Origin of the sequence: Methylobacterium sp. C25, assembly GCF_021352225.1 — a bacterium.
In the GTDB taxonomy this organism is placed as follows: domain Bacteria; phylum Pseudomonadota; class Alphaproteobacteria; order Rhizobiales; family Beijerinckiaceae; genus Methylobacterium.
Window position 1 is genome coordinate 1 of sequence record NZ_JAAUVI010000014.1, and the last position, 53,276, is coordinate 53,276.

Genomic DNA, 53,276 nt, shown 5'->3' on the forward strand with positions numbered 1-53,276 from the left:
GCACGGCTTTCCCCTTCGCGCCGTGGTGCCCGGGTTTGCTGGGGTGCGCAGCCCGAAATGGCTCGCCTCGATCACCGTCCAGGATCAGCCCTCGGCCAATCCGATGCAGGCGGACGACTACAAGCTGTTCCCGCCCGACGTCACCGAGGAGACCGCCGATCCGGCCAAGGGCCACACGATCGAGACGATGCCGCTCAACGCTGCGATCTGCGAGCCGTCTCCCGGAGCGAAGCTGAATGTCGGAGGCAACACGGTACGGGGCTATGCGGTCGCGGGTGATCGCAACGTGGTTCGCGTGGACGTGTCCTGCGATGGCGGCCGCAGCTGGTCACAAGCGCAGCTCGAGGCCGAAGCGGAATCCCCCTTTGCCTGGACCTTCTGGTCGATCGAACTCGATCTGAACCCGGGCGAGCACGAACTTGTCGCCCGCGCCTGGGACGAGGCCGGCCAGACCCAGCCTTCGCAGCCCGACGACACCTGGAACTACAAAGGCTACCTGATGGCCTCCTGGCACAGGGTGCGGGTCACCGCCGACTGAGCCCCGTCACGGCCACCACAGCACGATCGCCGCGAGGCCCGAGATCGCGATCAGCAGAATGGCCACGCCGAGCGTGAGAGCGCGCGGCATCAGGTGGATTTGTGCTTGATTGAGACGAGTACGGATTGCGCCGTCGCGCCAGGCAGCGGCAACGAAGCAGGCCAGCGCGCAGGCGATCAGGGCCAGCGCCAGGACGCGCAGGGGCCAAGCGGGCAGCACCTCCCGCAGGAAGCGCTGCGCGGCGAGCCCGACGCCGAGGAAGGCAAGGCCGGTACGTAGCCAAGAAGCGTAGGTACGCTCGGCGGCAAGCACCGTGCGATCCTCGGCAAGCTTCACACGGGGGTCGTCGGGCGCGATGTCGGTCACGGTTTCGCCTTCCGGATCAGATCGAGCAGGGCGTCTGCGGCGCGGCTCTGATAGCGCTCCTTGTGACGCAGCACACGGAAAGCGCGCTCCGGAAGATCGAACTGCACATGGGCGAGATCGCCGCTTCGCAAGCCTGCAGCCACGACGCTCTCGGACAGGGCACTTGCGCCACCGCCGGCCGCAACGGCCGCGAGCACGGCTTCGTTCGAAGGGAGTTCGAGCGTCGCCACCAGTTCTGATGGAGCGATGCCACGTCCCTCCAGCGCTTCCTCGAATTCCGAGCGCGTACCGGATCCGGCTTCTCGCAAGACCCAATCGGCTCCTCTGAGATCGTCCGGCGTGACCTTCCTCGTTTTGGCGAGTGCGTGGTCCGGCGCGACGACGATCAGGAGCCGGTCCCGCGCGACCGTCTGGCTCGCCAGCGCCGGGTCATCGAGCGGCCCCTCGACGAAGCCGAGCTCGGCGGTTCCTTCGTGGACGGCGGCTGCCGCCTGCTCGGTGTTTCCGACGGTCAGGGAGATCCCGACCTCAGGGTAAGTCTTACGGAAAGCGACGATGTGGCGTGGCAGCCAATGGTTCGCGATGGTCTGGCTCGCCTGGATGATGAGGGTCCCGCGACGAAGTCCGCTCAGATCGGCAAGGACGAGTTCAGCCATCTCGGCGCGCGCCAGGACGGCGCGGGCCTCGATCAGAAAAGCCCGACCCGCCTGGGTCAGCTCGATGCCGCGGCCGACGCGATCGAACAGCTTGGTCGCATGCCGCCCCTCGATATTGGCGATGGCGGTGCTGACGGCGGACTGCGCCAGATTGAGCGCCTCGGCGGCACGGGTCACGTGCTGCCGTTCGGCGACGGCGACGAAGACGCGGAGTTGGTCGAGGGTCACGGGCGCTCCTGCGTCGTGCCCTTCGGGGCTGGCAGACCTCGCACCTGCGCGTCGACCGACTCGGCGACCGCGAGCAGCCGTGCTTCATCGGTTCGGGCCGTGACGACATAAGCCATGCCGCCATCGACCCAGGAGAAGGCGGCAACATCGCCTTCGCGTGCGAAGCGGAACACCGTGCGCCCCTCAGCCGTGCCGACGCGGCTGTAGAGCGTCAGCCTCGTGCCCCGGTCGTCGTCGTACATCAGGAGCGCAGCCTGCTCGGAACCTGCCGGAAGCAGTCGTCCCCCCATCAGACGCAGACCCAGTCCCCGCAGATCGGGCGCAACGAGCTGTCGTCCGAGCCTCTGCGACAGCCAGGAGACCAGATGCGGCATCTCGTTGGCGCGCACCTCGACGGGATGGGCCGCCTCGACCACGAATGTCCGGAAGGCCGCCACGGCATCCTGCGTCGCAGGTTCGGACAGCATCGTGGATACGACCGGCGCTGGACCAAGCCCACGCGCGGTGACCCACCCGCCAATCCCGCCGAGGGCGAGGCAAAGTACGGCTGCTGCCGCAACCGGCCTCCAGATGCTCGTCTGCCGCCGACGCTGGAGATTGGCGATGCGTAGTCTCGCCGGGATCGGCTCGCGCGCGATCGGGTCGAGGCCGGCACGTAGACGGAGGCGCGTCTCGCGATCCGCAGCGACGCGGGCCGCCTGCTCGGGCCTCTCGGCGAGCCAGGCCTCGACGAGGCTGCGCCGCTGCGGATCGAGGCGCTCGTCGATGAGCGCGTGGAGGTCGTCCTCGCCGACCGGCCGCGGGTCCGGCCCACTCATTTGACCCTCCTCAGTAGACCGATCCGCCCGGTTTCGACGAAGCTGCGCATGCGCTCGCGCGCCCGGCTGAGACGCGACATCACCGTCCCAAGCGGTATGTCCAGAACAGCGGCAGCGTCAGCGTAGGACATGTCCTCGACTGCTACGAGCAGCAGGACCGAGCGCTGGTCCTCTGGCAGAGCGTCGAGTCCGGCGAAGAGATCGCGCAGTCCGAGGCCGGCCGCGGGATCGCTCGAACGATCCGGCACGATGTCGAGAACGTCCGGCCCGGCCTGCGGCGCTGCGCGACCCCTGCGACGCAGTCCGGCCAGAAAGAGATTGCGCTGGATCGTGAACAGCCACGCACGCAGGTCGCCGTCGCGACGTCGCTGCGGCCACGCCGCGAGCGCCCGCTCCAGCGTGTCCTGGACGAGATCGTCGGCGGCCTCCCGGTCACGCAGCAACGCGACGGCGTAGCGACGCAGGCCCGGGATCTGCGGCTCGATCAACGTGGCGATCTCGTCCACGAACACTCCCCATTCGAACCCTCTGACAAAGGAGATGCCTGAACGGCGGTTCTATTCCATCCGGACCACGAAGGTCTGTCGATCACCCTGGCTCGCACTTTTTTTCGAGAGGTGCGGAATGATCGGCCTTCGCCAGCATCTCTTCTGTCAGACACCAGGAGGAGAGACCATGCGTGGAGCAGTGATGTCGCTGGCGGTCGCGGCCCTCATCGCTACGGGTGCCGTTGGCGGCCGTTTGATAATCGGTACCGGCCAGGCCGAGACGACGGCCCAGGCCGATCCGTCGAGTTTCGATGCCATGATGGCCACGTCGATGGCGCGCATGCATGCCGACATGGCGGTCGCACCATCGGGCGATCCGGACCGCGATTTCGCCGCGATGATGATCCCGCACCATCAGGGCGCGGTCGACATGGCGAAGGCAGAACTCGCCCACGGCCGCGATCCGGTCCTCCGTCGGCTCGCCGAAGGCATCATCGTCGAGCAGCGGCAGGAAATCGAAGTGATGCGCCGCGCGCTCGCCGAGCGCCCTCCTGCGCCGCCGACGCAGGGTGCCTCCGCCCCGCACGCCCACCATCACTGAAACAGAGCTGAAGAGGATCCAACGATGACCCGCATGAGCACGCGCATCCTGCTATCGGCAACGCTCGGTGTCCTGATCGGCGGCATGGCGCTCGCCGGCCAAGTGCCCGGGCCCGCCTCGGCGCCGGATGTTCCGGTGAGCCACCGCGACCGCTTCTACACCTCCGACCAGTTCTCCAACACCGTCTCGGTGATCGATCCGGCCGACAACAAGCTCCTCGGCGTGATCAAGCTCGGCGACACGACGCCGATGAACCTGAGCCCTCTCTACAAGGGCCAGTTGCTCGTGCACGGCATGGGCTTCTCGCCGGACCGCAAGACGCTGCTTGCCGTCTCGATCGGCTCGAACTCGGTCACCTTCATCGACACGGCGACCAACACGGTGCGCAAGACGGCCTATGTCGGGCGCTCGCCGCACGAGGCCTTCTTCACGCCCGACGGCAAGGCGGTCTGGGTCAGCGTGCGCGGTGAGGACTACATCGCCGTGCTCGACGCCGAGAGCGGCAAAGAGGCCGGCCGGATCACGGTGCCGAACGGGCCGGGCATGACCATCTTCTCGCCGGACGGCCGCTATGGCTACGTCTGCTCCAGCTTCTCGCCCGAGACGGTGGTGATCGACGTGAAGACCCACGAGATCGCGGGCCGGGTGAAGCAGGAGAGCCCGTTCTGCCCCGACATTGCCGCGACGCCGGATGGCGCGCAGGTGTGGTTCACGCTGAAGGACGTCGGCAAGGTGCAGGTCTTCGAGGCCAAGCCCCCGTTCAAGCCGCTCAAGACGCTCGATACCGGGCCGATCACCAACCACGTCAACATCGTGCGCAACAAGGCGGGGCAGTTCGCCTACGTCACCATCGGCGGCGAGAACACGGTGAAGGTGTTTCGCACCGACGACTACGCCCAGGTCGCGACGATCCCGACCGGCGCCCTGCCGCACGGCCTCTGGCCCTCGGGCGACGGCTCGCGCGTCTATGTCGGCCTGGAGAATGCCGACAAGGCTGCGGTGATCGACACCGCCAGCAACACGCTGATCGCCGAGATCCCGATCGGCCAGGGCCCCCAAGGGGTCGCATACGTGCCCGAGGCGGTGCCGGACGGAGCTGGTGCGAAGAACCTCCAGCCGCTCGGCCCGGCGGGCAAGAGCAGCACGCTCACCCTCGCCGGCTCGGACGGCAAACCGGCGACGCAGGTGACACTGTTCGACCAGGGCGTGCTGCAGACGCTGCAAGCCGCCGTCACCGGGCTAGCGCCGAAAAAGCCGTTCGTCCTCGCCCTGTCGCGCGACCCGAAGGGCACCGGCACCGTCGAACCTCTGGCGGGCTTCATGACCAACCCAGCCGGTGCTGCGATCGTGAACGCGGTCGGCCCGATCCGGCAGGTCACGCAGGGTGCATCCGAGGATGGCCGCCGCTACCTCGTCATCGTCGAAGGCAAGCCGGGCGAACTGGGGCAGCCGGTGCAGCGGCAGAGCGAATGATAGCGAGCCGCTGGATCACCGCTATGGGGATCGCAAAAGGCTAAACGACTACCGGGAGCGGTCCGAGATCCGGTCCGCTCCCGGTCTCATGCCCAGTTCGAGCGAAAGATAGAAAGGGTACCGAGCTGGCTCGAAGGCTAGCGTTTCCCAAAACCGATGTCCGCAGCCACATCCCGTAGGCGATCGGGCTCACGCTCCTTCCGCTCGCTGTAGCGATCCACGAGATAGTCGGCGCGTTCGCGGGTGAGGAGCGTGAACTTCATCAACTCCTCGCAGACGTCGACGACACGCTCGTAGAGAGGGCCCGGCTTCATGCGGCCGGCGTCGTCGAATTCCTTGTAGGCCATTGGTACCGAGGACTGGTTCGGAACCGTGATCATCCGCATCCAGCGCCCGATGACGCGCAGCGCGTTCACGGCGTTGAAGCTCTGCGATCCGCCGGACACTTGCATCACCGCGAGCGTGCGGCCCTGCGTCGGGCGGACCGAGCCCTCGCTCAGGGGAAGCCAGTCGATCTGGCTCTTCATGACGCCGGTCAGGCTGCCGTGACGTTCCGGGCTGACCCAGACCTGCCCCTCGGACCAGATCGATAACGATCTCAGCTCCTGGACCTTCGGGTGGTCGGCCGTCGTGTCGTCCGGCAGCGGCAGGCCGTGGGCATCATAGATGCGGACCTCGCCGCCCATCGCCTCCAGCAGACGAGCCGCCTCGTACGCGAGGAAGCGGCTGAACGACCGCTCGCGCAGTGACCCATAGAGGACGAGGAAGCGCGGCGCGTGTGTGAAGGGCGTCGTTGCGTGGACGCGCTCGCTGGTCGGCACCTTGAAATGCGCCTCGCTGAGGTTTGGGAGGCCATCGGCGAAAGGCTGCAGGGGCTTGTCCAAGACGTAGGCTTTCTCTACAATTCAACGATCATTGAATAAATGGACCGATCATGGACGAACGGCAAGCCGTCGCTGCCTTCTCTGCCCTCGGACAGGAACACCGGTTCCGGGTGGTCCGTGCTCTCGTCACAGCTGGGCCGGATGGCCTTGCTGCCGGCACGCTCGCGACCGAGATCGGCGTCTCGGCGACGAACCTGACCTTCCACCTGAAAGAGCTGTCACATGCCGGGCTGATCCAGTCCCGGCGCGAGGGCAAGTCGGTCATCTACAGCGCCGCCTACGAGGGCCTGTCCGACCTCATCGCCTTCTTGATGCGCGACTGCTGCCAGGGCCGGCCCGACGTCTGTGCCCCGGCGGTCGCAGCCCTTTCCGCCTGCAACTGCCCCCCAGGAGACAGCGCCCATGTCTGAGGCGTTCGATGTCGTCATCTACCACAACCCAGCCTGCGGAACGTCGCGCAACACCCTGGCAATGATCCGCAATGCCGGCATCGAGCCGCATGTGATCGAGTACCTGAGATCCCCGCCATCGCGAGCGATGATCACCCAGCTCACCGACCGTGCCGGGATCACCGTCCGCGACCTGATACGGGAGAAGGGCACGCCCTACGGCAAACTCGGGCTTGGCGACCCCTCGCTCTCAGAGGAACAGCTCCTCGACGCCATCCAGGCTTACCCAATCCTGATGAACCGGCCGGTCGTGGTCTCGCCCAAGGGCGTCCGGCTCTGCCGTCCCTCCGAGGGCGTGCTCGATCTGCTGCCGGCGCAGCAGGGCGAGTTCGTGAAGGAGGACGGCGAACGCGTCGTCGATGAGCACGGCCGCCCCGTGGCCACGGCCTGACGGAGGCCTCCATGTCGATCTTCGAACGCTACCTGACCGTCTGGGTCGGGCTCTGCATCGTGGCCGGTATCGCGCTGGGCCATGTCATGCCCGGCGTCTTCCAGGCGGTTGGCGCGGTGGAGATCGCGAAGGTGAACCTGCCGGTCGCGGTCCTGATCTGGCTCATGGTCATCCCCATGCTGCTCAAGATCGACTTCGCCGCTCTCGGACAGGTCGGGCGCCACTGGCGCGGCATCGGCATCACGCTGCTGATCAACTGGGCGATCAAGCCGTTCTCGATGGCGGCGCTCGGCTGGCTCTTCGTGGGCTGGCTTTTCCGGCCCTACCTGCCGGCCGACCAGATCGACAGCTACATTGCCGGCCTGATCATCCTGGCAGCCGCGCCCTGCACGGCCATGGTGTTCGTGTGGTCGAACCTGACGAAGGGAGAGCCCCACTTCACGCTCTCGCAGGTGGCGCTGAACGACACGATCATGGTGGTGGCCTTCGCGCCCATCATCGGTCTGCTGCTCGGGCTGTCGGCCATCACGGTGCCCTGGGGAACGCTGGTGTTGTCGGTGGTGCTCTACATCGTCATCCCGGTCATCATCGCCCAGTTGGTCCGGCGTAGCCTCCTGGCTTCCGGCGGACAGGCGGCCCTCGACCGGTTGCTCGGCGTGCTCGGTCTCGTCTCCCTGATCGCACTTCTCACAACCCTGGTGCTGCTGTTCGGCTTTCAGGGCGAGCAGATCCTGGCTCAGCCCGCCGTCATCGCGCTTCTGGCGGTCCCGATCCTCATCCAGGTCTACCTGAACTCGGGACTAGCCTACCTGCTGAACCGGTTAGCTGGAGAGGAGCACTGCGTCGCAGGTCCTTCGGCTCTAATCGGCGCTTCGAACTTCTTCGAACTCGCGGTCGCTGCCGCCATCAGCCTGTTCGGCTTCCACTCCGGGGCAGCCCTGGCCACGGTGGTCGGCGTTCTCGTCGAGGTACCGGTCATGCTCTCGGTCGTCTGGATCGTGAACCGCAGCAAGGGCTGGTACGAGGGCGGCGCCGTTCGTCCCGAAGCCATGCCACGCATTTCAAAAGAAAGGGGCGGCTGATGCCCCTGCGACGTTAGTGTCTGCTTTCGGGGTTGGAGCGAGGTGCCGGAGCGGGAAGCCCGCTCACCGTCAGACCGCGCCGGACCGAGGCGTCGTGCTGGAGGTGAGGCTGAACAGGACCATGCCCGAGACCATCGAGACGACGAATACACCGATGGACGGCAGGCCGAGGGGTAGCGCGGCTAGGGCGGGACCAGGACACAGGCCCACCAGTCCCCATCCAATCCCGAACAGCGTCGCGCCCCCGATTAGCCGGGCGTCGACGATGCGTGTCGTCGGGACGTCGAAGCGAGAGGCCATCACGGGATTCCGCATCCGTGCCGCAATGACATAGCCGATGGAGGAGACGCCGACCGCACCACCGAGGACGAAGGCAAGGCTCGGGTCCCATCGCCCAGCGACATCGAGAAATCCTAGTACCCGGGTCGGGTTCATCATGCCCGAAATGGCGAGGCCGAGGCCGAACAGGAGCCCGGCCACAAGCGCGACGGCCAGCCGAAGGGGACCAGTCATCAGCCGCTCCTATGACGGACGATGAAGACCGTCGCGGCGGCTGCGACCATGAATACAGCCACGGCAGTGACCGAGCGGGGCGAGAGCCGGGCCAGCCCGCAGACCCCGTGTCCGCTTGTGCAGCCCGACCCGAGGCGGGTGCCGTAGCCGACCAAGAGGCCGGCCACGATCAACACAGGCAAGGATGCGTCCGACTGCACTTCGGGCCAATGCCCGGCCTGCATCCGATAGAGGAGCGGGCCGAGAAGCAGGCCAACGAGGAAGACGGCACGCCAAGGGGTGTCGCGTCCGTATGGACTGAGCATACCGCTGGCGATGCCGCTGATTCCCGCGATCCTCCCAATGCCGAGGAGCAGAAGAACTGCGGACGCGCCAATAAGAAGGCCGCCGACCAGCGGGTAGACGAAAGCACTCACGCCCGATCCCCGACCATCCCGAACATCGCGGCTTGCTGGGTACGTGAGCGGTCGGCTCTTGACGGTCGCATTGCGGGCAGGGTGTTCGGTGCGCCCGCGTAGATCCTGCAAAGCTCGTTCAGCACTGCCATGACCCGCGGTTCCGTCACGTGATAGAAAACGGACTTGTGCTCCCGCCTGGTCGAGACGAAGTGCGCCTCGCGGAGTTCGCCAAGTTGCTGCGACAAGGTCGGCTGACGGATGCCCAACTCCCGCTCGATGTCGGCTACCGAGCGCTCTCCCTCCAACAGGAGTAAGGCGATGCGTAGCCGGTTGGGGTTCGCCAGGACCTTGAGCGCCTCGCCGATCAACGCCACGACGTCGTCCGTCAAGAGGCGCTCCTCCCGAAGGCGTCGAGGGGGATCTTGAGGTAGCGCCTGCCGTTCGCCTCCGGGTCGGGTAGCCGTCCGCCGCGGATGTTTACCTGCAGGGCGTGCAGGATCAGCTTCGGCATCGGCAGGGTCGCGTCTCGCGCCTTCCGGATCGCCACGAACTCGTCCTCGGTGCCCGCGGCGACGATGTGTGTGTTGGTCGCCCGCTGCTCCGCGACAGTGCTCTCCCAAAGCGGCTCCCGGCCACCCTGGCCGTAGTCGTGGCCGGTGAAAACGCGGGTGTCGTCCGGAAGCGCCAGGATGCGTTGTAGCGAGCGCCACAGCCTTGCGGCGTCGCCCCCGGGGAAGTCGCAGCGCGCCGTTCCGGAATCTGGCATGAAAAACGTATCGTGAACGAAGGCGGCATCGCCGACCACGACGGTGATGGAGGCGAGCGTATGACCCGGCGAGTGCATGACGCGAGCGTCGAGTTCGCCGATTCGGAATGTCTCGCCGTCGTCGAAGGTCTTGTCCCACTGTGAGCCGTCTGTCGGAAAGTCAGCCGGCAGGTTGTAGATGTGCTTCCACAGGGCCTGGACGTCGACAACACGCGCGCCGGTCGCCGTCGGGGCGTCGGTCGCCTCCTTGAGGTACCGGGCCGCCGATAGGTGGTCGGCGTGGGGGTGGGTGTCCACGATCCAATCGACTGTCAGTCCCTGTTCATCGACATGGGCGAGGATCGCGTCGGCCGAACGGGTCGCGGTGGCACCCGCCTTCTCATCGAAATCAAGGACGGGGTCGATGATCGCGCAGCGACGCGTCACTGGACAGGCGACGACGTATTGGATGCTGCCGCTGCAGGCCTCGTAGAAGCCTTGTACGATGGGCCTGGGATCGAGTTTGCTCATCGTCATGCGCTCCCCAGCCGATAATACCAATCGGACGCGCCGGCCTCTGCCTTGGCCGAAATCTTATCGAACGTGAGCGGCGGGGCGACGATGACGGGGTCGCCCGGCCTCCAACCCTCGGGGGTCGAGATCTCGGCCGCGTCGGTGGCCTGGAGAGCCGAGACCAGGCGCAGGATCTCGTCCACGCTTCGACCTACGGTCATCGGGTAGGAAACCGTCGCTCGGATCACGCCTTCCGGGTCGATCACGAACGTGGTGCGCACGGTGGCGCTGGACGTCGCGTTTGCGGGCAGCATGCCGTAGGCCCGCGCGATGCCCATGGCCGGATCCTCGACGATGGGAAACGGTACCCGTACGCCAAAGCGATGCTCGATGCTGTGCTTCCAGGCGAGATGCGATGACAGGCTATCCACCGAGAGCGCGAGCAGGTCGCACTCTAGTTCTCGGAACCGATCGAACGCCTTGGCGAAGGCAACGAACTCGCTGGTGCAGACCGGGGTGAAGTCGGCAGGGTGGGAGAAGAAGACCAGCCAGCGACCTCGATACGTGTCGAGACCACGCTCGCCCATCGTGGTGCGCGCCCGGAACGCGGGCGCGTCATCGCCGATCATGGGCAGATGCGTCCGCAGCTCCGTCTCAGCCGTCGAGATTTCGCTTTCTAGATTCATGAATTGACGCACTCTCGACTTTGCCTAGTTTAGTACTATCAGAGTGTAGCCCCTTGCCTGCGCTGTCAATATGTGATCGTCTAAAGCCACACAGTCATTTAAGTTATTTATATATTGAAATGGCTGGCGACAGAAATAGGAAGTTTTCATGGAGATGAAGTGGATCAACCGGGACATTTCCGTCTCGGAGCAGATCGCATCGACTGATGTCGATGCGATCGCGAAAGCCGGCTTCCGATCCGTGGTCTGCAACCGCCCGGACGGTGAGACGACCGACCAACCGACTTTTGCGCAGATCTCCGAGGCGGTGCGCGAGGCTGGCCTCGAAGCGGCCTACGTACCAGCCGTCTCAGGACAGATCGGGAACGACGACGTCGTTGCCTTCGCCGAGGCATTGCGAAGTCTGCCTAAGCCCGTTTTGGCCTACTGCCGCACCGGCACCCGCTCGGCGACGCTCTGGTCTCTCGCCGAGGGGATGCGTGGCCGTCCCGTCGCGGAGATCCTCTCGGCGACGAAGGCAGCCGGGTACGACATGGCCGGCTCGACCCGACGCATTGCCGCAGGTGATCGATCGCCAACCGAGGAGAGTGGTACAAGCTATACCGTGGTCATCGTCGGTGCCGGAGCGGCCGGCATTGCGGTCGCTTCAAGCCTGAAGGCGCGAAAGCCCGATCTGACGGTCGCGATCATCGACCCGGCGGACGTGCACTACTACCAGCCCGGCTGGACCCTGGTCGGCTGTGGCGTCTTCACCGCGGACCAGACAGCTCGAACCATGGGATCGCTAATCCCGGAGGGTGTGCGCTGGATCAAGGCCGGCGTTGCCGCCTTCGAACCCGACCGTAAGGCGGTCGTGCTGGAGGACGGCCGCGTGGTTCGATATGAACGTCTTGTGGCGGTTCCAGGCCTCAAGCTGAACTGGAACGGGATCGAGGGACTCGACGGCACGCTGGGGCGCAACAGCGTCACCTCTAACTACCGCTACGATCTAGCGCCCTACACCTGGGAACTCGTGCAGGGGCTTCGGAAAGGTCGCGCAGTATTCACTCAGCCGCCAATGCCAATCAAGTGCGCCGGTGCTCCCCAGAAGGCGATGTATCTCTCGGCCGACCACTGGCAGCGTTCTCGAGTCCTCGGCGACGTGCAGGTCGATTTCTTTACGGCGACCCCCGCTTTGTTCGGGGTCAAGGAATATGTGCCGCCGCTGATGAACTACATCGAGCGCTACCGGGCCGGCTTACACCTCAAGCACAACCTTACGCGGATCGACGGCCCCCGCCGGCGGGCTTGGTTCGCCCGGACCGATGAAGGCGGTGCCGTCACCGAAGTCGAGACCGACTTCGAGATGCTCCACGTGGTGCCGCCGCAGCAGGCCCCGGACTTCGTTCGTGCCTCCCCGCTGGCCGATGCTTCCGGCTGGATCGAGGTAGACCATGCCAGTCTCCGCCACACCCGCTTCCAAGACGTCTACAGTCTCGGCGACGCCTGCAGCGCGCCCAACGCCAAGACTGCTGCGGCAGCGCGCAAGCAGGCGCCCATCGTGGCTCACAATCTCTTGTGCGATCTGGGTTTCGTGAAGGAGCCCGAGGCTGCATACGACGGCTATGGCTCGTGTCCCCTGACGGTGGAGCGTGGTAAAATCCTGCTTGCCGAGTTCGGGTATGGCGGGAAGCTCCTACCGAGCTTCCCCAGCTGGTTCATCGACGGCACAAAGCCGAGCCATGCCGCGTGGCTGCTCAAGGAGCGCATGCTGCCGTCGATCTACTGGCAAGGCATGCTGAAAGGGCGCGAGTGGATGGCTAGCCCGAAGGTAGCCGCATGACTACCAAGGCACAGCCCCTGATGGCGTCATCTGCAACTATGACCGGTGTGCTCAGTCGAGTCGCGACCATCCTGCTAATGCTGGGCCTTGGTGTTGGGCCAGCACTAGCGCTGGGCGAAGCGCCGCCCGGATACTACACTTCCCAGAAAGTGGTCTACCACAACGATGGCGGACCACCGGACAACGTCACCTACTTCAAGCGCTTGCTTGGGAATCTTCGCAATCACGTCCAAGCGGTCGGAAAAGATCGGCTCGACTTGCGCGTGGTCGATCATGGCGACGGAGTATCCCTGTTTCAGATCGCGCAGAATGACAAAGATTTATCTGGAGGAATTGACACCCTCAAAACGCAAGGTGTCCGCTTTCTTATCTGCAACAACACGCTGACTGAACGAAATATTGACTGGCATACACTTTACGGTGTCAGAGAAGACGATATCGTACCGAGTGGAGTGGCCGAACTTGCGCGCCTGCAGGGCATGGGATTCGTCTACGTTCACCCGTAGCCTAGCCAGAGTTTTTGCGACGAGCAGGTGGACCTAAAAGTCCAAGCGGTCTCGTACGGCGGCTATGCCCGCTGCGGCGCAGGCGTCGTCTTTGTCGCCTCCGGGCGCGCCTGAGACCCCTATCGCGCCGACGACGCCGCCGTCTGCTTCGATAGGCTGGCCTCCGGCCATGGCGACAATGTTGGGCAGCCGCCCTAAGCTGGGATCGAGGCGGTTCGTCGCGATCCCCTTGGCGAACTCAGCTGTGGTGCTGCGGAAGCTCAAGGCCGTGTAGGCCTTCGATGTGGCCGTATTTGCCGAGGGCAACCCTGCGAAGCGGTCACGCAGCAGCACCAGAGGTGCCCCGAACCGATCCATCACAACGACCGCGACCTGAAGCCCGTCATCGCGGCACTTCTTCAAAGCCGCTTGGGCAATCTCGAAGGCGACATCGGGTGAGATCGACTTGTAGGTGACGACGGCATCTTCCGCCGCGACTGGTCGAGCAAGGAACAGGCCCGTGAGGGCGACTAAGACCGCGGCTGGGTTGATCGCCTTAAGGTCGAACATAGCTCCACCCCTGCTCCTGCCGCTCCATAATCTGCACGACGCCAGACGGAACGATCGTGGCCTGCGGCAGCAGCTCGATCGGATGCCCCTCGGCCTTCTCCATGGCGGTCTTGGTGTTGTTGCAGGCCGAGAACTGGACCTTCGACGGGAAGCCGTAATCAGCGAAGTGAGCGATCCGGTCGGCTACCGTGGATTTGTCAGCCCGATACATCGCCAAGCCTGGTCCGAAAGCGACGATGTCGATCTCGACCTCTTCATTCTTGTCGCGGTAGTAATCAACGACATTGGTAGCATTGTTGAGCGTCAAGCTCATCGTGGCCGTGTCGGCCGTGTCAACTTGAAACACAACGCGGTGCTGCTTGCTTCCGTCGGCGGCGGAAGCCGGAGCGGCTGCGAGGCAAGCCAGCAGGAACAGGGTCAGGCGTCGGGCCGGCCGTTGCATGGTGTATTCCTGATCAAGGCCGCACCAGGACATACCCGGCCTCGGCAAGCGTCATAAGTTGAACCACCCCCGCCTCGACAGGGATGGCGTGCGGGTTCAGCGCCGGCCGCTTCGCGGTCTCGCGGGCGATGGTCTCAACGGTATTCATGCATATGTCGAAGCGGACGCCTTGGGAGACGAGGCTGTCGACGCCCGCGCGGCGGGGGCTCTCTTCCCGTAACAGGTCAATGCCGGGGCCGAAGGTGACGACTTCAATGGCACTCTTGTCTGGCCCGTACGCTTTCAGCACGTTGTTGGCGATGCTGATCAAAAGATCCTGCCGATGCGGGTCGCGCTCTGACAATTGAAGAGCTAGGCGGTGTTCTGCGAAGGCGGATATCTCTGGCGCCGAGTTGCCGCCAACAGTTTCGGTTGCTTGCGCGGCAACGGGCGCAACGGCCGCGCCGAGCAGCAACCTGCGCGAGAGGCTGAACCCGTTCACGCTGCTCCGCCGTAGCCAGGATTGCCCGCTACGCCGTCGACCTCGACCGGCTTGTCGGCGGACAGCGTCGCCTTCCCCGTATGGCCGAGATGGGCCTCCAGCACCTCCCAGACGGGTTTGCCCTCCTGCGGGTTCACCGAGGCCCAGCCAGCGACCTTGTAGGTCTTGGCCGGGTCGAGTGAGCCACCTTCGGTAAGAGTGAGGTTCGATATGCGCTTGCCGCTGGCGGCGCCCGGCTCGCAGCGATAGCTCAGGCCGCCGACGCGGACCATGTCGCCGCCCTGCTGATAGTATGGGTCTGGGTTGAAGAGGTTGTCGCAGACATCCTCCATGATCGAACGGATCTGCTCGCCGGTCATGGACTGGACGTAGACCTCGGAATAGGTGGTCGCGGTCTGCGCCAGAACGTCCGCTGCGGTAATCGAGCCCCCCGCGAGCGTCGAGGGTCCCCATCGAAAGCCCGGCGACAGGGAAATCTGCGCGTCGAGCTGCCCACGCAGGGCGTCGCAGAGCAGATGGTCCATCGAGCCGGTGAAGTTGCCCCGACGGTAGAGCAGACCCTCGGCGGTTGCGAGGGTCCGCCCGAATTCCGCCGAGTGCGGGGCATCGAGGGAGGCAATCAGCGCTTCCATCTCGGCATCGGGCTTCAGGAGGTCGGCGAAGACCGGCAGCAGGCGGTAGCGGATGCCGCGCAACGAACCGGGCGCAAGATCGAGATCGACGACTGCGAGAAACTTGCCGTTGGAGCCGGCATTCGAGACGAGCGTCTTGCCCCGGGCATTCGTCACCGCGACGGGCTCGGGCACCGCATCGTGGGTGTGACCGCCGAGGATCAGGTCGATGCCCGCGACTCGGCTCGCGAGCTTGAGGTCGACATCCATGCCGTTGTGCGAGAGCAGCACCACGGCATCGACTTTCTCCTTCGCCCGCAGGTCGTCCACCAGGGCCTGCAGTTCCGCGTCGCGGATGCCGAAGGTCCAGTCGGGCGTGAAGCGCTTGGGATGGGCGATCGGCACGTAGGGGAAGGCCTGTCCGATGATCGCTACGCGGCGATCGCCGAACGCCTTGATCGTCGCCGGCTTGAACACCCGGCCGGAGGCGGAATCGAAGGCCGGCGACTCGTTGAAGGCCGCCTCCTCGGTCAGGAACACGTTCTGCGCCAGGAACTCGCCCTTGAAACGGTCGAGGTTGGCCCGAAGGCCCTCCTGCCCATAGGTGAACTCCCAGTGTCCGGTCATCGCTTCGATGCCGAGCAGGTTTGCCGCCTCGACCATGTCGGCGCCCTTCCGGGCATTCGCGAGGCCGCTGCCCTGCCAGAGGTCGCCGCCATCCACGAGCACGGCCTGCCCGCCCGGTGCCTCCGACCGCAGGCGGGTGACGAGGCTCTTCAGATGCGCGAAGCCGCCCAGCCGGCCGTAGCGCTTCGCGCCGTCCTCGAAGTCGAGATAGGTGAAGGCGTAGGCCTCACGGCTACCGGGGGCGATGCCGAAGCGCTTCAGGAACGCATCTCCCACGAGGTGAGGAGGGCGGCCCTGCATCGTCGCGATGCCGATGTTGACGCTCGGCTCCCGGAACAGGACCGGCCGCAGCTGGGCATGCGTGTCGGTCATGTGCAGCAGTCGGGCATTGCCGAATGTCTTCAGGTCGTAGAGGCCGGCGCCCGCCTCCTGGGCCAGGGTGCGCCGCCACAGCAAAGGCAGCGCGAGGGTCGCGCCGCCTGCCTGGAGAAGCCGACGCCGGGGCAGCCCCGCATTCGATCCGTCGAAGTCACGCATTATCGGATCACCGCATCCTTCCAAGCCGTCTTCTCCCGCTCGGTCTGCTCGATCGAAGCGCGGGCGAGCGCCTCGGCCTCTTTTGCTTTGGACAGCGCCTCGTCGTGACGGCCTGCCTCGATCGCGGCCTTGGCGGCGGCGAGGGCCGTCAAGGTAGCCGGCCACTGGTTCTTGTTGGCGGCCGCCTTATCGGACAGCGCCTTGGCCGCCGAATAGGCCTCCTTCGTCTCCTGGGCGCTTGCCGCCAGGACGGCCGAGGCGGGCAGAAGGAGGGCGACGAGGGCCGTACGTGCGAAGGCGGAGACCATTCGGAACCTCACGGACGAGCCCCAGGGCCGGAGATCGGCAGCCCGTTGCTCATGAAGGAGAGGAAGTAGTCGACGTCGCGATACAGCTCGTCGTCGGGGGCGAGTGGTGTGCCGCGCACCTGGCTGTTGCAGGACATGTAGCGGCGGGTCGCCGTGCCCATGCCGCCCCATTCCGAGCGGTAGATGGGCAGAGCCGCGGTGATGCCGAGAGCGGGAGCCAGCACCTCGGCTCGGATCCGGTTGCCGGGGTTCTGCACGTGGCAGCTCGCGCAGGAAAAGTTGAGCTGCCCTCGGCGGGTGTAGAAGTATTGCTTGCCCGCCTCGTACGCCGCGAGCGCCCGGGGGTCATTCGGCACATCGATGGCGAACGGCTTTCCGCGCGACGTAGAGGCCATGTAGGCCGTCACGGCAGCCATCTCGTCCTTGACGTAGGAATAGGGCGTCTCGCCGTTCTCGGTGAGGCAGCGATTGACCGCGTATTCGAGCGTCACGACTTCGCCGAGCTTCAGATCGAAGCGCGGAAAGTTTTGACGGACGCCGATGCCGCCATTCTCGAAGCAGTCGGCAAAGGTCTTGCCGTTCTTGAACGGTGTCTCGAACAGCTCTTTCCCCTTTTCGATAGCGAAGTCGTAAGGAGGAAACTCTTCTTTCTCCTCCCACTGCTTCCGCATACCCTCGTCCATCGAATAAGGCCCGTTCACGAAATCCTCGTGTTTCACGTTCGGGAACTTTTCGTAGAAGTAGGCTTGGAAAGTCTTCAGGTCGGCCTTTGGGTCGACCATCTCGGCCGCCCATGCGTCGGCGATGCCAGGAATGGCGATGCTGAGGGCCAAGGCAAGCCCGGCCGCCGGGGCGAGGAGGGCTTTCATCCGAGTTTGGAGACGGAGGAGTCCGTCTTGCCCAAGTTGTCGGTCCACGTAACCTTGAGGTCGTCGCCCTTCTTGCCGCCCGAAAATTTGAACTTCAGGTACGGATCCTTGGAGACTGCCGGTCCCCAGAAAGCCGTGAACACGACCTTGCCGCCATGCTCGAAGGTGACGGTCTCGATGTAGTGCGCGGGGATCAGCTCGCCCTTGGCATCCTTCACGTAGCCGGAATCCATGGGATGTTGGATGAGCGACTGGACGTCGGTCTGCTCGGCGCCGGCGCTGGCGCGCACGCGGATGGTCGATGGCATTTGTTATTCCTCCCGTCGTGGTGTGAGTGTCTTCAGCCGCCGCAACCGCCGACCGTGACCTTCACTTCCTTGGTCGCGCTGTAGAGTTTGCCCCCCGCCTCCACGACGGCGATGACCGGCGTGGTCTTCGCCATTTTCAGGCGGCTTGCCACGCTGGGAGGCGTACCGGGCGCGAACTTGTAGAGGGCGGCCAGCGCGCTAGGGTTCTCGGCGACGAGGATCGCGATGGAGGTGACGTCCGGCAGGTCAGTGCTGACCGAGATGGGGACAACGGCGCCGTTCTCGGCGATCTCGGGGGCGTCGAGCTTCACCTTGTCCGAGGCCACGGCGGCCTGCCCGAACAGCTTCTTGACCGCCTCCGCCTCGCCCTTCTGCTTGAAGGCGTCGGCCGGGTAGGCCGCGTCGGTGTTCGCAGAGGCCCGGATTGGATACGCGAAGGAGGCCGCCGCGAGGACGCTCCCGAGACCTGCCGCCTGCAGGACGAAGCGACGGTCGAACTTTTTGCTGTCACAGGCAGCCATGACGGCCTTCCTTTCAGTGCGAATACAGATACTCGACGACGGACCGGATCTCCCGATCGGTAAGAAGCAGGTTCCGGCCGAACGGCGGCATCACCGTTTCCGGGTTGCGCAGGGTCTCGTCCCGGATGATCGCGACGACGTCCTCGCGGTTCGGGTAGCGCTCCTTCAGTCCCGCGAGCGACGGGCCGATATTGCCGGGCAGATCACCGCCGGGGATCGCATGACACGACAGGCAGTTGCCCCGGCCTCGATCGAAGGCGATGGCCTTACCTTCGGCCGCATCGCCCTGCGCCAGGACGGTGCCCGTCTGAACGAGGACGAGGGCAGCGGTCAGGAGTGCCGTGAAAGGGTGCCGATGCATGGGGCTTCCTCCGGGGGCCATCATTTCGGCTGCATGTCGTCGAGCGGCCCCGTCGTGCGCGGGGTCAGGGTCTTGCCCTCGGCGGTCGAGGTGATGGCGATTTCCTTGGGGTCGCGGCAGTTGGTCATGCACGGCTCGGCACGCGTGTCGGGCCGCGGGTCTTCCCATGTGAAGCTGTCGTGGTTGGGCATCTTGACCTTGGGCAGACTGTCCTTGTCCGCCACGAAGTCGCCGGGCACGAGGTTGTTGAGGTTCAGGATGTAGGCGGTGAGCGCGTAAACCTCATCTGGGCTCAGCGTCCGCGGGTTCGGGAACGGCATCGCCCGATCGATATAGTCGTAGAGGGTCGACGCGAAGGGCCAGTAGCTGCCCACCGTCGGCTCCGGCCGATCCGCCCGCAGGGTGCCTTCGCCGCCCGCGAGCTTGGGCCAACGGTCGACGCCCTCGCCGAAGGTGCCGTGGCAGGCGGCACATTTCTCGGCGAAGACCTCGCTGCCTTGGTCCACGCTGCCACTGCCCGCAGGTAGGCCGACGCCGTCATGCCCGCGCACGTCGATGTTCCAGGCATCGATCTGCGCCTGCGTCGGGCGCGTGCCGTAGCCGTAGAGCGGGGCTTCCCCGGCTGCGGCTGGGCCCGCGAGCGAGACGAACACCGCGAAGGAGAGGAAAGGCTTAAGCAGTCTGGACATCGTAAACACTGCCATCCGGCTTCACCTGCCAGGTCTGGATCGAGTTGTTGTGGTAGACGGAGTTCACGCCTCGGACCTTGCGCAACTCCGCGATGGTCGGTTGCACGTAGCCGGTCTCGTCGATCACTCGGGATTCGAGCAGGGCAGGCTTTCCGTCCCACTGCCAGGGGAGGGAGAACCGGGTGAGGGCCTTCGACAGAACGGGTTCCTGAAGGGCAGCGGCCTGCCAGTTCGCCCCGCCATCGAAGGACACGTCGACACGCTTGACCTTGCCGTTGCCGGTCCAGGCTAGGCCGCGCACTTCGTATAGCCCCGGCTTCGTGAGCGGCTTTTCCGGGCACGGGAAGGTGATGACCGACTTGGCGTCAATCTGCCACGTGAAGCCCCGGGATTTTCCGTCGGGCATCAGGTCGGTGTACTTTGAGGTCTCTTCGCGCGTGAACCACGGCTGGTCGCCAATCTTGATGCGCCGCAGCCACTTGACGCTGACGTTGCCCTCCCAGCCTGGCACCAGGAGACGGAGCGGATAGCCTTGTTCCGGCCGCAACCCCTCGCCGTTCTGGCCGTACGCGATAAGGCAGTCGTCCAGGCACTTCGACAGGGGCAGCGAGCGGTTCATGTGGGCACCGTCCGCACCCTCGAACATCACCCATTTGCCCTCCGGCTTCACACCGACCTCGTCGAGGAGGGTCGACAGCTTCACGCCGGTCCATTCGGCGCAGGAGATCATGCCGTGGGTGAACTGCAGGGAGTTGAGCTGCGCCGCACGCCACTCCATGCCGCCATTGGCCGGACACTCGATGAAGTGGATGCGCGATACCGACGGGTAGCGGACGATGTCGCTCATCGAGAGCAGCAACGGGCGCTCAACGAGCCCGTGGATCATGAGGCGATGTTGCTCCGGGTCCACATCGACTCGGCCGGCGTGGTAGCGCTCGAAGAACAGACCGTTGGGTGTGATGATGCCCTGCAGATCCTGGATCGGGGAGAAGCTGATCGAGGACTCCGTACCCGCCGTGAGCCAAGGCACGTTGCGGCGGATCACGCCCGCTTCCTGTGCAGCGGGCTGGCCGTAAGGTCTATCGACCACGCCCGCTCCGAGGCTTTGCGACCAGGGATATTCCGTAGGCGGTCCCGCCTCCTGTGCGCGAGCCAACCCGGTAAGCGCAGCGCTACCGGCGCCGGCCGCCGTGAGGCGCAGGAAGTTGCGACGCCCAAGCGCTCGTGTCGACGCTCCGCCTGGCGGCGTGCGCGCGTCGGTCCGGTTCGTCACCGGCTTCCTCCCGATTTGATTGGCCTGCGCCTTTCCATTAGGGCTACCCAGGCCCTTTGCATCAGTCAATGCTAAATTAGAAAAATCTGATATAAGCACAGCAGGTCGTCCGCCGGACTGAGCTTGTCATTGTCGATGTGTTTGATCGAATATAACGACTGAAGATCCCCAGCCCGACTTGAAACGGGCCAATTCGGTTCCGCGAGACCATGCAGGCAGCAACGATCGACGAGACGACATTAGAGGCATTCGCGGATCAAGCCGCGGACGCAGTGCGGTTGCTGCGTCTACTCGGAAATGAGCATCGTCTGATGATCGCTTGCTTGCTTATTGTCCGTGGCGAGATGACCGTTGGCGCCCTGGTGGAGGAACTTCGTCTCAGCCAGTCGGCCTTGTCCCAACATCTTGCGCGGATGCGAGAGGACGAAGTGCTCACTTTCCGGCGAGAGGCCCAGACGCTCTACTACAGCATCAGGGATCCAAACGCGGTCGCAGTCATAGGCTTACTGAAGAAACTCTATTGTAAGGATCTGTGATCATGGTTCCGCGCGTTGCGTTGCTATTGATTATCTTGCTAGCAACGCCTTCGCACGCGTCGGACTACGCTCCGATCGGCAAGGCTCTATCGATCGCTCAAGTGCCTGGCAAACCGATCTATTACAGCATCGGGAATACCGGCGTGCCGAACCAAGCCAATGAGGGCAACACCTCAAACGGCGGGTTCGTTGTCACCGACGATGGCGTCGTCGTGTATGACGCTCTCGGCACGCCGAGCCTCGGGTGGGCATTGCTGCAGCAGATCCGGAAAGTCACGGACAAGCCGGTGCGCTACGTCGTGGTGAGCCACTACCATGCCGACCACATCTACGGCCTTCAGGCGTTCAAAGATCATACCGGCGCTGTTGTGGTCGCCCAGGAGCGGGCGGCGGAGTACCGCGAGAACGATGAAACCGCCGACGAGCGTGCCGATGCGCGCCTGCGCCAGCGCCAAGGAGCGCTTTTCCCCTGGGTTGACGAACGCACGCGGATCGTCCCGCCCGACATCACCTTTGCTGAGCGCGCGACCCTGACGCTTGGCGGTAAGCGCTTGGTCTTGCTCTACGCCGGGCCCGCCCATTCGGCGAGCGATATGATGATGATGATCGAGCCTGACGGGGTGCTCTTTGCTGGAGATATCGTACAGAACGGCCGTATTCCGCACATGAACAGCGATGATGTTGATACCGGCCGATGGCTGTCGGCCCTGAAGCAGGTCGAAGAATTGAAGCCGGGGTTCATCATTCCCGGCCATGGCGAGCCTTCCAGCGAGGCGGCCAAAGCCATTGCATTCACTGCAGGATACATCGCGGACGTCAGGCGGGTGATGCAGGCCGCGGTCGATACGTGGACCGACTTCGATGCAGCTTATCGGGCCGCCGACTGGTCCGCTTACGACAAGCTCCCGGCCTTCGCCGCCAATAACCGGGGCAATGCCTACCGGGTCTTCCTCGAACTCGAGGGCGCGAATTTCGGTGACGGCAAGAAGGCCGAGCCATAGGCGGTCAGCCGCGCCACTCCACTAGATAGTAAAGGCCGGCGCGGCCTCCGGCCGCGATCGACGCCAGAGCGATGGCCGACCCTATGGAAAGCGTGGCGATACCGGTCACGCCCTGGCCGATGGTGCAGCCGAGAGCGGTGATGCCGCCGGTGCCCATGAGGAACGCGCCGAAGATGTGACGCCGTAACTCGCTTGCATCATCCGGCGCTTCCCAACGGAAGTGGCGTGCCTGCCGTGCTTCGACGAAGGCGCCCAGCAGTACTCCCATCACCGACGCGATACCGAAGTCCACCTGCATCCCGGAGGCCAGCATCGCGAACAGCATGGTGTCGCCGACCGGCCGCGCAAAACTCAGTGAGACGGGCCGATCGGTTCCGAAAGAATCGAACCCTGCAAATCCCGTCGCCCACCACCCTGCGGTGACGCAGAGGCCGATCGCGACCGCCGCAGCCGTCAACTTCCGGTCCTTCCGGAGCGCTCCGTCCGCGAGGGCGTAGATTGTGAGAAGGCACGCGCAGGCGATCGCGAACATCATCGATGCTGTGCGTCCCACACCGAGCAGATCGGGCAAGAGCTGGAAGCGTCCGTCGGGCATCGGGATGCTGAGGGGATCGATTGCCACGACCCGTACGAGGGCCGTCAGCCCCCGCATCGCCATGACGGCGGAGACAGCCGCAACGAGAAGGGTGACCAGTGCCTTCAGGTCCCCGCCGCCGAGCCGCAGAAGATTGCCGAAGGCGCAATTGCCGACGAGTGCCATGCCGAACCCGAAGGTCAGGCCGCCCAGGACCAGAGGCCCGAGTTCGAGCTGTGGGGAGGCATAGAGGGTCCGGTGGAGTTCGAGCCCCTCCAGGTTGAGGATATGCACGCCGACCATTGCCACGGCGATAGCGAGGGCCCAGGCGCGCAGTCGCCGTGTATCTTTGCCATAGACGGCATCTTCCAACGCGCCGAGCGTGCAAAATCCGCCACGTCTTGCGGCATAGCCAAGCACAGACCCGATCAAGAGTCCGAGGACCGCACGGACGAGATGCGGCTCCATTTCCTCCCCCATCACCCCATTGACCGGGGCCACCGTGACTTCACGGATTTTTGCGTGAACTGAGATCCGGCCGTCTTCCGCAAAGCTTTCCGATCTTGCGACAGCCAGACGCGAGCCAGATTTCAATGAAGGCGGATGGACGCCAGGCCAGCTCGGTCTGCCAGTTCGATCTGTCCGCGTCGCAGCACGACTAGACCGGCCTCGGCCCACTGCGCCAAGATCCGACTGACCACCTCGCGTACGCTGCCGACGTCGGCAGCAAGTAGTTGATGGGTTGTGTGCACTACTCCGTTCCGATCGGCCTCCGCCAACAACCGTCTGGCGAGACGTTGCTCCAATGGAGCAAACGCAACCTCCTCGATCAAAGTGAACATGCTTGCCATGAGTTTCGAATAGTCGTCCAGTACGAATGCTCGGAATTCTGGACTCTCGGTCATGAGTTGCCTGAACGTCTCGGTCGGAATGGCAGCCAACTCAGTGCGTTCTTCAGCGATGCTCTCTGCTGGGAAGCCGCCTCCCGCGAGTAGGCATTGAGTCGTCAGGACACAGGTTCCGCCGGCGCTGACCTTGTAGATCAACACTTCGCGGCCGGCCTCGGACATCCGAAAGACGCGGGTCCTGCCATCAATGCACATGAGATAGTTCACGCAGGCTCCGTCGAGTACGTATGCGACGGCTCCTGCTTCAAGAACTGGGAAATGCACTGTTCCGCGAGCGATCTGCAGATGCGAGGCGGAAAAGTTCTTGATGAGGGGAAAACGCTCGATCCAGCGCTCGATTTGATGGGGTGCGGGCATGCGTGGCGTCCGATTGTCGCCGGTACGATGCGGGATCGCCCGGTCATTTTTGGAAGTTTCTCCCACCCTCCACGGTCTGCGTGACCTAGGTCACCGACTTGGACGGCATCGTCGGCATATCATTTCTATCGATCATCCATAAGCCGGGATCCGGCTCGACGACAGTCGTTCAAGGCATCCCGGCAACCTCGGGAGACACGCCATGCGCATCCACACCCTCTTCCTGCTGACCTCGATCATTGCCGCCACAGGGCCGGCCTTGGCAGCCCAGGACATGCTGCTCGGCGTCGACATGAACTCCGAGAAGATGACCAAGGCCGAGATGACCCGGGCCGACGTCGAAGGTCTCATCTCCAGGGCTGCCGGTAAGCCGATCGATCTTTCGGACAGGAGCCTGTCGGGACTGGACCTGTCCGGCCTCAACTTGAAAGGGGCCAACCTGAGGACGGCCCGGCTCAACGGCAGCAACTTGAAGGGCGCCGACCTTAGCGGTGCCAATTTGCAGCAAGCTTGGCTCCTCAAGGCCAATCTGAGCGGCGCCAAGCTCGTCGGCGCCGATATGTTCGGTATCACCGCACGCAACGCCAACTTCTCTGAGGCCGACCTCAGCAAGGCCAAGCCTATCGGCGATTTTTCGAGCGCCAACCTCAGCGGTGCGACCCTAACCGACCTCAATGGCAACGCCGACCTCAAGAACCAGTCCATGGGGCTGATGGGCACGGTGTTCACAAACGTGAATCTCGAAGGAGCCCGACTTAAGGGAGCCGGCCTCAGCCACGCCAAGCTCGACTACGCAAACCTAAAGGGCTCGGACCTGACCGACGCCGTGCTCACCGCCGCGGATGCCTCGGGAGCCGATCTCACGGGTGCCACGATTGCTGGGGCGAACCTCAAGGGCTTCGACGTCAGCGGCGCGAAGCTGCAGCAACTCAAGGGCCGAGACAGTGCCAAGGACTGGTCGGGCCTCGTCAACGTCGACCAAGCCATTACCGACGGAGGACGCTAAATCTCTTTCCGATTTCCCGAAATCGAGTGCGTTGCTGGGCTTTGGTGACTCAGGTCACAGACTCAGGGCCCAACGCAATCTATGCCTAGGCTCGAGGAGGCCTGCGCACGACGGGCCCGTCCAACAAATTTAGGAGAGAACGCCATGAGAATAGCGCGCCCGACGTCCGTCCTTTTTTCGGGACTCGCCCTCGCCGGTGTCATCTCCATCGGATCTGCCCACGCTGCGGCCGGTGACAGCGAGGCTCAACGCGCGGAGCGTTGGAGCGAGATCAAGCAGCAGATCTTCCCAGGCAAGACGATCCAGCCGGGCGGCGCGGCCGTGAAGATCGACGCACCGAAGCGCGCGGAGGATGCCTCCCTGGTGCCGATCACCCTGACCGTGCCGGATAAGGATAAGATCGCGGAGCTTTCACTCATCATCGACGACAATCCGACGCCCTACGCCGCCCATTTCGTCTTCGGCCCCGCGGCCGACCCAGGCGAGCTGAAGCTGCGGGTGCGCGTCAACAACTATACAGACGTCCATGCCGTCGCGCAGATGAAGGACGGCTCGTTCGTTGAATCGACCGAGTACGTGAAGGCATCCGGCGGCTGCTCGGCCCCCATGGGCATGAGCGACGAGGAGGCCATGCAAGGCATGGGCGACATGCGGATGAAGTTCGGCGAGACGCAGCCCGGCAAGCCCGTGCAGGCAACCCTGATGATCCGCCACCCGAATTTTTCCGGCATGCAGATGAACCAGGTCTCCCGCGACTACACGCCAGCCCGCTACATCCAGAAGATTACGGTCAGTTACGGCGACAAGAGCGTGTTCACGATGGACGGTGATATCTCGATTTCCTCGAACCCAGTCATCAATTTCGCCTACCTGCCTGAGGGCAGCGGCCCGATGAAGGTTACCGCCTCAGACAACCAGGGCGGCCACTGGGAGAAGAGCTTCCCGGTCCGCGCGGCGAGCAACTGAGGCGGGTGATGCTTCGTCTTCCGCTTGTTGCCGCGGCCGCCGTCTTCCTCGTGGCGGGGGCGCCCGCCGATTCCCCCATCGCGGTGCAGGAGCCGGAGGGCTACTGGCAGGGCGCCCTGCACGGCTACACCCCGCCGACCCTGAAGGGTGCGACGGTCATTGACGCCGCCGCACTCGCCAAGCTGATCGCGGAGCGCAAGCCGGTGCTCCTCGACGTGTCTGACCTTGACCACAAGCCGGCTGGACTGCCACCGGGCGGACTCTGGTTTCCGGTCCACCGCAACATCCCTGGTAGTACTTGGCTGCCGGGCTCGGGCGACGGCGACCTCGACGCGGCTGCCCAGGAAACGCTGAAAGCCCGGGTCGCAAACCTGACCGGCGGCGATCTCGATCGCCCCGTGGTGACCTACTGCCATCCGGATTGCTGGGGCAGCTGGAACCTCGGCAAGCGTCTCGTCGCGTTGGGCTACCGGCAGGTTCACTGGTTCCCGCAGGGAATCGACGGCTGGCAGGACGGCCACGACACCGCAGTGTCGCGCCCGGACAAGCAATGGGCTGCACGACAGCCAGCGACTGCCGGCCAGTAACCGCACCTCCCATCCATCCGAAAGGCCGACCCCGATGATCCGTCGCTCCCTCCTCACTCTCGTCACCATGGCGGCACTCGGGATTCCTGTCGCCCAGGCGGCGGACTTCGTGCCGTACACACCAGAGGCCCTCGCGGCCGCGCAGAAGGCCGGCAAGCCCGTCCTGGTCGAAATCAGCGCGCCCTGGTGCCCGATCTGCAAAACCCAGAAGCCGATCCTCTCGAAGCTAGGCACGGACCCCCGGTTCAAGGACCTGCAGGTCTTCGACGTCGACTTCGACAGCCAGAAGGCTGCCCTGAAGACGCTGAACGCCCGCATGCAGAGCACGCTGATCGCATTCAAGGGCGAGAAGGAAGTGGGCCGGTCCATCGGCGAGACACAGCCGGAATGGATTGAGGGGCTGGTGGAAAAGGCACTCTGAGACCCGACCATGCTCACCACCCTCGGCCTGGCCTTCCTCGCCGGCGTCCTCTCCGTGCTCTCGCCCTGCGTGCTGCCGCTCCTGCCTTTGGTGCTCGGTGCGGCGGCATCGGAACACCGCCTCGGGCCGGCGGCACTGGCGGCCGGGCTGGCGCTGTCTTTCGTGGCAATCGGTCTGTTCGTCGCCACGGTAGGCTTCGCCATAGGCCTCGACACCGATATTTTTCGGACCGTTGCCGCGATCCTGCTGGTGCTGATCGGCCTCGTGCTGATGGTGCCGGCGGCGCAGACGCGGCTGGCAGTGGCGGCTGGTCCGATGAGCAATTGGACCGAAAACCATTTCGGCGGGTTCTCGACGGCGGGTCTGCTCGGCCAATTCGGCGTGGGCCTTCTGCTCGGGGCGGTCTGGAGCCCCTGCGTCGGCCCGACGCTCGGTGCTGCGTCGCTCATGGCGTCCCAGGGCAAGAACCTCGGCGCCGTGGCCCTGACCATGTTCCTCTTCGGCTTAGGGGCGGCGCTGCCGCTGCTCCTGCTCGGCACCCTGTCGCGCGAGGTTCTGATGCGTTGGCGCGACCGGATGATGAGCGCCGGCAAGGGCCTGAAAGCGGCGCTCGGCGTGATCCTGGTGGTGAGCGGGGGCGTCATTCTCTCCGGCTACGACAAGGCCCTGGAGACGGCACTAGTGAACGCCTCGCCTGAATGGATCACCAATCTGACGACCCGGTTCTGAGGCCTCGCACAACAATGCCGAAATCAAACGTCGCTTGCCTCGCGGGTCCACTGCTCGCGGTGCTGGGCTCCCTGGCACCCGCCGGGGCGTCAGCTTGGGACATGCAGGGCAAGAAGCAAGTCGAGCTTCGCACGCGCGATGGCGCTACGATTCCCATCGGTACCGTGACCTTCAAACCGGATGGCGAGAAGACCAAGTTCGCGCTTGCTCTCGACCTAAAGGACTTCCGGGACCACTTCCTGTCGATGCGGGAGTTCAAATGTCTGGAGGGACCGGAGTTGCAGTGTCACGTGCCATACCCATACGGGAACCCAAGAACCGTAAGCGGGTCCGATCTTTCCTGGCTCGAACACAGCCTGATCTTTTTCTTCAAGGCGCCGGCCGACTATGGGGCCAAGCTCTCGAACGGCCTATACTACGCAATGAAGCTCACCGACGCGGGCATCATTGGAACGCCGAAGTCGGTCGACCTCAACGATATCGCCGCTCCGCCGAATGAGCCCAACACGCCCCCATTCGGCCCTGACGCGCGAACGGACATCGAGCCTCGGACTCGGTGGATAGAGACTCTGATCATCCATTAATTGCAGGCGAGCTTTCCTCGTTTCCAACGCGATCACTTCCGCTTTCGAGCCCGCGCTTCTTGGCCCTGGACGACCGGAATGGGCGCGGAGCGGTCGAATGAAACGCGTGGAGAGCAGCCTGTCCGCTCACGCTTTGGCAGAACCGAAAATCAGACATTTTCGATTTGCCAATGAGCTCGCAGCCTCTGCCGTCAGGCCGCCTCGACGGGAAGGCCGGCTGCCTTCCATTCTGGAAAGCCGTCCTCCAGCCGATGCACGGTGAAGCCACGCGCCCGCAGAACCGCCACCGCTTCGAACGAGAGGACGCAAAACGGCCCGCGGCAATAGGCGACCACGGGACGGTCCGGCGGCAACTCGCCCAACCTCAGCTCCAACTCGGGCCAGGGAATGCTGAGGGCCCTCGGCAGGTGCCCAAGCCGAAACTCGGCTTCTGGACGGACGTCCAAGACCGTCACCAAGTCGTGCCGCAGGCGTTCGGTGAGTTCAGCCCGTGAGACCGCCTCCAAACCGTCCCGGGCTCGAAAATAGGCGTTCATGACGCGCTCCACCTCGGCCGTATTGCGTTCACCCACGCGGCTGAGCGCCTTCAGAAGCGCGATGACCTCGCCCTCGCCGGCAAGACGATAAAGCACCCGCTTGCCGTCGCGGCGTGTCGCGACCAGTGAGGCTCGACGCAGGATCTGCAGGTGACGCGAGGCATTGGCGAAAGTTAGCGACGCGCACGCTGCTAGCTCCTCGACGCTGCGTTCGCCCTGGCCCAGATGCTCCAGAAGTTCCAGCCGATGTGCATGCCCAAGCGCCTGCGCAATCTCGGCCAAGCTGGCGAATATCTCGTGCTTCGGTCCGATGCTTGACACAAAATCCCTCAATATAGGAACGTTCACGTGAACGATTGAACGAATGCAAGATAAGCGGCTGACCCATGCAAACCTATGAGATTCCATCGGATTTTGCGAGCCTGGCCGCGAGCGCCGACGTGCCTGTGCGTCAGGCACATTGGCAGGACGCCTACGTCCGCCACGGCGGACGACACGTCAGCTGGTTTCAGGAAGCTCCCCAGCCCTCGCTCGATCTGGTCACCCACTTTGCCGGCTCGCCAGATGCGGCCATCGTGGATGTCGGCGGCGGCGCCGCTTGTCTGGTTGACCACCTGCTTGACCGGGGCTTTGCGAACGTCACTGTACTGGATCTGTCGGCGGCTTCTCTCGCCGCAGCCAAAGCGCGCCTCGGTTCGAGCGCCGCGGCCGTGCACTGGCTCGTCGATGATGCCGTCCGCTGGGTGCCTCCCCAGGCCTATGTGGTCTGGCATGACCGGGCGGCATTCCACTTCCTGACCGAGGAGGCTGACCGCGCCGCTTACTTGGCCCGATTGACCCAGGCGCTAACGCCGGGTGCCCACGCCGTAATCGGCACCTTCGCACCGGACGGCCCAGAGCGTTGCAGCGGCCTCCCGGTCGTCCGCTACGATGCCGACACTCTGGCCCGGACGCTCGGCGCCCCCTTCGTCCGGGTCCGTACTCAGCGCCACGAGCACACGACTCCATCGGGGGCAATACAGGCATTCCAGTTCAGTGTGTTTCGACGCGTTGCGTGAGCGGCCTATGAACAACCACAATCTTCGCAGTCTGCCGCCGATTCTGCGCGACAAGCATCCTCAGGCCGTCTCGGCCTTCACGCCGCAGAACCTGTTGCGGGAGGCGCGCCGGCAGAAGAACATCCCCGAGTTTTGAGCGCCCGAGGTCTGCGTTCTCGATCCGGACGGCGACATGGTTCGTCGTCTTAGGGCCACCGGCCGAGCGCGGCCGGTCGTAGGATGGGCCTGTTACAACGGCACCGTGGACGGTATTGCGCTTGGAGGTCGCGATCACGGCATCGTCGGCTGCGCCGTTGGCGCCGCCTATACCGTGCTGCTCGCCGAACAGATGTTTGGCTCCGGCTGCCGCCTGCTTCTCAGCATCACGTCGTCAGGGCAGATCACGGCCCTCCGTCCACCGCCGTATTTCATCCTGATCGAGCGCGCTCTGCGCGATGGAGGCATGAGCTACCACTACCTGCCGGCGAGCGACTATGTGGGGGCTGACCCGGCTCTGGTTGCCGCCATCGGCCCGGCTCTCGCCGAGGCTGTCGAGCCGGTGGAGCGCGGCTCTACCTGGACTACTGACGCGCCCTGCCGCGAAACGCCGGAAGCGATCACAGCCGCCAACAGCCGTGCCGTCGGGCCGTCCATCTCTTCTAGGCCCTGGCACGAGGTGAAAAGGCCAGGAGCAGTTCGGCTTGCCGGGTGAGGAACCATCGACCTGGATTGCGAGGCCCGTCTTTGCCTGCATCTCGACGGCGGAGCATTCCCCGCGCATGGAGCGATCGCACGGTCACCATGTCGTAGCGCTCGATCTTACGAAGAGGACCGGTATCGGCGATCCGGCACAGCATCCGCCACTAAGCCGGCGATGGCCTCCAATTTTCGTCTGCGATGGCGACCGCCTCCGACATTCCTTAGAATTATTATAAAACTAAGGACTTTGGTAAGAAATGAGCGCGCTTCGGGGAGCGAATCTGCTCAAAGGGTTCCGTTTAGGTTCCGAAACCATCCGCAGCCCATGGTCAGGGATCCGGAATGGCCGTTCAATTCGGCATAGCCGCAACCTAAATTTCTGATCCTCCAGATCGTCTAGCGGTTGGGTTCTCGCGTACCACCGAAGGGGCATCGACGGACGGGCGAGCCGATGTCTGTGCCAGCTCGACCAAGATCATGTCGAGCAACACGCAAAGGCGGAAGCTCCCTCCGTAGTCGAGGCGTTGACGAGCCTCTCGACAAAGGTCTTCGACCCCTTTGATCTGGCTTCCGCGCTCAGAGATCCGCATGGCTTTGTCCTGGGACGACCGCCCCTAACGCCTCGACGAGTGAAGATCGAGCGCGACTAACCCTGCTTTTCACGGTGCCGACTTGGCAGCCAAGCTTGTTCGCTGCCTCTTCGTAGGTGCAACCTTCGGCTCCTACCATGAGCAAGGCTTGACGCTGGGTCAGCGGCAACTTCTCGATCTTCTTCCAGACAGCTTGGAGCGTCGATGCATCTTCCTGGTCTGCCAAGGCGGTCAGATGTTCCGCATGGATCCCATCGGCATCCTCGACCTCTCGCCGCTTCTTGCGGATGTCGCTGTAAAAGTGATTGCGCAGGATTGTGAATAACCACGCCGTGAAGTTTGTGCCCGGCGAGAAGCGATGATGATTTGCCCATGCTTTTAGGAATGTTTCTTGGACCAAATCGTCAGCGCGATGAATATTTCTCGTGAGCGAGACAGCAAAAGTCCGCAGTGCCGGCAGAGCTTTGATTAGATCCTCGCGGAAATTCGAAGTGACCGCTTCACTATTGGCCGCCAAGGCTTGTTCAAATCGAGCCAGCAGACCGGAAAGTGCCGATGGGATGGGTTCTCTCTCGGAAAGCTCGAAGTAGTCCTGCAACGGAACCTTGAGGTGCTCATGGATGGCCGCCGAATACTGAACGTCCATGCAGGAGGGTGACGAGCCCAACCGCGCTTCTAATACGCCATCAGACATTCTACAGGAGCCTCCGGCCATACGGCCAAGCTGTTTAGAACACGTCTAATTTCGATACCAGTGAAAATATGAACCTGTGCTAAATGATCCCGGTTTCTTATGCTAAATGCTCCCGTTGCAGTTGAGGTGTTCTCAGCGCTGGCTCACGAGCTGCGCCTGGAGATCCTTGGGCTGCTCCTCGTCCAGGTGCCCGATGGGATGCCTGCTGGGCGCATCCGGAGCACGCTGGCTTGCAGCGGCTCGACGCTTACGTTTCACCTCCATTGCTTGGAGGAGGCGGGGCTCGTTCGCGCACATCGGCAAGCGACATCGATCATCTATACAGCAGTCCCCGAGGCCCTGACCGGCGTTGTCGACTTCCTGATGAAGGACTGCTGCGGCGGTCGGCCGGAGCTATGTGATACGTCCGCCGCCTCCGAATCTAAGAACTGCGGGGGAACCGGATGTCGTTGAGCCCGACGTTTTCACCAACGAACGGCTGCTATCGGGCACTGCGTTGGGGATACGGAACGGCAAGGTCGGGCGCTAGTCGGACGTCAACTGCGTTTCGTTCGCTGAGAGCTTGATCCAGGGCAATCGCGCAATCGCATCTGCACGCGGTTTTTGAAGCACTGACCCATAGCGTCCGCCGACATTTCGAGGCGCCCAGCCGCATATTGCATCGATGACCATCTCAGGGACGCCTGCTTCGATTGCGACGGATCGAAAGCGATGCCGCCAACCATGGTTCGGGCTGACACCTGGATCGCTGACCTGCTTCCGTGCAAATTCTCCCAGTCGGTTCTTCACGCCCTGCAGTGGCCCGGCAACGCCTCCCTTAGCGTCTGGCACGAGAAAGAACCGCTCGTCCGAACTGTTCTCCACAAACGCCGCGAAGCCCAAATCGATCAGCTGCGGATGAAGCGGCACCTCACGTGCTTGTTTCGTCTTCACGGTGCCGGCTTCGGGCGTGATCGTTAGGACCCAGGTGTCTCCCGGATGCCCTTCAATCTTCACCTTGCGCAGGTCCTGACGTCGCATCTGGACGATCTCGCCCACTCGTGCGCCGGTAAAGGCCAACAGCCACGGGACCCAACGCTTAGCTGCGTAAGTTTGAGCTAGCTCTGTGCCCCGCGGATGATCAAGGGCCGCCCGCAGGATCGCTGTCGCTTCCTCCGTCGTGAAGGAGGGGTCGCGCATGCGCACCCGGGCGCCAGACTGTACCGTCACGCCCAAGGCGGGGTTCTCAGACAGCAGCCGATTTGCCACCGCCCAGCCGAATACTGACTTGAGCCCTGCCAAGTCGCTATTCTTTACCGTGCGCGACGAGATCGGTTTGCCGCTGCGGCCTGTGCTCGCCAGCCGGTGATCCTTAAACGCGATCACGTCCTCGAAGGTCACTTGCGTCGCGTTGTCGTGCTTTAGGAAGGCGCCAAGGTTCCGCATCGTGTTCGTATAAGACTCGCGAGTGGACGGTGACTTGCCGGCCTTCTCCGCCTCCAACCACCATTTCTCGACTAGACCGCTAAGCGTCACGCGTGCCGCGGTGTCTACCACCTTACCCGTTTTAGATTCTGATGCTGATTGCAATGGCTTATGGGCACTTGATCGCGCAGGAAGAGCGGAGATCGGCGGCGGTGGATCGGCAAGTAGCTCACCCTTGGCCATCCGTTGCAGAGTCAAGCTCGCACGTTGAACCGCCGCCCCAATCGCCTTCGCAACTTTGCGGTGGCCGTCGGGATCCGTGCGCAAGCCACGAGCAAGCAGCTCCTCGTCCGCGGCTGCGCTGCACCACTGTTCCAGCTGCAGCAACCGCGCAAAGGCGGGTTCCGCGGCAGTGAGGTTTTCGACCGGCGACAAGGATTGATCCCATGCGCGTCTGGTGAAGACACGGGCTCCGACATCAACCGGCCAGAAGGTCTGAGCGCTTGGTTCGTCCCTGTACCGGCTTAGCCACCGGTCATGCAAAGCACCCGCGATTTCGTGCGCTTCGCGCTCGGTCAGGCTCAATGGTCCGTTCCGCAGCGTTTCCCATTGCGCTTCGAGCTTGGACAACTCCACGACGTAGCGTCGTTTGGCTTCGGCCTGGTCCTTCGTTCCCAGGCTTAGGGTGACCTCTTTGCGGCCGACGACGGCCACTAAGTCGGCAGGAACTCGCTTTCGCAGCCAGTAGGTTCGGGTGCGAGGATGCAACTGTGGTCGAGACATCGACAGAACCATGTGTGTAGCACCGCTGTGTAGCACGCGGGCTCGCTAACTTCATGATCTGCCAGTACTTCTTCGCGCATCAACCACTTAGAGGGTTGATGGTGCCCAGGGACGGAATCGAACCGCCGACACTGCGATTTTCAGTCGCATGCTCTACCAACTGAGCTACCTGGGCGAGCGGCGGAGTGCTGAGCGCCCCACGGCTGGAGCGGCGGTATAGTCAAGCGCTTGGGCGGTGTCTAGCGCCCTCTGACGGCTCAATGCGAACCGCCCTCGTCTTGCCCTTCGTCGCCATCGGCATCAGGGCCGGGAATGGTGTAGCGCTCGCCGAGCCAGCGGCCGAGATCGACATCGGCGCACCGCTGCGAGCAGAACGGGGCGAAGGCCTCGGCAGCGGGCTTTCGACAAATCGGGCACGGCGCGAGGGGGGACTCGCGCTTGGGAACAGGTGGTTGTGCCATCAGGCCGGCGCGCCCCAGCCATGGCGGACCGGGAAGCCCTCGCCTTCCAGCAGGCTCATTGTCTCATAGAGGGGCAGGCCGATCACGGCGCTCTGGGAGCCGACGAGCTTGATCACGAAGGCTCCGGCAAGCCCCTGGATCGCGTAGCCGCCCGCCTTGCCGCGCCATTCGCCCGAGCCGAGATAGCTCTCGATCTCGCGCGAAGAGAGCCGCTTGAAGCGCACGCGCGCTTCGACGAGGCGCTCTCGTTGGCGGCCCTTCGGCGAGAGAATGCAGACGGCGGTGTAGACGCGGTGCGGGCGGCCGGAGAGCAGACGCAGACAGTCGGCGGCCTCGTCGAGCCGCTCGGCTTTGGGTAGCACGCGCCGCCCCACCGCGACCACCGTGTCGGCGGAGACGAGGTAGGCGTTGTGCAGCATGTCATTGCGCCGCGCCGCCTCGCGGGCGACCTCGAGCTTGGCCCGGGCGAGCCGGCGAGCGAGTTCGCGTGGCGATTCCGACTTGCGCGGCGTCTCGTCGATATCCGCGGGCAGCAGCGCATCCGGCTCGATGCCAATCTGTTGCAACAGGGCGAGCCGCCGGGGAGAGGCTGAAGCCAATACAAGCTTCGGCGCCGCGGCCGGATCCGGCTTCGCGGAAGCCTGGGCTGCAGCAACGGCTGGCTCGGTGGCGGTCTGCGTCGTCACGGCGCTCATTCGGGCTTCGTAGGGAAGAAAAACGCCCTTGCTGCGCGGTGCAGAGGCGGCGCGGACGCTAGCCGAAACGGTCCGCCAAGGGAACGCTGCGGCCCGCTCCCGATCCGTGGACAATCAGAACGGCTCTGCTATGGTCCGCCGCCTGCACCAATGGGATGCAGCCGGCCTTCGTTCACACGCGAAGCCACCGCGGGCGTAGTTCAGTGGTAGAACGTCAGCTTCCCAAGCTGAATGTCGTCGGTTCGATCCCGATCGCCCGCTCCACCTAAGCCTTTAACATCGTTGATTTTTTTGAGTGCGCATTGCGGTCTAGGTGTTCCCCATGTTCCCCATGGTGTTCCCCATCCGCTTCCTGTTTCGTTCCGGTTTCGATCTTTGCGGCCCGATGCGCGATCCGAAGTTCGGCGACGTGACGTGATTTCCCGAGCGCACCTCGCGAGTAGCGTTGGGTCGTCGCCGTCTGAGAATGAGCTGCGGCGGACCGGATGTGATCGAGGTCGGCGCCGGCATCCTCGGCTTCAGTGATGGCGCCGGCTCTGGCGTCCATGTTCCAGACGTTATCCGGCACGCCGGCTGCCCGGGCCACAACACGCCATTCACGCCCGTAGGCTGACTCGGCGTAGGGGCGTCCGGCGTCGCGGGCGTTGACCGCGATGTTCACCAGCGCGGTCTCAAACTGGCTCTGGTCGGCCCGGACGTAGCAGGGGACCGAAGGCACCTTCGTCGCGATCCGGATGCGGGCGCCGGTGACGGTGTCGAGCATGTCCGCGATGGCGCGGAGGCGCTCGCCGACGTCGAAGACCTGGGGGTTGAGCGATTGCCGGCGGGCGAAGGCGAGGAGTTGGCCGGTCAGCTTCGCGGCCCGGTCGACCGTATCCGAGACCGCGTCCATGTACCGTCGGCGACGGTCCTCCGGCAGATCGGGCCGGCGCAAGAAATCGACCGACGAGCGGATGATGGTGAGCAGGTTGTTGAAGTCGTGGGCGACGCCCCCGGTCAATTGCCCGACCGCCTCCAGCTTCTGGGACTGCCGCAGCGCGTCCTCGGCCTCGATCAGCTCGCGGGTGCGGCGTTCGACCTGATCCTCCAGCGTGGCGTTGAGCAGGGCAAGCTCCTCGCCCTGGAGCTTGCGGTCGTGGATGTCCTCCACGATGCCGTACCATTGGATGACGTTGCCGTGTTCGTCCCGGCGAGGATAGGCGCGTGCCCGCATCCAGCGGTGCTCGCCCGCGGCTGCATCGAAGATGCGGTAGTCCACGTCGACCGGCTCGCCGGCACCTAGGCTCGCGGCGAAGGCCTCCATGGTGTGGGGGACGTCGTCCGGGTGCAGGGCCTTCGCCCAGCCCGCGCCGAGGGGCTCGCCCGGGGCCTGCCCGGTGAGCTCCAGCCAGCGCTTCGAATACGAGGTGATGTTGCCGGCCGGATCGCAGGTCCAGGGAACCTGCGGGTTCAGCTCGACGGTGTGGCGGTAGTGGTCCTCGCTCTCGCGCAGGCGGCGTGCGGTCTCCTCCAACGCCTCGCCGGCCTCATGCTCGGACGTTTGGTCGCGCAGCACCTTCACGTAGCCGATGTGCGCACCGTCGTCGTCGCGCAGCGGCATCATCTCTCCCGAGGCCCAGAAGCGGGAGTTGTCCTTGCGCAGGTGCCAGCGCTCGTCGTCGGCGCGGCCGTGCTCCAGGGACAGCCGCATCTCCGTCCCGGCGCGATCTGACGCCTTGTCTTCGGGTGTGAAGATCCGCGATAGGTCGCACCCGCACATCTCCTCAGCTGACCAGCCCAGGATTCGTTCGGCCCCGATATTCCACTCGGTGACCGAACCGTCGCGGTCCGTGAGGATGATGCCGAAGCTCGTCGTGCTGTCGAGAACCGCCCTCTGGCGTCGACCGAGCCCGGGCTCGAACGCCAGGGTGTGAAGGCGCTTCACCTCAGCCTCAAGCTCCTCGCGCGATAGATGGCTCGTGTCAGGGGGCTTCAAGGCGTGCACCGGCATAGGGCGACGAGATTGGCTCCTAAGAACATTCACGACCAAGCGCGGTGACCCTCGCCCGGGTTCCATCAGATCACGCGATGGCTCGCCTCGGCGGTGGCGATGAGCGGGTCGGCGCGATGCGGGCTAAGGGCCAGGGACAACTGCCTATTCTTAGACCGGCGCGTAGCAATGCCGCCTTTCGAAACCGAGTCGGGCGGGCTAAACGCTCAAGCAAAGACAAGGATAAGCTATGAGCATGGATGGCGCCGAGGTCCTCAGCCGGACCGTCACGCAGGACGAGGCCGCGATCCTCGAAGCTTGGCTCGCATCGCTGCGAGAGGGCGCTTCTTTGCAAAGCGGCCGCATTCGCGAAGCCGAGCTTCAGACGCAGGCCAAGACCGTCTTCGGTCAGCTCCGGGAAGCTCTGGAAGGCGGCCTCGACGCCGACGGCGGAAGTTTCGCTCCGCTCAGAGAGACACTCGGTGAGATCTCGCGCTCGCGGGCGATCCAGGGTTTCACCCCGACCGATACGGCCAACTTCATCTTCGCGCTCAAGGAGCCGATCTTCGAGTCTCTCCGTCGGACGGCCGGATCCGACGCTTCCGACTTGGCAGCCGGGATCGTTGCCGTGGGCAAGATGCTGGACCGGCTCGGGCTCCATACCATGGAGGTGTTCCTTGCCAGCCGCGAGGAGGTTATCGGGCGCCAGGGTCAAGAGATCGCCGAGCTTTCCACTCCCGTCGTCCGGCTCTGGGACGGCATCCTCGCGCTGCCGCTGATCGGAACCCTCGACAGCGCCCGCACCGGCGTCGTGATGGAGAACCTGCTCCAGGCCATCGTCGACGAGGAGGCGGAGATCGCCATCATCGACATCACCGGCGTGCCGACCGTCGACACCCTGGTGGCCCAGCATCTCCTCAAGACCGTCGCCGCGGCCCGCCTGATGGGCGCCGATTGCATCGTCTCCGGCATCCGCCCGCAGATCGCCCAGACCATGGTTCATCTCGGCGTCGAGTTGAACGTCGTCTCGAAGGCGACGCTGGCCGACGCCTTCGCCGTCGCCCTCAAGCAGACCGGCCGCAAGGTCGTGCGCCAGCAAGCGGCTCCGACCGTCGAGCGGCGTTGAGCCGATGGACCGCATCCCGATCCTCAAGCTTGGTGGCGCGCTGATCGTCACCATCCAGGTCGACATGCACGACCGCCTCGCCCTGGCCCTCGAAGAGGACCTGACGGCAATGATCGCGCGGACTGGAGCGCGCGGCGTCTTGATCGAGATTTCCGCGTTGGAAATCGTCGATTCCTTCATAGGGCGCATGCTGGTGAGCATCGCCGCGGTGTCACGGGTGCTCGACGCCGAGACGGTCGTCGTCGGAATGCGCCCGGCGGTCGCCATCACACTGGTCGAACTCGGCCTGGAACTCACCGGGATCAAGACCGCCCTCAACGTCGAGCGTGGCATGTCCCTGATCCAGGCACGGCTGTTGGAAGACGACGAGGGTCACGGGAGCCACCGTGACGATTTCGAAGACTGAGACCCTCCCGGTCCGGTCCGGCGACGACGTCGTCCGCGTCAGGCAGCGGGTGCGCGCGCTCGCCATCGAGATCGGTCTCGGGCTCGTCGACCAGACCAAGATCGTCACCGCGGCGAGCGAACTCGCGCGCAACACGCTCGATTACGGCAAGGGCGGCGACGTCCGCGCCGAGATTGTCCAGGCCGGCCTGCGCAAGGGCCTTCGACTGACCTTCGAGGACCAGGGACCGGGCATCGCCGACATCGATCAGGCGATGACGGACCGCTTCACCACAGGAGGCGGGATGGGGCTCGGTCTAGGGGGAGCAAAGCGCCTCTCATCGGAGTTCCACATAGAGTCTACGCCCGGGACAGGCACGCGCGTGACCATCGCGCGCTGGAAGTAAGATGGACCGGGTCACCGTCACCGAGGCGAGCCAAGTAGCCGAGGCACGGCGGTATGCCGTTGCCGGAGCACATTCCATCGGCTTCGACGAGACCGCCTCCGGACGTGTCGCCATCGTCGCGACCGAACTGGCCACCAACATCGTCAAGTACGGCGTTCCCGGCGAGGTCCTTATCGGCATCTACGAGGACGACACGGGAACGGGCCTGGAGATCCTCGCCCTCGACAAGGGGGAAGGGTTTTCCGATCTCGGCTCGGCCCTTCGCGACGGACACTCCACCGGCGGCAGCCCCGGATCGGGGCTCGGCGCGGTACGGCGCCTCTCGGACGCCTTCGACATCGTCTCGCGTCCCGGTTCGGGCACGGCGGTCATGGCGCGGCTGTCACGCAACCGACCTGCCGTTTCGGATGCCGCACCTCGCTTTGGCGCGGCGACGGTTCCGCTGAAGGGCGAGACCGCCAATGGTGATGCCTACGCCATCCGCGAGCGTGCCGACGGCTGGACCGTCATCGTCTCGGATGGGCTTGGCCATGGCCCAGACGCAGCCAGGGCGTCCGAGGAGGCCCTGCGGGTCTTCCGCAAACATCAGGACAAGCCACCGGCTGCGATCCTGTCCGCCATTCACGCGGGCTTGTCCCACACGCGCGGCGGTGCCGTGTCCGTCGCGCGCTACGAAATGGAAACAGGAATCCTCGCCTTCGCGGGCATCGGTAACGTCGTGGGTGCGGTCGCCTCCGGTTCGGTGATCAAGCGCACCGTCAGCCTCGCCGGCACGGCCGGACACGCGGTCAGGCGCATCCAGGAATTCGCGTATCCGATGCAGCCGCAGGATCTGTTCGTGCTCTGCTCGGACGGCATCGCCACCAGCTGGCATATCGACGGGTATCCCGGCCTGACTGCAGCCCATCCGACACTGGTATCCGGTGTGATCTACCGGGACTTCGCGCGTGCCCGCGACGACGCCACCGTCCTCGTTGTCCGCGGAGACGCGGCATGAAAACGCTGCTCACCAGCCCCATCGAGCACGAGGACGACATCATCACCGTGCGCCAGCGCGTTCGCCGTCTGGCAGAGCGGCTTGGTTTTGCGCTCCAGGACCAGACCCGCATCGCCACGGCGGTGTCGGAGATCGCGCGCAACGCCTACTCGTACGCGGGCGGTGGACGCATCGAATATGCCCTCGACGAGGGCAAGAGCGAGCAGTCCCTGGTGATCCGGGTCACCGACAAGGGACCCGGGATCGTCGAGCTCGATGCCATCCTGGAGGGACGGTACCGCTCGCCGACGGGGCTCGGCATCGGCATCACCGGCACACGCCGCCTGATGGACCGCTTCGAGGTCGACACGGCCCCCAGCAAGGGCACGGTCGTCACCTTCGCCAAACGACTGCCGTCCGGAGCCGAGGCCTTTTCGGGCAAGAGACTTTCGACCCTCGCCGACGACGTCGCCCGTGCCAGGACGGACGAGCCGCTGGTCGCGTTGCGTGACCAAAACCGCGAGCTGATGCAGAGCCTGGCCGAACTCGCCGAGCGCCAGGAAGAGGCGGAGCGTCTTAACCGGGAGCTGGCGGAGACCAACAGGGGCGTGGTCGCGCTCCATGCCGAGTTGGAGGCACAGGCCACCCGGCTGCGCGAGGCCGGGGCAACCCTCGAAACCCAGGTTGCCGCTCGCACCTCGGAGCTCGCGGAGGCGAACGCGCGTCTCGTTGCCGAGGCCGCCGAGCGGGAGCGCATGGAGCAGGAGCTCCGGCAATCCCAGAAGCTCGAAGCGGTCGGTCAGTTGACCGGGGGCGTCGCCCACGACTTCAACAACCTGCTGACCGTCATCAAGTCGTCGACCGACCTGCTGAAGCGACCCGACCTCGAACAGGAGCGGCGTATCCGGTACGTGACGGCCATCTCCGACACGGTGGATCGCGCCGCCAAGTTGACCGGACAGCTTCTGGCCTTCGCCCGGCGCCAGGCGCTCAAGCCCGAAGTGTTTGCCGCATGCGACAGCGTGAGGGCACTCACCGACATGATGGGCACCCTGACGGGAGCGCGCATCCGCATCGAGACGGACCTGCCGAAGACAACCTGCTTCGTGCATGCCGATCAGAGCCAGTTCGATACGGCCCTGGTCAACATGGCCATCAACGCCCGGGATGCGATGCAGGGCGAGGGACGCCTTAAGATTCGGGTTAGGCCTGTCGAGCGGATGCCCCGAACATTGACCAGAGGCGCCGTCAAAGGGCCTTTCGTGGCTATCTCGATCAGTGACACCGGGAGCGGCATCCCGCCCGAGCAGGTTGATCGTATCTTCGAGCCATTCTTTACGACCAAGGGCGTGGGCCAGGGCACGGGCCTCGGCCTGAGCCAAGTGTTCGGGTTTGCCAAGCAGTCGGGCGGCGAGGTCACGGTCGAGAGTGAGGTCGGACACGGGACGACCTTCACCCTCTTTCTGCCGCGCGTTGCCGAGGAGGAGAGGAAGGTCGAGAGCGAGCCGGAGCCGCTCATGGACGGCCACGGCACCTGCGTCCTCGTGATCGAGGACAACACCGAGGTCGGCAAGTTCGCGGTGCAGACGCTGACCGATCTCGGCTACGTCACCGTTCTCGCGAGCGGTCCCGAGGAGGCGCTATCGGAACTCGCCAAGGATTCCGACCGGTTCGACGTCGTGTTCTCCGATGTGGTCATGCCGGGCATGAACGGGGTCGACCTGGCGCGCCGCATCCGCGAGGAGCACCACGATTTGCCCGTGCTCCTGGCCTCCGGCTACAGCCATGTGCTCGCCGAGAATGGCAGCTACGGGTTCGAGCTCCTTCACAAGCCTTATTCGGTCGAAGACCTATCGCGTCTGCTTCGCAAGGTCGCGACATGGCAGCGGCGAAAGCGCATCTTGAGCGAAGAGCGGTCAGGGGTGATGGCCATCAACCACGGGAACGGTCAAGGCGAACCGTCATAGGCAGCCGGCCGGAAGGATTGCTGACGGCAATCGCAATGGCGCCATGCATCAGAAGTCGGGTCGGATCAGCGGCGAAGTCCGGCCTTCGCTTTGGCGCACGGCTCGATCAGACGTCGGAGAGACCTCGTTGGTTCGGCTTCGCATTCATCACACAACGACCTATCGCTATCGGCAGCCCGTCAGCCTTGGGCCTCATCGCCTGATGTTAAGGCCGCGTGAGACACGGGAGCTGAGGCTCCTGTCGAACGAGGTCGCGGTGACCCCGGGCGCAACGGTCAAGTGGGCACACGACGTCTTCGGAAACGCTATCGCAACCGGAACCTTCGGCGCACCATCCGACACGCTGGTCATCGACAGTCTCTCAAGCATCGAACTCTCGGCCGCCGCCTATCCGGTGTTCGACATTGCGGCCTCTGCCATCGCGTTCCCGTTTCGGTATTCGGACGACGAATGGACCGATCTCGGGTCGTTGACGGTGCCGCAATATGCAGAAGGCGACGGCCTGCGCGCCTGGGCGCAGGGTTTCGTCGCCGGCTATCCCACCGACACCCTGTCGCTGCTGAAGGATATGAATGCCGGCATCGGCAACGCCATCCTTTACCAAGCCCGCGAGGACGAGGGCACGCAATCGCCTGCCCAGACCCTGGCGCTCGGCACCGGCTCCTGCCGGGACCTGGCGACACTGCTTGTTGAAGCGGTTCGCAGTCTGGGGTTCGGCGCCCGGATCGTGTCGGGCTACCTCCACGATCCGACACGGACGCTGCTGGGTTCGGCCGATGCCGGCTCCACCCATGCCTGGGCAGAGATCTTTCTTCCCGGTGCCGGCTGGATCACGTTCGATCCGACCAATCAAAGCGTCGGCGGCGCTAACCTGATCCCGGTCGCGGTTGCGCGTGACATCCGACTGGCCATGCCTGTTACAGGTAGCTTCGTGGGGCCGTCCGACGCCTTCCTGGGGATGTCCGTGGCGGTGAGCGTGACGGACTGAGGGAGCCGGCTCGGCTAGAAAGCCGCCGAAGACATTGCAGACCGCGTCACGTGGTCGACACCGAGATCAGCGCCACCGTAACCGAGAATCTGCGTCAGCCGCTCGCGGGCCCGCCAGACGCGGCTTTTAACGGTGCCGATCTGGCATTTCATGATGGCAGCGGCCGCCTCGTAGGTCTTGTTCTCGATGGCCACAAGGCTGAGCGCCTCCCGCATCTCGACCGGCAACTTTTTGATCGCGCGCTGGACGTCCTGGAGGTCGAGGCGGCAGAGCTGGTCCGGCAGGACCGACATCTCGTTCGCGTGATCGTCGTCGCCCGACAGAACTTCCTGCGAGTTCCTCCGGCAGGATGAGTAGAAGTTGTTGCGCATGATCGTGAACAGCCATGCGCCGAGGTTGGTCCCGACCGTGTAGCTGGATCGGCTCCGCCACGCTCTCAGCATCGTGTCTTGAACGAGATCGTCCGCCCGCGCCTGGTTCTTGGTCAGCGAGAGTGCGAAGCGCTGCAGGTTCGGCAGGAGCGCCAGGAAGTCCGCACGAAATAGCTCGGCATCCTGGTCGGCCTGTTTGGCAAGTTCCGCGGTCAGAAACGTGAGAAGGTCTTCCATCCGTTTCGGCAGGATCGCGGAGGAGTAGCGTTCGTCGTCGTAGGTCGAGGCGAGCATCCGACCGATGTGAAACCGAATTTCCGGAGCCAGCTCGAAATCCAAGTTTTCGGTATGACCGTGAGGGCCATCGGAACGTGTTGCCATGCTGGTCTTCCGGTCCTCAGGAGTGGAGCCCTGAACCGAACGCGGGGAGCCTCCAATGGTTCGCGGAATGCAGGGATGGGTCCGCTTGGTTCGCCAGCGAACCGGGACGGGAGCGCTAGCCGCCTTGCCAATGCCTGTCACTGAACGACGCTTTCGGCAGCAGCAACTTTACCCGGCAGGCATGGTTGACGCTGGCGTTAAGCGCCGTCGATCAGACGAAGGCGCGCGTCATCGGAGGAAAGCCCCTATGAGCGTCAAAGGCGAAGCCAAGGAAGCGGCCGGCTACATCAAGGAAGAGCTCAACGAGCACGGCAAGTCGCCGGAGAGCAAACAGAAGGCCCAGGAGGGACGTGACCTCCGCAACGAGGGCCGGGTCGAAGACGGCAAGGCGCCGAAGACGACACCGCCCGGATCGGGTCATTCCGACAAATAAGTACCGACCATCGAATGGAAGGCCGGCGCTTCGGTGTCGGTCTTCTTCCCCGCCGTCTCGCGAGCCAAGGCGACTGCCATCTCGCCTGTGGCGCCGCAGTGCCGGTTGCGGACTCAATCGGCGAGCAGAGGAATCTGATCGTCGCGAGATACAAGCCAGATGGGTCACCAACTGCCATCCTCTCGACGACGTCCTTCGGAACTTGGGGTCGCTCACGGCGCTAACAGGGATCATCGGCATGCGATCCTCGGGCGCTGGTGGCTGAGAGACATGGATGCTCCCGCCTGCCGGACGCGGAGCGCAATATGCCGCGCTTTTACTTCGACACGGACGACGGCGACTTCCATTATCGCGACGAGGAAGGTGTCGTGCTGTCAGACGCGATGGCGGCACGATCCGTGGCTATCAACACACTCCCAGAATTCGTACGCAACAGAGACTTTGCCAAAGACCGATATGCGTTTTCAGTCCATGTTCGAGATGAACTCGGCAATAGCATTTATTTGACCAAGCTCGCCCTGACCGGTGGATGGCAGGCTGCAATCGTCCATCGGACGTAACGCTTGAGCAGCACTCCACATGTCGTCGTCCTCGACCAACAGAACGTGTGTTTCCCCTACGCCCTGCGTAGCTCCGATCTTTATGGCCTGGGCGAATGGTCGAGCCCGGGGACCGGGATGGGCGCGATACCGCCGGAGTCATGACGGCTGCTTTGTCTGGCCGGGCGCCTGAAGGCGGCCTGTCAGCTCTCGGCCAGAACGTGGCGACCGCTGCGCGCCCATTCCGGCCATTCAGACGAGAACGCAATGCTCCCGAAAGCCGACGTGGAAACCCGAACTCATCGCGGGTCGGAACTTGCGTGCTTAGCTAGGCTTCCCGATAGGCTGACTCCTGGGGGAAATGCATGCGCGAACTGGTTTGCGACGTTGCCGTTATCGGGGCCGGAACTGCGGGCATCGCTGCTTATCGAGCGGCTTGCGAAAGCGGGGTTCATGCGGTCCTGGTTGAGCAGGGGCCTGGCGGCACGACTTGCGCTCGCGTCGGGTGCATGCCCTCAAAGCTTCTGATCACGGCGGCAAACGCAGCGTTCGAGGCGCGCAGTGCGGACCGTTTCGGCGTCCATGTCCAAGGCGTACAGGTCAGAGGCCGCGAAGTTTTGCAGCGCGTCCGACATGAACGCGACCGCTTCGTTGCGGGCGTGTTCGATGGGTTGCACGAGTATCCGGAAGACAGCCGGATCATCGGCCGTGCAGTCTTCGAGAATGACACGACCCTTCGCATCGACGATGCTGTTCGCTTGCGCTTCAAGGCCAGTGTAATCGCAACGGGGTCGAGCCCGAGTGTGCCGGAACCCCTGAAAGGTTTAGGTGACCGCGTGCTCACCACCGACACACTCTTCGAAATCGACGATCTTCCCGCGTCGATCGCGGTCCTCGGCGGCGGCCCCGTCGGGCTCGAATTGGCGCAAGCAATGTCTCGGCTCGGCGTGGAGACTGCGCTGTTCGATCCAGCAGGCACCCTCGGGGGATTGAAGGATGCCGATTTGTCGGCTGCTGCCCATGAGATTTTCGGCGAGGAGATTGTCCTGCATCTCGGCGCGACCGTAGAGCGTGCAGAGTCAGCCGGGGACGGCGTTACGCTCCACTGGTCTTGCAAGAACGCCGGTACAGAATCGGCGAAATTCGCGCGCGTCCTGTCAGCTGCAGGGAGGCCGCCCAACCTCAACGGCATCGGGCTTGAGCGGACGCAGCTGTCGTTGGACGAAAAGGGAATGCCTGCGTTCGACCAGCGCACTCTCCTCTGCGAAGGCGCCCCGATCTTCATCGCCGGAGACGCTAATCAGGACCGACCCGTGCTTCATGAAGCTAGCCGCCAAGGAAGCATCGCTGGCCGAAATGCTGCAGCTATCGCGCGATCCGATGAAAGCGCGGTCGCGCGGCCAGAGAGGTGGGTCAGCCTCGCAATGGTCTTCACAGATCCTCAGATCGCTGCAATCGGCAATATCGAAGGCCGTGACGGCAAAGTTGGTAGGATGGATTTTTGCGACCAGGGGCGGGCTCGCGTGATGGGGCGTAACCGGGGCGGCCTCCGGATATATACCGACCGGGCCAGTCAACTCGTCGGCGCCGAAATATTTGGGCCAGGCGCGGAGCATCTTGCTCTCGTACTCGCCTACGCCATTGAGGGACGTCTCTCGGCTCAAACGCTTCTCGACCGGCCCTTCTATCATCCAACCCTTGAGGAAGGACTGGAGACCGCGCTTTCGAGCATTTCAGCGTAAGGCTCAACGACCAAACAAGACGTCCGCTTCCTCCTGCCGGGCGTCCAGTGCCGCCGATCTGGTTTCCGCTATCGACCCAACCAAGACGCCGAAACCGCTGATTGCGCCTCTCCAAAGCGGTCGCTTGTCAGCCGTCGCGCAACTTCGGCTGGGGTTGGAGCGCGGACCCTGACCCTTCGCCCTGAAGCGGGCGTTCCGTGACCGACCCGTGGAAGACCGCGGGCTCGGGTGTGCGACAAGTTATTTCAAGGTGCATTCTTCCCAACCGTTTCAAGGATCACGCGCGCCGTTTCGACAGGCTGATCCCAATGCGGGAAGTGGCCGCAGCGCTCGAACCAGTGCAGCTGGGCCGACGGGAAGGCTATCCGGGCGCGTGCAGCCTGGCTTGGCAAAAGCAGGTGGTCTTGGCGGCCCCAGCCTATGGTGACCCGGCCAGGGGTCTCTGCCGAGCCCTGCTGCAACGGCCCGCGTGCCAGCCCAAGCAGCATCGCATCGAACACTGGTGTGGCTGCCAGGCTTTGCAACTCCTCCGCAACAAGCTGCGGTGGCAGTACCCACGGACGGGCCGACAGCTGGGCTAGCAGCAGCGTGCGGGTGACGGCGTGGCGCGACAGGCCGGGATGGAAGGGGCGCAGCAACCGCACCAGGCGGATTGATGCCGCGAGCGTCCAGTGAAACCAGCGCGTCTCCCACCCGCGCCAGAAACCGCCGGGATCAAGAGCCACGCAGTGCCGACCGATGCCCCGCCGCGCTAGCTCTAGCACCAGCCGGCCCCCCACCGAACTGCCGACAAGGTCCGCTGTCGTCAGGCCTTGTGACTGCACGAAGCCGGCGAGGGCGTCCGCATGGGTCTCCACCGTCTGCCGGCCCGCGAGCGGGGCCGATCGGCCATGTCCCGGCAGGTCGACCAAAATCAGTTCGCGCGAGCCGCGCAATCCGGACAAGAGCGGATCCCAGGTGCGCAGATTGGCCCCCAGCCCATGGACCATCAGCAGTGGCCGGCCCGTGCCAAAGCGTTCAAAATGTAGGAACATGACGGCATTGTCCTTCAATGTTCAGGCCGCAGTCCGAACATTGGTCCGTCGCAGCTGGTCAGGCAGGGAGCGCCTGTCAGATCCGCGGGCCAACCCTATCCGACGCTTCGATGCCGAGCTGGCTTCCGAAGAATTCGGTGACCCCAAAGGCGATCAGTACAAGACCCTTGGCCGGGCTGGCGCTTGCCGAGCCAGCCCCGCCGTTCCTCACTTCGTACCGAGATCGTCGCGCCCTATCGCACGCTACGGCAGGTTGATCGCCTCACGCGGCTCCGCGATGGCATGACCGTTCCGCTCGGCGCGGAAACGCTTGCCCATCTCGTAGGCTTGCTTGCGCGAGCGCATGATGCCGCCGAGGGGCCGATGCGCGGCTAGCCCGTGCCAGGGGCTGAACGACAGGCCGTCGTCGACCGCGCTCGATCGGGCCTCGCTCCAGGCCGTCTGCGGCTTCACCCGGATCCGCGCCACGGTCTGGTACGAACTCTCGCTCTCGGGCCAGACCGTGGCGGCGTTCTCGACCGGCATATCGTCGAGGCCGGTGCAGAGTTGCGCCCTGACTTCCCAAAGCCCTCCATTCGCACGGAAGAACTCGACGACCGCCGCCCGTATGGCGTTTGGGCCTCCGTTCTCCGCCAAGGGCTTGTCGGTCAAGGCTGTCAGTTCGGGCGCTACCGGCGTCACGCATAGCTTGGCGACGTAGTCGCCGAAGCGCACGGGCACCTGACTGTAGAAGGTCTCGCCGAGGATGTGGGTCTCGGGCTGGCCGCCCATCGTCGCGACGGTGGCGTTGGGCGCGCCGGTGGTCGCGACGATGATTTCCTGCAGGCCGCGCATGGCGCCCGAGACGACCTTCTTAAAACCCTCTGCCTTGTCGGTCGTGGCCGCGAGCAGTTTCAGGGTGGCGAGGAAGGCCTTCGGCGTCGGCGCGCCGAAGGCGGGTCCGTTGACCAACACGAGGTCCTGGGTGACATCACCTTCGGACCCCTCCAGCCGTTCGCCCTCGACACCGATGATCTTTACGGCGAGGCCGCGGGGGGTCGAGACGCTGTCGTCGAGGATGTCGCCGGGGATCGTCGAGAGCCGCATAATCACGGGATAGGTCGCCGGCTTGGAAAACAGGCCCTGGGCCAGCATGGGCGCTAGCCCCGAGACCACCTCGAGCTCGCCCTCCAGGAACCCGTGGCTCTTGGCGTGGACGCTGCGGATCGCATGGCCACCGTTCGCCAGGGTTTTCTCGCTGACCGACCGCATCGTCTCCATCAGGCCCTTCGCCGTCTCGGCCTCGTCGTCGGCGACGGTTTCGACGTCGGGGCTGTAGCGAAGATAGAAGTCACGCGCATCGACCATGATCGTTCCTTGGGGCGGGAGCGATGGAACGACCGGGGACCGGTCACCTTTCGTCCTCACCCACTCTCGGTGGCCAAGATCATCCGACCTCGACGGTTCCGATGGCTTTGGTCCGGTCGAACGCTCGCGGACGTGATCCGAACGCTGGAGCACCGGGATGGGGCCACTCGGCGTCGTGATGGGATCAGGTCGGCTCGGTGTCCGGAGGCTCGCTCTCGATGCGCTCCGGATCGCCTTCGTCCATCCCGCCCACCATGCGGAAATGGCTAGGCGCAGTCCCGAACTCGATCGCGAACGCCTTACTGAACGCGCTCCGGCTCGCGTAGCCGACGCTGGCGGCGATGACCTTAACCGGCAGGTCAGTGCCGCTAAGGAGACGGGAGGCGATCCGGAGGCGGACCCTCTGGACGAACTCCATCGGGCCTTGCCCAAAGGCCGCGGCGAACGCCTCGGCGAAGCTGGTCCGGCCCATGCCCGCGAGGGCCGCCAAACCCTCAACGGAGTAGTGTGCGCCTGGCTGTTCGAGGACCGCCAGGACGGCGCGGGCGAGCTTCGGGTCCTGCAGGGCCGCCAGGATCGGGGAGGAGAAGTCGCTCGCGGCCAGCTGCTGGCGCAGGAGGAGGATGAGGCACTGCTTCATCAGCACCTCCGTCATCGCCTGTGTCGCGAGATTGGGGCTCACAACCTCGGCGAGCATGAGCTCGAAGGCGTAGTGCAGCGCCGGATCGGTGGGAAAGGTCTCCACCATGGGGGCCTGGAACAGCTCGAACAGACCCATCGCACCGGTGTGGGTGTCGGCAATCTGGCCGCACACGAACAGCGCATCGGGGCTTCCGTCACCGGCCGTGAAGGAGATCATGCCGTCACCGTGGAGGACGCAGTGATCCTCGGCGCGGACCTCACCGATGCAATCCTCGGCGGCGCCGAGGCTGTGCGAGTGGCGAGCCGGCACGACGATGATGGTATGCGGCGCGAAGGATCGCCACGGGCCTTGCCCGACCCGGAGACTCCCGGTTCCGCGCAGCACGTAATGGACGGTGATCGCTTCAAACGGGCTGAACCCCAGGCGCCATCCGCGCTGTATGGTGCAAACGGAGAACGAGCGCAGTCGCACCGCGAGCGTGACGAGAAGGCGGTCGAGAAGGTCGGCTCCCATGGTGATGGACTATGCGTCACCACTGACAAAACCCCCAACGGTTTCGAGCGGATGTGGCGACGAAGCTGATACGCTGCTTTCGACCCAACATCGACGTTCTTGCTCGAATGCGGATATCCAGAAAGCAGACGTCCGTTCGCCGCTGATCCGGCCGCAGTGCGCTCCACTCGGCTGCCCGGTCTGCGTAGGGCATGTGTTCGGCGCTACTGATCCAGGCGCGCGGCTGCCTCCACCACCACGATCCCGCCGAGGACGAGCGCCAGCGCGAGACCCTCGCCGCTCCCGAACGGTTCACCAACCAGGACCACGGCGAGGAGCGCCCCGAAAACCGGCACGAGGTTCACGAACAGACCGGCTCGGTTCGGACCGATCATCTCGACACCGCGCATGAAGGCGAGTTGCGCCGCGAGCGACGGGCCGAGCGCGACGAAGGCGACGACGCCCCAACCCTTGATGGTCGGCCAGATGAGACGGCCCGCGATCCATTCCGCCCAGAGGAGTGGAAGCGAGGTGACGAGCGCGGCGGCCGCCATGGCCGAGAAGAATGTCAGTGCCGACACCTTCGGCCTCGTCGGCAGCGCCACCGCATAGCCGGCATAAAACAGGCAGGCCGCCAGCATCAGGCCGTCGCCCACGTTGAATGAGAGCGTTCGAAGCACCGACCAGTCGCCGTGGGTTGCCGCGATGACGGCACCGACGAGCGTCAGGACTACGCCCGTTATCTGGCCGCCCGTCGTACGTGCCCGGGTCGCCACGATGTTCAGGATGATGACGAGCACGGGGATCGCACCCTGGAACAGCGCGAGGTTGAGTGCGCTCGTGTATGTGCCGGCCAGATAGAACAGGCTGGCATAGGCGGTGAACCCGCAAGTCCCCATCAGCGTGACGCGGCGCCAATGGGGAAGCAGCGCGCGCCATTCTTGGTTGACCGGGCGACGGGCGATGACCGCGAGCACCGCGCAGGCGATGGCCCAGCGCAGGGTGGTCAACACCTGAGGCGACACCTCGCCGGCGGCCCACTTGCCCGCCACCGCGTTGCCCGCCCAGAGCAGGGCTGTCAACGTCAGGAGCGGATAGGCAACGGACGGTCCCCGGGCGGCCGCTGCGACGTCCGTCCGGGCTACGACCATCAGGCGAAGTCCGGGTCGAGCACGACGCGGTAGCGGGCCTTGCCGGCCTCAAGGTGCTCCAGGGCGTCGTTGACCCGGCTCATTGGGAAATGCTCAACCTGGGGCAGGATCTGATGGCGCGCCGCGAAGTCCAGCATCGAGGCCATGGCGGGCGGCGAGCCGTTCGGCGAGCCCGAGACCCTCTTCTGACCAAAGATCAGGTCGATGGCGCTGATCTGCATCGGCTCCAGGATGGCCCCGACCACGTGAAGCTTGCCGTTCGGGCGCAGACAGGCCGTCATGGCCGCCCAATCCAGAGGCACGTTCACCGTCACCAGGATGAAGTCGAGACTTCCGGCGGCCCGCTTGAGGGCGTCGGCATCGCGGGTGGCGACGACGTGGTGGGCACCGAAGCCGCGCGCCTCGTCGGCCTTGGCCTCGGTCGAGGTGAACGCCGTGACCTCGCAACCCCAGGCCCGGGCGAACTTGAGCGCCATGTGGCCGAGGCCGCCGATCCCGACGACGCCAACCCTGTCGGTCGGGCGCACGTTCATCACGGCCAGCGGCTCGAAGACCGTCACGCCGCCGCACAGAAGCGGTCCGGCCGCCGAGATGTCGAGGCCGTCGGGCAGTGGGATCGCCCAGGCCCAATGCGCCCGGATCTTGTCGCTGAAGCCGCCCTGGTGCCCGATGATGGTCGGAAGCGCCTCGGCGCAGAGGTTGTGCTGTCCGGTCATGCACTGGTGGCAGTGCATGCAGCTCGACGCGTTCCAGCCGACCCCGACCCTCTGGCCGACCGTCACGCCCTTGGTGTGCTCGCCGACCGCCGTCACGGTGCCGACCGCCTCGTGGCCGAGGATGACCGGGTACTGGGACATGCCCCAGTCGTTGTTCTTGGTGGAGAGGTCGGAGTGGCAGAGGCCGCAATACTCGACCTTGATCTCGACCTCCTCCGGGCCGAGCGCGCCGACGTCGATGCAGGTGAGTTCTAGGGGCTTGCCGGCACCTTGTGCTGCCCATCCTCGGATCTCGGTCATGTTTTTCCTCCTGTCGTGGCCGGTGGCTACTTGGCGTCGTGGAAGATGATGCCGGTGGTGAAGCGCTCGCCCGAGCGCACCCGGCTCACCCCGTGGCGCAGGTTGACCCGGTAGGTGCCCCGCGTGCCCCGCACCGGGCGGGTATGGACGGCGAAGACCACGCCCTCGCCCTGGCGCAGGGACACGACCTCGGCCCGCGATTGCATGCGGGGACGCTGCTCGGTCAGAACGAACTCGCCGCCGGTGAAATCCATGCCGGGCTCGGAGAGCAGGATGGCCACCTGCAGCGGGAAGACGTGCTCTCCGTAGAGGTCTTGGTGCAGGCAGTTGTAGTCGCCCGGTCCGTACTTCAGGAGCAGTGGCGTCGGCCGAACCTGGCCAGCCTCATGACAGCGGGCGAGGAATGCGTCGTGCCCTGCCGGATAGCGGACGTCGATGCCCATCGCCTCGTTCCAGCGATTGGCGAGCGGGACGAGCCGCTCGTAGAGCGCCGGCCTTAGGCGAGCGATCGGGTCGGGCAGCGGACGGGAATAGTATTTGTACTCTCCCCGTCCGAAGCCGTGACGGGCCATGACGATCCTGCTCCGGAAACGGGCGTCGTCATCATAGAGGCCGCGCAGCGGGGCGCATTCGCCGGTATCGAGCAACGGGCCAGTGGCGGCACAGCCGACTGCGTCGAGGTCGGCCTCGATGCGGGGCCAGTCCAGGCCGTCGACGGCGTTGCGGTCGATGGCCTGCAAAGCGGTTGCGCCACTCACCGCGGCACCCCCTCGCGAGCGAGAAGGTCGCGTTTGCGCTCGACGCCCCAGCGGTAGCCGGACAGCGATCCGTCCGAGCGCACGACCCGGTGGCAGGGGATAGCCACCGCCAGCTTGTTGGCGCCGCAGGCTTGCGCCACGGCCCTTACGGCGGCGGGCTCGCCAATGGCCCTGGCGATGTCGGCGTAGGTTGCCGTCGTGCCGACCGGGATAGCCCGGAGCGCTGTCCAGACACGCTGCTGGAAGGCGGT

The 53,276-nt window shown here is 64.6% G+C and carries 66 protein-coding genes and 2 tRNA genes (1 of these 68 running past the window's edge); 30 read left to right on the forward strand and 38 right to left on the reverse strand.

The features are described from left to right. On the forward strand, positions 1–538 hold a 538-nt coding region (locus HCU64_RS22210; RefSeq protein WP_233386464.1), incomplete at its 5' end, for a molybdopterin-dependent oxidoreductase. Between the two features lie 6 nt (positions 539–544). Here the strand turns inward: HCU64_RS22210 and HCU64_RS22215 are convergent. The 4 genes from HCU64_RS22215 to HCU64_RS22230 are packed head-to-tail and all read right to left on the reverse strand — an operon-like array spanning position 545 to position 3,112. After that, on the reverse strand, positions 545–904 hold the full coding sequence (locus HCU64_RS22215) for a DUF202 domain-containing protein (RefSeq protein ID WP_233386466.1): 360 nt from the start codon (positions 902–904) through the stop codon (positions 545–547). Then, positions 901–1,788: a LysR family transcriptional regulator gene (locus tag HCU64_RS22220; protein ID WP_233386467.1), complete on the reverse strand. Its 888-nt coding sequence runs from the start codon at positions 1,786–1,788 to the stop codon at positions 901–903. Before HCU64_RS22220 ends, HCU64_RS22215 begins: the two co-directional genes overlap by 4 nt. Beyond that, on the reverse strand, positions 1,785–2,606 hold the full coding sequence (locus HCU64_RS22225; protein ID WP_233386468.1) for an anti-sigma factor family protein: 822 nt from the start codon (positions 2,604–2,606) through the stop codon (positions 1,785–1,787). The genes HCU64_RS22220 and HCU64_RS22225 overlap by 4 nt, the downstream gene beginning before the upstream one ends. Continuing rightward, a complete protein-coding gene (locus HCU64_RS22230; RefSeq protein WP_233386469.1) occupies positions 2,603–3,112 on the reverse strand; it encodes an RNA polymerase sigma factor in 510 nt (169 codons plus the stop codon). The genes HCU64_RS22225 and HCU64_RS22230 overlap by 4 nt, the downstream gene beginning before the upstream one ends. Before the next feature lie 169 nt (positions 3,113–3,281). On the opposite strand from HCU64_RS22230, the gene copM reads away from it, so the two are divergent. After that, positions 3,282–3,695, forward strand: a complete 414-nt coding sequence (gene copM / locus HCU64_RS22235; protein WP_233386470.1) for a CopM family metallochaperone — start codon at positions 3,282–3,284, stop codon at positions 3,693–3,695. A 33-nt stretch (positions 3,696–3,728) separates the two neighbouring features. Further along, the gene (locus HCU64_RS22240; protein WP_442786004.1) at positions 3,729–5,168 is read left to right on the forward strand and encodes a YncE family protein; all 1,440 of its coding nucleotides are present in this window, start codon (positions 3,729–3,731) and stop codon (positions 5,166–5,168) included. Between the two features lie 137 nt (positions 5,169–5,305). Here HCU64_RS22240 and arsH read toward each other — a convergent pair whose 3' ends face one another. Then, positions 5,306–6,052, reverse strand: a complete 747-nt coding sequence (arsH, locus tag HCU64_RS22245) for an arsenical resistance protein ArsH (RefSeq protein ID WP_233386472.1) — start codon at positions 6,050–6,052, stop codon at positions 5,306–5,308. 50 nt (positions 6,053–6,102) lie between these two features. Here arsH and HCU64_RS22250 point away from each other — a divergent pair, with 50 nt between their 5' ends. From HCU64_RS22250 to arsB, 3 genes are read left to right on the forward strand one after another with little or no spacing between them, the layout of a single operon-like run. Beyond that, positions 6,103–6,462 carry an ArsR/SmtB family transcription factor gene (locus tag HCU64_RS22250; protein ID WP_233386473.1) on the forward strand — a complete coding sequence of 120 codons (360 nt, stop codon included), beginning with the start codon at positions 6,103–6,105 and terminating at the stop codon, positions 6,460–6,462. Continuing rightward, positions 6,455–6,892 carry an arsenate reductase (glutaredoxin) gene (gene arsC, locus HCU64_RS22255; RefSeq protein WP_233386475.1) on the forward strand — a complete coding sequence of 146 codons (438 nt, stop codon included), beginning with the start codon at positions 6,455–6,457 and terminating at the stop codon, positions 6,890–6,892. The genes HCU64_RS22250 and arsC overlap by 8 nt, the downstream gene beginning before the upstream one ends. A gap of 11 nt (positions 6,893–6,903) precedes the next feature. Continuing rightward, the gene (gene arsB, locus HCU64_RS22260) at positions 6,904–7,974 is read left to right on the forward strand and encodes an ACR3 family arsenite efflux transporter (protein WP_233386476.1); all 1,071 of its coding nucleotides are present in this window, start codon (positions 6,904–6,906) and stop codon (positions 7,972–7,974) included. A gap of 69 nt (positions 7,975–8,043) precedes the next feature. Here arsB and HCU64_RS22265 read toward each other — a convergent pair whose 3' ends face one another. Genes HCU64_RS22265 through HCU64_RS22285 form a run of 5 tightly spaced genes read right to left on the reverse strand, consistent with a single transcriptional unit; the run spans position 8,044 to position 10,772 of the window. Continuing rightward, complete coding sequence (locus HCU64_RS22265) at positions 8,044–8,487, reverse strand: DUF6691 family protein (RefSeq protein ID WP_233386477.1); 444 nt, start codon at positions 8,485–8,487, stop codon at positions 8,044–8,046. After that, positions 8,487–8,903 (reverse strand): YeeE/YedE family protein, encoded by a 417-nt coding sequence (locus tag HCU64_RS22270; protein ID WP_233386478.1) that lies wholly within the window; start codon positions 8,901–8,903, stop codon positions 8,487–8,489. The genes HCU64_RS22265 and HCU64_RS22270 overlap by 1 nt, the downstream gene beginning before the upstream one ends. Beyond that, positions 8,900–9,274 (reverse strand): ArsR/SmtB family transcription factor, encoded by a 375-nt coding sequence (locus tag HCU64_RS22275; protein ID WP_233386479.1) that lies wholly within the window; start codon positions 9,272–9,274, stop codon positions 8,900–8,902. Before HCU64_RS22275 ends, HCU64_RS22270 begins: the two co-directional genes overlap by 4 nt. Further along, positions 9,271–10,167 carry an MBL fold metallo-hydrolase gene (locus HCU64_RS22280; protein ID WP_442785999.1) on the reverse strand — a complete coding sequence of 299 codons (897 nt, stop codon included), beginning with the start codon at positions 10,165–10,167 and terminating at the stop codon, positions 9,271–9,273. Before HCU64_RS22280 ends, HCU64_RS22275 begins: the two co-directional genes overlap by 4 nt. Beyond that, the gene (locus tag HCU64_RS22285; protein WP_233386481.1) at positions 10,164–10,772 is read right to left on the reverse strand and encodes a peroxiredoxin; all 609 of its coding nucleotides are present in this window, start codon (positions 10,770–10,772) and stop codon (positions 10,164–10,166) included. Before HCU64_RS22285 ends, HCU64_RS22280 begins: the two co-directional genes overlap by 4 nt. A gap of 205 nt (positions 10,773–10,977) precedes the next feature. Here HCU64_RS22285 and HCU64_RS22290 point away from each other — a divergent pair, with 205 nt between their 5' ends. Then, entirely contained in the window at positions 10,978–12,651 is a 1,674-nt protein-coding gene (locus HCU64_RS22290; protein WP_233386482.1) for a bifunctional protein tyrosine phosphatase family protein/NAD(P)/FAD-dependent oxidoreductase, read from the forward strand. A 38-nt stretch (positions 12,652–12,689) separates the two neighbouring features. Next, on the forward strand, positions 12,690–13,157 hold the full coding sequence (locus HCU64_RS22295) for a DsrE family protein (RefSeq protein ID WP_233386582.1): 468 nt from the start codon (positions 12,690–12,692) through the stop codon (positions 13,155–13,157). Between the two features lie 33 nt (positions 13,158–13,190). On the opposite strand, the gene HCU64_RS22300 is transcribed toward HCU64_RS22295, so the two are convergent. From HCU64_RS22300 to soxC, 11 genes are read right to left on the reverse strand one after another with little or no spacing between them, the layout of a single operon-like run. Then, positions 13,191–13,706: a GlcG/HbpS family heme-binding protein gene (locus HCU64_RS22300; RefSeq protein WP_233386483.1), complete on the reverse strand. Its 516-nt coding sequence runs from the start codon at positions 13,704–13,706 to the stop codon at positions 13,191–13,193. Next, complete coding sequence (locus HCU64_RS22305) at positions 13,693–14,148, reverse strand: DsrE family protein (RefSeq protein WP_233386583.1); 456 nt, start codon at positions 14,146–14,148, stop codon at positions 13,693–13,695. The genes HCU64_RS22300 and HCU64_RS22305 overlap by 14 nt, the downstream gene beginning before the upstream one ends. A gap of 13 nt (positions 14,149–14,161) precedes the next feature. Further along, positions 14,162–14,629 carry a DsrE family protein gene (locus tag HCU64_RS22310; protein ID WP_233386485.1) on the reverse strand — a complete coding sequence of 156 codons (468 nt, stop codon included), beginning with the start codon at positions 14,627–14,629 and terminating at the stop codon, positions 14,162–14,164. After that, on the reverse strand, positions 14,626–16,404 hold the full coding sequence (gene soxB / locus HCU64_RS22315; RefSeq protein WP_233386487.1) for a thiosulfohydrolase SoxB: 1,779 nt from the start codon (positions 16,402–16,404) through the stop codon (positions 14,626–14,628). Before soxB ends, HCU64_RS22310 begins: the two co-directional genes overlap by 4 nt. Continuing rightward, positions 16,404–16,712, reverse strand: a complete 309-nt coding sequence (locus HCU64_RS22320; protein WP_233386489.1) for a hypothetical protein — start codon at positions 16,710–16,712, stop codon at positions 16,404–16,406. The genes soxB and HCU64_RS22320 overlap by 1 nt, the downstream gene beginning before the upstream one ends. 8 nt (positions 16,713–16,720) lie before the next feature. Beyond that, positions 16,721–17,581 (reverse strand): sulfur oxidation c-type cytochrome SoxA, encoded by an 861-nt coding sequence (gene soxA / locus HCU64_RS22325; protein WP_233386491.1) that lies wholly within the window; start codon positions 17,579–17,581, stop codon positions 16,721–16,723. Continuing rightward, positions 17,578–17,889, reverse strand: a complete 312-nt coding sequence (gene soxZ / locus HCU64_RS22330) for a thiosulfate oxidation carrier complex protein SoxZ (RefSeq protein WP_233386492.1) — start codon at positions 17,887–17,889, stop codon at positions 17,578–17,580. Before soxZ ends, soxA begins: the two co-directional genes overlap by 4 nt. 32 nt (positions 17,890–17,921) lie before the next feature. After that, a complete protein-coding gene (gene soxY, locus HCU64_RS22335; RefSeq protein WP_233386493.1) occupies positions 17,922–18,410 on the reverse strand; it encodes a thiosulfate oxidation carrier protein SoxY in 489 nt (162 codons plus the stop codon). Between the two features lie 13 nt (positions 18,411–18,423). Continuing rightward, on the reverse strand, positions 18,424–18,771 hold the full coding sequence (gene soxX, locus HCU64_RS22340; protein WP_233386494.1) for a sulfur oxidation c-type cytochrome SoxX: 348 nt from the start codon (positions 18,769–18,771) through the stop codon (positions 18,424–18,426). A gap of 20 nt (positions 18,772–18,791) precedes the next feature. Further along, entirely contained in the window at positions 18,792–19,460 is a 669-nt protein-coding gene (locus HCU64_RS22345) for a c-type cytochrome (protein ID WP_233386495.1), read from the reverse strand. Continuing rightward, complete coding sequence (gene soxC / locus HCU64_RS22350) at positions 19,444–20,733, reverse strand: sulfite dehydrogenase (RefSeq protein ID WP_442786000.1); 1,290 nt, start codon at positions 20,731–20,733, stop codon at positions 19,444–19,446. Before soxC ends, HCU64_RS22345 begins: the two co-directional genes overlap by 17 nt. Before the next feature lie 209 nt (positions 20,734–20,942). On the opposite strand from soxC, the gene HCU64_RS22355 reads away from it, so the two are divergent. Then, a complete protein-coding gene (locus tag HCU64_RS22355; RefSeq protein WP_233386496.1) occupies positions 20,943–21,269 on the forward strand; it encodes an ArsR/SmtB family transcription factor in 327 nt (108 codons plus the stop codon). Positions 21,270–21,271: 2 nt separating this feature from the next. Continuing rightward, positions 21,272–22,270, forward strand: a complete 999-nt coding sequence (locus tag HCU64_RS22360) for an MBL fold metallo-hydrolase (RefSeq protein WP_233386498.1) — start codon at positions 21,272–21,274, stop codon at positions 22,268–22,270. Positions 22,271–22,274: 4 nt separating this feature from the next. Here the strand turns inward: HCU64_RS22360 and HCU64_RS22365 are convergent, their stop codons facing one another. Further along, entirely contained in the window at positions 22,275–23,312 is a 1,038-nt protein-coding gene (locus HCU64_RS22365; RefSeq protein ID WP_233386586.1) for a YeeE/YedE family protein, read from the reverse strand. Between the two features lie 122 nt (positions 23,313–23,434). Continuing rightward, complete coding sequence (locus HCU64_RS22370) at positions 23,435–24,109, reverse strand: Crp/Fnr family transcriptional regulator (protein WP_233386500.1); 675 nt, start codon at positions 24,107–24,109, stop codon at positions 23,435–23,437. 202 nt (positions 24,110–24,311) lie between these two features. Here HCU64_RS22370 and HCU64_RS22375 point away from each other — a divergent pair, with 202 nt between their 5' ends. The 6 genes from HCU64_RS22375 to HCU64_RS22400 all read left to right on the forward strand — a co-directional run bounded on the left by HCU64_RS22375 (position 24,312) and on the right by HCU64_RS22400 (position 28,402). Next, positions 24,312–25,115: a pentapeptide repeat-containing protein gene (locus HCU64_RS22375; RefSeq protein ID WP_233386502.1), complete on the forward strand. Its 804-nt coding sequence runs from the start codon at positions 24,312–24,314 to the stop codon at positions 25,113–25,115. A gap of 144 nt (positions 25,116–25,259) precedes the next feature. Beyond that, positions 25,260–26,081, forward strand: a complete 822-nt coding sequence (locus HCU64_RS22380; protein WP_233386504.1) for a quinoprotein dehydrogenase-associated SoxYZ-like carrier — start codon at positions 25,260–25,262, stop codon at positions 26,079–26,081. 8 nt (positions 26,082–26,089) lie between these two features. After that, the gene (locus tag HCU64_RS22385; protein ID WP_233386505.1) at positions 26,090–26,668 is read left to right on the forward strand and encodes a rhodanese-like domain-containing protein; all 579 of its coding nucleotides are present in this window, start codon (positions 26,090–26,092) and stop codon (positions 26,666–26,668) included. Positions 26,669–26,702: 34 nt separating this feature from the next. Next, the gene (locus tag HCU64_RS22390; protein ID WP_233386507.1) at positions 26,703–27,089 is read left to right on the forward strand and encodes a thioredoxin family protein; all 387 of its coding nucleotides are present in this window, start codon (positions 26,703–26,705) and stop codon (positions 27,087–27,089) included. Between the two features lie 9 nt (positions 27,090–27,098). Then, a complete protein-coding gene (locus HCU64_RS22395; protein ID WP_233386508.1) occupies positions 27,099–27,818 on the forward strand; it encodes a cytochrome c biogenesis CcdA family protein in 720 nt (239 codons plus the stop codon). 14 nt (positions 27,819–27,832) lie between these two features. Continuing rightward, positions 27,833–28,402 (forward strand): hypothetical protein, encoded by a 570-nt coding sequence (locus tag HCU64_RS22400; protein ID WP_233386509.1) that lies wholly within the window; start codon positions 27,833–27,835, stop codon positions 28,400–28,402. 191 nt (positions 28,403–28,593) lie between these two features. Here the strand turns inward: HCU64_RS22400 and HCU64_RS22405 are convergent, their stop codons facing one another. Beyond that, entirely contained in the window at positions 28,594–29,259 is a 666-nt protein-coding gene (locus HCU64_RS22405; RefSeq protein WP_233386510.1) for an ArsR/SmtB family transcription factor, read from the reverse strand. Between the two features lie 65 nt (positions 29,260–29,324). Between HCU64_RS22405 and HCU64_RS22410 the strand changes: the two genes are divergently transcribed. From HCU64_RS22410 to HCU64_RS22415, 3 genes are read left to right on the forward strand one after another with little or no spacing between them, the layout of a single operon-like run. Further along, complete coding sequence (locus tag HCU64_RS22410) at positions 29,325–29,996, forward strand: class I SAM-dependent methyltransferase (protein ID WP_233386511.1); 672 nt, start codon at positions 29,325–29,327, stop codon at positions 29,994–29,996. A 7-nt stretch (positions 29,997–30,003) separates the two neighbouring features. Then, a complete protein-coding gene (locus HCU64_RS25340; protein WP_267922595.1) occupies positions 30,004–30,132 on the forward strand; it encodes a hypothetical protein in 129 nt (42 codons plus the stop codon). A 36-nt stretch (positions 30,133–30,168) separates the two neighbouring features. Next, a complete protein-coding gene (locus HCU64_RS22415; protein WP_233386512.1) occupies positions 30,169–30,687 on the forward strand; it encodes a phosphorylase family protein in 519 nt (172 codons plus the stop codon). 563 nt (positions 30,688–31,250) lie between these two features. Here HCU64_RS22415 and HCU64_RS22420 read toward each other — a convergent pair. After that, on the reverse strand, positions 31,251–31,958 hold the full coding sequence (locus tag HCU64_RS22420; RefSeq protein WP_442786001.1) for a sigma-70 family RNA polymerase sigma factor: 708 nt from the start codon (positions 31,956–31,958) through the stop codon (positions 31,251–31,253). 99 nt (positions 31,959–32,057) lie between these two features. Here HCU64_RS22420 and HCU64_RS22425 point away from each other — a divergent pair, with 99 nt between their 5' ends. After that, entirely contained in the window at positions 32,058–32,411 is a 354-nt protein-coding gene (locus HCU64_RS22425) for an ArsR/SmtB family transcription factor (protein ID WP_233386513.1), read from the forward strand. 72 nt (positions 32,412–32,483) lie between these two features. On the opposite strand, the gene HCU64_RS22430 is transcribed toward HCU64_RS22425, so the two are convergent. The 4 genes from HCU64_RS22430 to HCU64_RS22445 form a co-directional block, all read right to left on the reverse strand. Further along, on the reverse strand, positions 32,484–34,157 hold the full coding sequence (locus tag HCU64_RS22430) for a DUF6538 domain-containing protein (RefSeq protein ID WP_233386514.1): 1,674 nt from the start codon (positions 34,155–34,157) through the stop codon (positions 32,484–32,486). 87 nt (positions 34,158–34,244) lie between these two features. Continuing rightward, positions 34,245–34,320, reverse strand: a tRNA-Phe gene (locus HCU64_RS22435). Positions 34,321–34,402: 82 nt separating this feature from the next. After that, entirely contained in the window at positions 34,403–34,606 is a 204-nt protein-coding gene (locus HCU64_RS22440) for a DNA gyrase inhibitor YacG (protein WP_233386515.1), read from the reverse strand. Further along, a complete protein-coding gene (locus HCU64_RS22445) occupies positions 34,606–35,301 on the reverse strand; it encodes a Maf-like protein (RefSeq protein WP_233386517.1) in 696 nt (231 codons plus the stop codon). The genes HCU64_RS22440 and HCU64_RS22445 overlap by 1 nt, the downstream gene beginning before the upstream one ends. A 189-nt stretch (positions 35,302–35,490) precedes the next feature. On the opposite strand from HCU64_RS22445, the gene HCU64_RS22450 reads away from it, so the two are divergent. Further along, positions 35,491–35,565 (forward strand) — tRNA-Gly (locus HCU64_RS22450). Position 35,566: 1 nt separating this feature from the next. Here the strand turns inward: HCU64_RS22450 and HCU64_RS22455 are convergent. Next, on the reverse strand, positions 35,567–37,225 hold the full coding sequence (locus tag HCU64_RS22455) for a PAS domain S-box protein (protein WP_442786002.1): 1,659 nt from the start codon (positions 37,223–37,225) through the stop codon (positions 35,567–35,569). A gap of 295 nt (positions 37,226–37,520) precedes the next feature. On the opposite strand from HCU64_RS22455, the gene HCU64_RS22460 reads away from it, so the two are divergent. The 6 genes from HCU64_RS22460 (at position 37,521) to HCU64_RS22485 (ending at position 43,118) form a co-directional block, all read left to right on the forward strand. Further along, positions 37,521–38,396 (forward strand): STAS domain-containing protein, encoded by an 876-nt coding sequence (locus tag HCU64_RS22460; protein WP_233386519.1) that lies wholly within the window; start codon positions 37,521–37,523, stop codon positions 38,394–38,396. Positions 38,397–38,400: 4 nt separating this feature from the next. Beyond that, entirely contained in the window at positions 38,401–38,802 is a 402-nt protein-coding gene (locus tag HCU64_RS22465; protein ID WP_233386520.1) for an STAS domain-containing protein, read from the forward strand. Beyond that, positions 38,783–39,187, forward strand: a complete 405-nt coding sequence (locus tag HCU64_RS22470) for an anti-sigma regulatory factor (protein WP_233386521.1) — start codon at positions 38,783–38,785, stop codon at positions 39,185–39,187. The genes HCU64_RS22465 and HCU64_RS22470 overlap by 20 nt, the downstream gene beginning before the upstream one ends. A gap of 1 nt (position 39,188) precedes the next feature. Further along, complete coding sequence (locus HCU64_RS22475; RefSeq protein ID WP_233386522.1) at positions 39,189–40,184, forward strand: ATP-binding SpoIIE family protein phosphatase; 996 nt, start codon at positions 39,189–39,191, stop codon at positions 40,182–40,184. Continuing rightward, positions 40,181–42,130 carry an ATP-binding protein gene (locus tag HCU64_RS22480; protein ID WP_233386523.1) on the forward strand — a complete coding sequence of 650 codons (1,950 nt, stop codon included), beginning with the start codon at positions 40,181–40,183 and terminating at the stop codon, positions 42,128–42,130. The genes HCU64_RS22475 and HCU64_RS22480 overlap by 4 nt, the downstream gene beginning before the upstream one ends. A 127-nt stretch (positions 42,131–42,257) precedes the next feature. Next, positions 42,258–43,118, forward strand: a complete 861-nt coding sequence (locus HCU64_RS22485; protein ID WP_233386524.1) for a transglutaminase family protein — start codon at positions 42,258–42,260, stop codon at positions 43,116–43,118. Between the two features lie 14 nt (positions 43,119–43,132). Here HCU64_RS22485 and HCU64_RS22490 read toward each other — a convergent pair whose 3' ends face one another. Beyond that, entirely contained in the window at positions 43,133–43,870 is a 738-nt protein-coding gene (locus tag HCU64_RS22490; protein WP_233386525.1) for a sigma-70 family RNA polymerase sigma factor, read from the reverse strand. A 247-nt stretch (positions 43,871–44,117) separates the two neighbouring features. Here HCU64_RS22490 and HCU64_RS22495 point away from each other — a divergent pair, with 247 nt between their 5' ends. The 3 genes from HCU64_RS22495 (at position 44,118) to HCU64_RS22505 (ending at position 46,584) form a co-directional block, all read left to right on the forward strand. Further along, positions 44,118–44,303: a hypothetical protein gene (locus tag HCU64_RS22495; protein ID WP_233386526.1), complete on the forward strand. Its 186-nt coding sequence runs from the start codon at positions 44,118–44,120 to the stop codon at positions 44,301–44,303. A gap of 305 nt (positions 44,304–44,608) precedes the next feature. Beyond that, positions 44,609–44,863, forward strand: coding sequence for a DUF6894 family protein (locus tag HCU64_RS22500; RefSeq protein WP_233386527.1), 255 nt, complete (start codon positions 44,609–44,611; stop codon positions 44,861–44,863). Between the two features lie 344 nt (positions 44,864–45,207). Further along, on the forward strand, positions 45,208–46,584 hold the full coding sequence (locus tag HCU64_RS22505; protein WP_233386528.1) for a dihydrolipoyl dehydrogenase: 1,377 nt from the start codon (positions 45,208–45,210) through the stop codon (positions 46,582–46,584). Between the two features lie 245 nt (positions 46,585–46,829). Here HCU64_RS22505 and HCU64_RS22510 read toward each other — a convergent pair whose 3' ends face one another. The 7 genes from HCU64_RS22510 to ada all read right to left on the reverse strand — a co-directional run. After that, positions 46,830–47,636, reverse strand: coding sequence for an alpha/beta fold hydrolase (locus HCU64_RS22510; RefSeq protein WP_233386529.1), 807 nt, complete (start codon positions 47,634–47,636; stop codon positions 46,830–46,832). A 225-nt stretch (positions 47,637–47,861) separates the two neighbouring features. Beyond that, positions 47,862–48,965 carry a catalase family protein gene (locus tag HCU64_RS22515; RefSeq protein ID WP_233386530.1) on the reverse strand — a complete coding sequence of 368 codons (1,104 nt, stop codon included), beginning with the start codon at positions 48,963–48,965 and terminating at the stop codon, positions 47,862–47,864. A gap of 184 nt (positions 48,966–49,149) precedes the next feature. Beyond that, on the reverse strand, positions 49,150–50,121 hold the full coding sequence (locus HCU64_RS22520) for an AraC family transcriptional regulator (RefSeq protein ID WP_233386531.1): 972 nt from the start codon (positions 50,119–50,121) through the stop codon (positions 49,150–49,152). 203 nt (positions 50,122–50,324) lie between these two features. Then, a complete protein-coding gene (locus tag HCU64_RS22525) occupies positions 50,325–51,251 on the reverse strand; it encodes a DMT family transporter (protein ID WP_233386532.1) in 927 nt (308 codons plus the stop codon). Then, positions 51,251–52,267, reverse strand: a complete 1,017-nt coding sequence (ahr, locus tag HCU64_RS22530) for an NADPH-dependent aldehyde reductase Ahr (protein ID WP_233386533.1) — start codon at positions 52,265–52,267, stop codon at positions 51,251–51,253. The genes HCU64_RS22525 and ahr overlap by 1 nt, the downstream gene beginning before the upstream one ends. A 26-nt stretch (positions 52,268–52,293) precedes the next feature. Further along, positions 52,294–53,025 (reverse strand): 2OG-Fe(II) oxygenase, encoded by a 732-nt coding sequence (locus HCU64_RS22535; protein WP_233386536.1) that lies wholly within the window; start codon positions 53,023–53,025, stop codon positions 52,294–52,296. Further along, positions 53,022–53,276 carry the 3' portion of a bifunctional DNA-binding transcriptional regulator/O6-methylguanine-DNA methyltransferase Ada gene (gene ada / locus HCU64_RS22540; protein WP_233386538.1) on the reverse strand. The gene runs 840 nt beyond the window's last position, so 255 of the gene's 1,095 nt are visible here — the last part of the coding sequence; its start codon lies off the right edge, out of view; it ends in the stop codon at positions 53,022–53,024. The genes HCU64_RS22535 and ada overlap by 4 nt, the downstream gene beginning before the upstream one ends.

Coding starts and splice junctions, on each gene's coding strand:
- soxZ (WP_233386492.1), bottom strand. CDS start 17,889: ATGCCATCGACCATCCGCGTGCGCGCCAGCGCCGGCGCCGAGCAGACC.
- HCU64_RS22250 (WP_233386473.1), top strand. CDS start 6,103: ATGGACGAACGGCAAGCCGTCGCTGCCTTCTCTGCCCTCGGACAGGAA.
- copM (WP_233386470.1), top strand. CDS start 3,282: ATGCGTGGAGCAGTGATGTCGCTGGCGGTCGCGGCCCTCATCGCTACG.
- soxY (WP_233386493.1), bottom strand. CDS start 18,410: ATGGCTGCCTGTGACAGCAAAAAGTTCGACCGTCGCTTCGTCCTGCAG.
- HCU64_RS22390 (WP_233386507.1), top strand. CDS start 26,703: ATGATCCGTCGCTCCCTCCTCACTCTCGTCACCATGGCGGCACTCGGG.
- HCU64_RS22480 (WP_233386523.1), top strand. CDS start 40,181: ATGAAAACGCTGCTCACCAGCCCCATCGAGCACGAGGACGACATCATC.
- HCU64_RS22515 (WP_233386530.1), bottom strand. CDS start 48,965: ATGGTCGATGCGCGTGACTTCTATCTTCGCTACAGCCCCGACGTCGAA.
- HCU64_RS22430 (WP_233386514.1), bottom strand. CDS start 34,157: ATGGTTCTGTCGATGTCTCGACCACAGTTGCATCCTCGCACCCGAACC.
- HCU64_RS22415 (WP_233386512.1), top strand. CDS start 30,169: ATGGTTCGTCGTCTTAGGGCCACCGGCCGAGCGCGGCCGGTCGTAGGA.
- HCU64_RS22385 (WP_233386505.1), top strand. CDS start 26,090: ATGCTTCGTCTTCCGCTTGTTGCCGCGGCCGCCGTCTTCCTCGTGGCG.
- HCU64_RS22495 (WP_233386526.1), top strand. CDS start 44,118: ATGAGCGTCAAAGGCGAAGCCAAGGAAGCGGCCGGCTACATCAAGGAA.
- HCU64_RS22445 (WP_233386517.1), bottom strand. CDS start 35,301: ATGAGCGCCGTGACGACGCAGACCGCCACCGAGCCAGCCGTTGCTGCA.
- HCU64_RS22240 (WP_442786004.1), top strand. CDS start 3,729: ATGAGCACGCGCATCCTGCTATCGGCAACGCTCGGTGTCCTGATCGGC.
- HCU64_RS22320 (WP_233386489.1), bottom strand. CDS start 16,712: ATGGTCTCCGCCTTCGCACGTACGGCCCTCGTCGCCCTCCTTCTGCCC.
- ahr (WP_233386533.1), bottom strand. CDS start 52,267: ATGACCGAGATCCGAGGATGGGCAGCACAAGGTGCCGGCAAGCCCCTA.
- HCU64_RS22295 (WP_233386582.1), top strand. CDS start 12,690: ATGACCGGTGTGCTCAGTCGAGTCGCGACCATCCTGCTAATGCTGGGC.
- soxA (WP_233386491.1), bottom strand. CDS start 17,581: ATGAAAGCCCTCCTCGCCCCGGCGGCCGGGCTTGCCTTGGCCCTCAGC.
- HCU64_RS22410 (WP_233386511.1), top strand. CDS start 29,325: ATGCAAACCTATGAGATTCCATCGGATTTTGCGAGCCTGGCCGCGAGC.
- HCU64_RS22290 (WP_233386482.1), top strand. CDS start 10,978: ATGGAGATGAAGTGGATCAACCGGGACATTTCCGTCTCGGAGCAGATC.
- HCU64_RS22440 (WP_233386515.1), bottom strand. CDS start 34,606: ATGGCACAACCACCTGTTCCCAAGCGCGAGTCCCCCCTCGCGCCGTGC.
- HCU64_RS22400 (WP_233386509.1), top strand. CDS start 27,833: ATGCCGAAATCAAACGTCGCTTGCCTCGCGGGTCCACTGCTCGCGGTG.
- HCU64_RS22380 (WP_233386504.1), top strand. CDS start 25,260: ATGAGAATAGCGCGCCCGACGTCCGTCCTTTTTTCGGGACTCGCCCTC.
- HCU64_RS22425 (WP_233386513.1), top strand. CDS start 32,058: ATGCTAAATGCTCCCGTTGCAGTTGAGGTGTTCTCAGCGCTGGCTCAC.
- HCU64_RS22505 (WP_233386528.1), top strand. CDS start 45,208: ATGCGCGAACTGGTTTGCGACGTTGCCGTTATCGGGGCCGGAACTGCG.
- HCU64_RS22395 (WP_233386508.1), top strand. CDS start 27,099: ATGCTCACCACCCTCGGCCTGGCCTTCCTCGCCGGCGTCCTCTCCGTG.
- HCU64_RS22365 (WP_233386586.1), bottom strand. CDS start 23,312: ATGGAGCCGCATCTCGTCCGTGCGGTCCTCGGACTCTTGATCGGGTCT.
- arsB (WP_233386476.1), top strand. CDS start 6,904: ATGTCGATCTTCGAACGCTACCTGACCGTCTGGGTCGGGCTCTGCATC.
- HCU64_RS22460 (WP_233386519.1), top strand. CDS start 37,521: ATGAGCATGGATGGCGCCGAGGTCCTCAGCCGGACCGTCACGCAGGAC.
- HCU64_RS25340 (WP_267922595.1), top strand. CDS start 30,004: ATGAACAACCACAATCTTCGCAGTCTGCCGCCGATTCTGCGCGACAAG.
- HCU64_RS22360 (WP_233386498.1), top strand. CDS start 21,272: ATGGTTCCGCGCGTTGCGTTGCTATTGATTATCTTGCTAGCAACGCCT.
- HCU64_RS22465 (WP_233386520.1), top strand. CDS start 38,401: ATGGACCGCATCCCGATCCTCAAGCTTGGTGGCGCGCTGATCGTCACC.
- HCU64_RS22355 (WP_233386496.1), top strand. CDS start 20,943: ATGCAGGCAGCAACGATCGACGAGACGACATTAGAGGCATTCGCGGAT.
- HCU64_RS22300 (WP_233386483.1), bottom strand. CDS start 13,706: ATGTTCGACCTTAAGGCGATCAACCCAGCCGCGGTCTTAGTCGCCCTC.
- HCU64_RS22520 (WP_233386531.1), bottom strand. CDS start 50,121: ATGGGAGCCGACCTTCTCGACCGCCTTCTCGTCACGCTCGCGGTGCGA.
- soxB (WP_233386487.1), bottom strand. CDS start 16,404: ATGCGTGACTTCGACGGATCGAATGCGGGGCTGCCCCGGCGTCGGCTT.
- HCU64_RS22305 (WP_233386583.1), bottom strand. CDS start 14,148: ATGCAACGGCCGGCCCGACGCCTGACCCTGTTCCTGCTGGCTTGCCTC.
- HCU64_RS22265 (WP_233386477.1), bottom strand. CDS start 8,487: ATGACTGGTCCCCTTCGGCTGGCCGTCGCGCTTGTGGCCGGGCTCCTG.
- HCU64_RS22490 (WP_233386525.1), bottom strand. CDS start 43,870: ATGGCAACACGTTCCGATGGCCCTCACGGTCATACCGAAAACTTGGAT.
- HCU64_RS22345 (WP_233386495.1), bottom strand. CDS start 19,460: ATGTCCAGACTGCTTAAGCCTTTCCTCTCCTTCGCGGTGTTCGTCTCG.
- HCU64_RS22375 (WP_233386502.1), top strand. CDS start 24,312: ATGCGCATCCACACCCTCTTCCTGCTGACCTCGATCATTGCCGCCACA.
- soxX (WP_233386494.1), bottom strand. CDS start 18,771: ATGCATCGGCACCCTTTCACGGCACTCCTGACCGCTGCCCTCGTCCTC.
- HCU64_RS22280 (WP_442785999.1), bottom strand. CDS start 10,167: ATGACGATGAGCAAACTCGATCCCAGGCCCATCGTACAAGGCTTCTAC.
- HCU64_RS22475 (WP_233386522.1), top strand. CDS start 39,189: ATGGACCGGGTCACCGTCACCGAGGCGAGCCAAGTAGCCGAGGCACGG.
- HCU64_RS22370 (WP_233386500.1), bottom strand. CDS start 24,109: ATGCCCGCACCCCATCAAATCGAGCGCTGGATCGAGCGTTTTCCCCTC.
- HCU64_RS22500 (WP_233386527.1), top strand. CDS start 44,609: ATGCCGCGCTTTTACTTCGACACGGACGACGGCGACTTCCATTATCGC.
- HCU64_RS22285 (WP_233386481.1), bottom strand. CDS start 10,772: ATGATCGGCGATGACGCGCCCGCGTTCCGGGCGCGCACCACGATGGGC.
- arsC (WP_233386475.1), top strand. CDS start 6,455: ATGTCTGAGGCGTTCGATGTCGTCATCTACCACAACCCAGCCTGCGGA.
- HCU64_RS22225 (WP_233386468.1), bottom strand. CDS start 2,606: ATGAGTGGGCCGGACCCGCGGCCGGTCGGCGAGGACGACCTCCACGCG.
- HCU64_RS22525 (WP_233386532.1), bottom strand. CDS start 51,251: ATGGTCGTAGCCCGGACGGACGTCGCAGCGGCCGCCCGGGGACCGTCC.
- HCU64_RS22420 (WP_442786001.1), bottom strand. CDS start 31,958: ATGTCTGATGGCGTATTAGAAGCGCGGTTGGGCTCGTCACCCTCCTGC.